At 56.8% G+C, this 57,190-nt stretch carries 53 protein-coding genes (2 of these 53 only partly in view); 30 read left to right on the plus strand and 23 right to left on the minus strand.

Annotated features, from left to right (window positions below):
• Window positions 1-733 carry the 5' portion of a phosphoribosylformylglycinamidine cyclo-ligase gene (purM, locus tag H2Z33_RS15100; RefSeq protein WP_017383509.1) on the minus strand. Its footprint begins 305 nt before the window's first position, so the window shows 733 of its 1,038 coding nt (coding positions 1-733); the start codon lies at window positions 731-733; its stop codon lies off the left edge, out of view.
• 266 nt (window positions 734-999) lie between these two features.
• On the opposite strand from purM, the gene H2Z33_RS15105 reads away from it, so the two are divergent.
• From H2Z33_RS15105 to H2Z33_RS15120, 4 genes are all read left to right on the plus strand, one after another.
• Entirely contained in the window at window positions 1,000-2,430 is a 1,431-nt protein-coding gene (locus tag H2Z33_RS15105) for a 6-phospho-beta-glucosidase (RefSeq protein ID WP_063134560.1), read from the plus strand.
• A 226-nt stretch (window positions 2,431-2,656) separates the two neighbouring features.
• Complete coding sequence (gene upp, locus H2Z33_RS15110) at window positions 2,657-3,283, plus strand: uracil phosphoribosyltransferase (RefSeq protein WP_003860560.1); 627 nt, start codon at window positions 2,657-2,659, stop codon at window positions 3,281-3,283.
• Window positions 3,284-3,365: 82 nt separating this feature from the next.
• Window positions 3,366-4,655, plus strand: coding sequence for a uracil permease (gene uraA / locus H2Z33_RS15115; RefSeq protein WP_017692944.1), 1,290 nt, complete (start codon window positions 3,366-3,368; stop codon window positions 4,653-4,655).
• A 96-nt stretch (window positions 4,656-4,751) separates the two neighbouring features.
• On the plus strand, window positions 4,752-5,453 hold the full coding sequence (locus H2Z33_RS15120) for a DnaA inactivator Hda (protein WP_211482948.1): 702 nt from the start codon (window positions 4,752-4,754) through the stop codon (window positions 5,451-5,453).
• A gap of 86 nt (window positions 5,454-5,539) precedes the next feature.
• On the opposite strand, the gene H2Z33_RS15125 is transcribed toward H2Z33_RS15120, so the two are convergent.
• Genes H2Z33_RS15125 through celB form a run of 3 tightly spaced genes read right to left on the minus strand, consistent with a single transcriptional unit; the run spans window position 5,540 to window position 9,237 of the window.
• Window positions 5,540-6,958, minus strand: coding sequence for a leucyl aminopeptidase family protein (locus H2Z33_RS15125; RefSeq protein ID WP_063134559.1), 1,419 nt, complete (start codon window positions 6,956-6,958; stop codon window positions 5,540-5,542).
• Entirely contained in the window at window positions 6,958-7,914 is a 957-nt protein-coding gene (locus H2Z33_RS15130; protein ID WP_063134558.1) for a N(4)-(beta-N-acetylglucosaminyl)-L-asparaginase, read from the minus strand. Before H2Z33_RS15130 ends, H2Z33_RS15125 begins: the two co-directional genes overlap by 1 nt.
• A gap of 3 nt (window positions 7,915-7,917) precedes the next feature.
• Window positions 7,918-9,237 carry a PTS cellobiose transporter subunit IIC gene (celB, locus tag H2Z33_RS15135; protein ID WP_015572194.1) on the minus strand — a complete coding sequence of 440 codons (1,320 nt, stop codon included), beginning with the start codon at window positions 9,235-9,237 and terminating at the stop codon, window positions 7,918-7,920.
• Between the two features lie 145 nt (window positions 9,238-9,382).
• Between celB and H2Z33_RS15140 the strand changes: the two genes are divergently transcribed.
• A complete protein-coding gene (locus H2Z33_RS15140) occupies window positions 9,383-10,207 on the plus strand; it encodes a homeodomain-like domain protein (protein WP_040117930.1) in 825 nt (274 codons plus the stop codon).
• On the opposite strand, the gene arsC is transcribed toward H2Z33_RS15140, so the two are convergent.
• Entirely contained in the window at window positions 10,204-10,560 is a 357-nt protein-coding gene (gene arsC, locus H2Z33_RS15145) for an arsenate reductase (glutaredoxin) (protein WP_017383503.1), read from the minus strand. The genes H2Z33_RS15140 and arsC overlap by 4 nt on opposite strands.
• A gap of 13 nt (window positions 10,561-10,573) precedes the next feature.
• Window positions 10,574-12,037: a beta-barrel assembly-enhancing protease gene (bepA, locus tag H2Z33_RS15150; protein ID WP_015572197.1), complete on the minus strand. Its 1,464-nt coding sequence runs from the start codon at window positions 12,035-12,037 to the stop codon at window positions 10,574-10,576.
• 220 nt (window positions 12,038-12,257) lie between these two features.
• On the opposite strand from bepA, the gene H2Z33_RS15155 reads away from it, so the two are divergent.
• Window positions 12,258-13,322: an AI-2E family transporter gene (locus tag H2Z33_RS15155; protein WP_003860546.1), complete on the plus strand. Its 1,065-nt coding sequence runs from the start codon at window positions 12,258-12,260 to the stop codon at window positions 13,320-13,322.
• 139 nt (window positions 13,323-13,461) lie between these two features.
• On the opposite strand, the gene bcp is transcribed toward H2Z33_RS15155, so the two are convergent.
• Window positions 13,462-13,932, minus strand: a complete 471-nt coding sequence (gene bcp, locus H2Z33_RS15160; protein ID WP_015572198.1) for a thioredoxin-dependent thiol peroxidase — start codon at window positions 13,930-13,932, stop codon at window positions 13,462-13,464.
• A complete protein-coding gene (locus tag H2Z33_RS15165; protein WP_000213743.1) occupies window positions 13,932-14,501 on the minus strand; it encodes a glycine cleavage system transcriptional repressor in 570 nt (189 codons plus the stop codon). Before H2Z33_RS15165 ends, bcp begins: the two co-directional genes overlap by 1 nt.
• Before the next feature lie 145 nt (window positions 14,502-14,646).
• Between H2Z33_RS15165 and dapA the strand changes: the two genes are divergently transcribed.
• The 6 genes from dapA (at window position 14,647) to ypfH (ending at window position 21,104) form a co-directional block, all read left to right on the plus strand.
• Window positions 14,647-15,525: a 4-hydroxy-tetrahydrodipicolinate synthase gene (gene dapA, locus H2Z33_RS15170; protein WP_003860542.1), complete on the plus strand. Its 879-nt coding sequence runs from the start codon at window positions 14,647-14,649 to the stop codon at window positions 15,523-15,525.
• Window positions 15,526-15,541: 16 nt separating this feature from the next.
• Window positions 15,542-16,576, plus strand: coding sequence for an outer membrane protein assembly factor BamC (bamC, locus tag H2Z33_RS15175; protein ID WP_017383500.1), 1,035 nt, complete (start codon window positions 15,542-15,544; stop codon window positions 16,574-16,576).
• A 109-nt stretch (window positions 16,577-16,685) separates the two neighbouring features.
• Window positions 16,686-17,399 carry a phosphoribosylaminoimidazolesuccinocarboxamide synthase gene (gene purC, locus H2Z33_RS15180; protein ID WP_001171626.1) on the plus strand — a complete coding sequence of 238 codons (714 nt, stop codon included), beginning with the start codon at window positions 16,686-16,688 and terminating at the stop codon, window positions 17,397-17,399.
• Between the two features lie 120 nt (window positions 17,400-17,519).
• On the plus strand, window positions 17,520-18,389 hold the full coding sequence (locus H2Z33_RS15185) for a neutral zinc metallopeptidase (RefSeq protein WP_001303362.1): 870 nt from the start codon (window positions 17,520-17,522) through the stop codon (window positions 18,387-18,389).
• On the plus strand, window positions 18,389-20,335 hold the full coding sequence (locus tag H2Z33_RS15190; protein ID WP_047741436.1) for a tRNA(Met) cytidine acetyltransferase TmcA: 1,947 nt from the start codon (window positions 18,389-18,391) through the stop codon (window positions 20,333-20,335). Before H2Z33_RS15185 ends, H2Z33_RS15190 begins: the two co-directional genes overlap by 1 nt.
• Window positions 20,336-20,408: 73 nt before the next feature.
• Window positions 20,409-21,104 carry an esterase gene (gene ypfH / locus H2Z33_RS15195; protein WP_023295120.1) on the plus strand — a complete coding sequence of 232 codons (696 nt, stop codon included), beginning with the start codon at window positions 20,409-20,411 and terminating at the stop codon, window positions 21,102-21,104.
• 39 nt (window positions 21,105-21,143) lie between these two features.
• Here the strand turns inward: ypfH and H2Z33_RS15200 are convergent, their stop codons facing one another.
• The 3 genes from H2Z33_RS15200 to H2Z33_RS15210 are packed head-to-tail and all read right to left on the minus strand — an operon-like array spanning window position 21,144 to window position 22,853.
• Complete coding sequence (locus tag H2Z33_RS15200) at window positions 21,144-21,341, minus strand: YpfN family protein (RefSeq protein ID WP_000383991.1); 198 nt, start codon at window positions 21,339-21,341, stop codon at window positions 21,144-21,146.
• Between the two features lie 24 nt (window positions 21,342-21,365).
• Entirely contained in the window at window positions 21,366-22,493 is a 1,128-nt protein-coding gene (dapE, locus tag H2Z33_RS15205) for a succinyl-diaminopimelate desuccinylase (RefSeq protein ID WP_017383496.1), read from the minus strand.
• Between the two features lie 3 nt (window positions 22,494-22,496).
• Window positions 22,497-22,853, minus strand: coding sequence for an ArsC family reductase (locus H2Z33_RS15210; RefSeq protein WP_032649036.1), 357 nt, complete (start codon window positions 22,851-22,853; stop codon window positions 22,497-22,499).
• Between the two features lie 387 nt (window positions 22,854-23,240).
• Between H2Z33_RS15210 and ypfM the strand changes: the two genes are divergently transcribed.
• Window positions 23,241-23,300 carry a protein YpfM gene (gene ypfM / locus H2Z33_RS15215; protein ID WP_015572204.1) on the plus strand — a complete coding sequence of 20 codons (60 nt, stop codon included), beginning with the start codon at window positions 23,241-23,243 and terminating at the stop codon, window positions 23,298-23,300.
• 109 nt (window positions 23,301-23,409) lie between these two features.
• Here ypfM and acrD read toward each other — a convergent pair whose 3' ends face one another.
• Complete coding sequence (gene acrD, locus H2Z33_RS15220; protein ID WP_045911338.1) at window positions 23,410-26,523, minus strand: multidrug efflux RND transporter permease AcrD; 3,114 nt, start codon at window positions 26,521-26,523, stop codon at window positions 23,410-23,412.
• A gap of 141 nt (window positions 26,524-26,664) precedes the next feature.
• Window positions 26,665-28,359, minus strand: coding sequence for a nitrate/nitrite two-component system sensor histidine kinase NarQ (gene narQ / locus H2Z33_RS15225; RefSeq protein ID WP_045347582.1), 1,695 nt, complete (start codon window positions 28,357-28,359; stop codon window positions 26,665-26,667).
• Window positions 28,360-28,511: 152 nt separating this feature from the next.
• Here narQ and aegA point away from each other — a divergent pair, with 152 nt between their 5' ends.
• The 3 genes from aegA to H2Z33_RS15240 all read left to right on the plus strand — a co-directional run bounded on the left by aegA (window position 28,512) and on the right by H2Z33_RS15240 (window position 32,299).
• Window positions 28,512-30,488 (plus strand): formate-dependent uric acid utilization protein AegA, encoded by a 1,977-nt coding sequence (gene aegA, locus H2Z33_RS15230; RefSeq protein WP_074133747.1) that lies wholly within the window; start codon window positions 28,512-28,514, stop codon window positions 30,486-30,488.
• 67 nt (window positions 30,489-30,555) lie between these two features.
• Window positions 30,556-31,149 carry a GDP-mannose pyrophosphatase NudK gene (gene nudK, locus H2Z33_RS15235; RefSeq protein WP_017692952.1) on the plus strand — a complete coding sequence of 198 codons (594 nt, stop codon included), beginning with the start codon at window positions 30,556-30,558 and terminating at the stop codon, window positions 31,147-31,149.
• A 106-nt stretch (window positions 31,150-31,255) separates the two neighbouring features.
• Window positions 31,256-32,299, plus strand: a complete 1,044-nt coding sequence (locus H2Z33_RS15240; RefSeq protein ID WP_032671798.1) for a DUF1176 domain-containing protein — start codon at window positions 31,256-31,258, stop codon at window positions 32,297-32,299.
• Window positions 32,300-32,392: 93 nt separating this feature from the next.
• Here H2Z33_RS15240 and tkt read toward each other — a convergent pair whose 3' ends face one another.
• Both tkt and tal read right to left on the minus strand, forming a co-directional pair.
• Window positions 32,393-34,381, minus strand: a complete 1,989-nt coding sequence (gene tkt, locus H2Z33_RS15245) for a transketolase (RefSeq protein WP_023295116.1) — start codon at window positions 34,379-34,381, stop codon at window positions 32,393-32,395.
• A 19-nt stretch (window positions 34,382-34,400) separates the two neighbouring features.
• A complete protein-coding gene (tal, locus tag H2Z33_RS15250) occupies window positions 34,401-35,351 on the minus strand; it encodes a transaldolase (protein WP_015572217.1) in 951 nt (316 codons plus the stop codon).
• 286 nt (window positions 35,352-35,637) lie between these two features.
• Between tal and maeB the strand changes: the two genes are divergently transcribed.
• Window positions 35,638-37,917, plus strand: a complete 2,280-nt coding sequence (gene maeB / locus H2Z33_RS15255; protein WP_023295115.1) for an NADP-dependent oxaloacetate-decarboxylating malate dehydrogenase — start codon at window positions 35,638-35,640, stop codon at window positions 37,915-37,917.
• An 84-nt stretch (window positions 37,918-38,001) separates the two neighbouring features.
• Here maeB and hemF read toward each other — a convergent pair whose 3' ends face one another.
• Window positions 38,002-38,901, minus strand: coding sequence for an oxygen-dependent coproporphyrinogen oxidase (gene hemF, locus H2Z33_RS15260; protein ID WP_048973695.1), 900 nt, complete (start codon window positions 38,899-38,901; stop codon window positions 38,002-38,004).
• On the minus strand, window positions 38,901-39,776 hold the full coding sequence (gene amiA, locus H2Z33_RS15265) for an N-acetylmuramoyl-L-alanine amidase AmiA (RefSeq protein WP_063134556.1): 876 nt from the start codon (window positions 39,774-39,776) through the stop codon (window positions 38,901-38,903). The genes hemF and amiA overlap by 1 nt, the downstream gene beginning before the upstream one ends.
• A gap of 212 nt (window positions 39,777-39,988) precedes the next feature.
• Between amiA and H2Z33_RS15270 the strand changes: the two genes are divergently transcribed.
• The 10 genes from H2Z33_RS15270 (at window position 39,989) to pdxK (ending at window position 48,335) form a co-directional block, all read left to right on the plus strand.
• Complete coding sequence (locus H2Z33_RS15270; RefSeq protein WP_003861292.1) at window positions 39,989-40,414, plus strand: GNAT family acetyltransferase; 426 nt, start codon at window positions 39,989-39,991, stop codon at window positions 40,412-40,414.
• Window positions 40,401-40,850 (plus strand): DUF2919 domain-containing protein, encoded by a 450-nt coding sequence (locus H2Z33_RS15275; RefSeq protein ID WP_003861294.1) that lies wholly within the window; start codon window positions 40,401-40,403, stop codon window positions 40,848-40,850. The genes H2Z33_RS15270 and H2Z33_RS15275 overlap by 14 nt, the downstream gene beginning before the upstream one ends.
• 63 nt (window positions 40,851-40,913) lie before the next feature.
• Window positions 40,914-41,489, plus strand: a complete 576-nt coding sequence (locus H2Z33_RS15280; RefSeq protein WP_015572220.1) for an RpoE-regulated lipoprotein — start codon at window positions 40,914-40,916, stop codon at window positions 41,487-41,489.
• Between the two features lie 92 nt (window positions 41,490-41,581).
• Window positions 41,582-42,481 carry a Dyp-type peroxidase gene (locus H2Z33_RS15285; RefSeq protein ID WP_017383480.1) on the plus strand — a complete coding sequence of 300 codons (900 nt, stop codon included), beginning with the start codon at window positions 41,582-41,584 and terminating at the stop codon, window positions 42,479-42,481.
• Between the two features lie 176 nt (window positions 42,482-42,657).
• Window positions 42,658-43,671, plus strand: coding sequence for a sulfate ABC transporter substrate-binding protein (locus tag H2Z33_RS15290; RefSeq protein ID WP_032649009.1), 1,014 nt, complete (start codon window positions 42,658-42,660; stop codon window positions 43,669-43,671).
• Window positions 43,671-44,504 (plus strand): sulfate/thiosulfate ABC transporter permease CysT, encoded by an 834-nt coding sequence (cysT, locus tag H2Z33_RS15295; RefSeq protein ID WP_017383478.1) that lies wholly within the window; start codon window positions 43,671-43,673, stop codon window positions 44,502-44,504. Before H2Z33_RS15290 ends, cysT begins: the two co-directional genes overlap by 1 nt.
• Window positions 44,504-45,379: a sulfate/thiosulfate ABC transporter permease CysW gene (gene cysW, locus H2Z33_RS15300; protein ID WP_003861305.1), complete on the plus strand. Its 876-nt coding sequence runs from the start codon at window positions 44,504-44,506 to the stop codon at window positions 45,377-45,379. Before cysT ends, cysW begins: the two co-directional genes overlap by 1 nt.
• Window positions 45,369-46,463, plus strand: coding sequence for a sulfate/thiosulfate ABC transporter ATP-binding protein CysA (gene cysA / locus H2Z33_RS15305; RefSeq protein ID WP_017383477.1), 1,095 nt, complete (start codon window positions 45,369-45,371; stop codon window positions 46,461-46,463). Before cysW ends, cysA begins: the two co-directional genes overlap by 11 nt.
• A 118-nt stretch (window positions 46,464-46,581) precedes the next feature.
• Window positions 46,582-47,493, plus strand: coding sequence for a cysteine synthase CysM (gene cysM, locus H2Z33_RS15310; RefSeq protein ID WP_032671795.1), 912 nt, complete (start codon window positions 46,582-46,584; stop codon window positions 47,491-47,493).
• A 5-nt stretch (window positions 47,494-47,498) separates the two neighbouring features.
• On the plus strand, window positions 47,499-48,335 hold the full coding sequence (gene pdxK / locus H2Z33_RS15315; protein WP_015572224.1) for a pyridoxine/pyridoxal/pyridoxamine kinase: 837 nt from the start codon (window positions 47,499-47,501) through the stop codon (window positions 48,333-48,335).
• 44 nt (window positions 48,336-48,379) lie between these two features.
• Here the strand turns inward: pdxK and crr are convergent, their stop codons facing one another.
• The 5 genes from crr to cysZ form a co-directional block, all read right to left on the minus strand.
• Entirely contained in the window at window positions 48,380-48,889 is a 510-nt protein-coding gene (gene crr / locus H2Z33_RS15320) for a PTS glucose transporter subunit IIA (protein ID WP_003861316.1), read from the minus strand.
• 40 nt (window positions 48,890-48,929) lie between these two features.
• Complete coding sequence (gene ptsI / locus H2Z33_RS15325; RefSeq protein ID WP_006811455.1) at window positions 48,930-50,657, minus strand: phosphoenolpyruvate-protein phosphotransferase PtsI; 1,728 nt, start codon at window positions 50,655-50,657, stop codon at window positions 48,930-48,932.
• A 45-nt stretch (window positions 50,658-50,702) separates the two neighbouring features.
• Entirely contained in the window at window positions 50,703-50,960 is a 258-nt protein-coding gene (gene ptsH, locus H2Z33_RS15330) for a phosphocarrier protein Hpr (RefSeq protein ID WP_000487600.1), read from the minus strand.
• Window positions 50,961-51,277: 317 nt separating this feature from the next.
• The gene (gene cysK / locus H2Z33_RS15335; RefSeq protein ID WP_006811453.1) at window positions 51,278-52,249 is read right to left on the minus strand and encodes a cysteine synthase A; all 972 of its coding nucleotides are present in this window, start codon (window positions 52,247-52,249) and stop codon (window positions 51,278-51,280) included.
• A 163-nt stretch (window positions 52,250-52,412) separates the two neighbouring features.
• The gene (cysZ, locus tag H2Z33_RS15340) at window positions 52,413-53,174 is read right to left on the minus strand and encodes a sulfate transporter CysZ (RefSeq protein ID WP_006811452.1); all 762 of its coding nucleotides are present in this window, start codon (window positions 53,172-53,174) and stop codon (window positions 52,413-52,415) included.
• 229 nt (window positions 53,175-53,403) lie between these two features.
• On the opposite strand from cysZ, the gene zipA reads away from it, so the two are divergent.
• From zipA to H2Z33_RS15355, 3 genes are all read left to right on the plus strand, one after another.
• Entirely contained in the window at window positions 53,404-54,399 is a 996-nt protein-coding gene (gene zipA / locus H2Z33_RS15345) for a cell division protein ZipA (RefSeq protein ID WP_015572226.1), read from the plus strand.
• Between the two features lie 68 nt (window positions 54,400-54,467).
• Complete coding sequence (gene ligA / locus H2Z33_RS15350) at window positions 54,468-56,483, plus strand: NAD-dependent DNA ligase LigA (RefSeq protein WP_063134555.1); 2,016 nt, start codon at window positions 54,468-54,470, stop codon at window positions 56,481-56,483.
• Between the two features lies 1 nt (window position 56,484).
• Window positions 56,485-56,700 (plus strand): DUF3820 family protein, encoded by a 216-nt coding sequence (locus H2Z33_RS15355; protein WP_003861328.1) that lies wholly within the window; start codon window positions 56,485-56,487, stop codon window positions 56,698-56,700.
• Here H2Z33_RS15355 and H2Z33_RS15360 read toward each other — a convergent pair.
• A protein-coding gene (locus tag H2Z33_RS15360) for a bile acid:sodium symporter family protein (protein WP_015572227.1) crosses the window boundary here: on the minus strand, window positions 56,697-57,190 show its 3' end. It continues 502 nt past the right edge of the window; 494 of the gene's 996 nt are visible here — the last part of the coding sequence; the start codon falls outside the window, past its right edge — the gene reads right to left on this strand; it ends in the stop codon at window positions 56,697-56,699. The genes H2Z33_RS15355 and H2Z33_RS15360 overlap by 4 nt on opposite strands.

Raw genomic sequence — 57,190 nt, forward strand, 5'->3', positions numbered from 1 at the left:
TGGCGTGCACGTCAACGTTCTCAATCAGCTCCAGCACGTTTTTCACGTAGATGCGGGTCGGGGCCAGCAGGTGATCGGCCAGCGGTTTGCCGTCCAGCTCGGTGGTCAGCGGGTCGCAACCGCTCACTTCGAGGATTTTACGCACCAGAGAGTAGCCGTTGGAGTGCGGACCGCTGGAGGCCAGCGCAACCAGCACATCGCCGTCAGCCACTTTGCTGCCGTCGATAATTTCTGATTTTTCTACCACGCCGACGCAGAAGCCTGCGACGTCATAATCTTCACCGTGATACATGCCAGGCATTTCCGCGGTTTCACCGCCGACCAGCGCACAGCCGGATTGCAGGCAGCCTTCGGCGATACCGTTAATGACGCTGGCTGCGGTATCCACGTCCAGCTTGCCGGTCGCGTAGTAATCGAGGAAGAACAGCGGCTCGGCGCCCTGTACCACCAGGTCGTTGACGCACATCGCCACCAGATCGATACCAATCGTATCGTGACGCTTAAGATCCATCGCCAGGCGCAGTTTTGTACCGACACCATCCGTACCCGAGACCAGCACAGGTTCACGATATTTTTGCGGCAGCGCGCACAGTGCGCCGAATCCACCCAGGCCACCCATCACTTCCGGGCGGCGGGTTTTTTTCACCACACCTTTGATTCGGTCAACCAGCGCATTACCTGCGTCAATATCAACACCGGCATCTTTGTAGCTGAGAGAAGTTTTGTTGGTCACGGCTTAAATCCCCACGCGATTGCATAGCTAGTAAGAAAAATCGGCGCAATTCTAACAGTCCAGGCAAACGTTTGCGAGCCTATTCTCGGCGCGAGGATCTTTTTTTCTGTGCGGGCTGTCCAGGGCAACAAACTTGACTCTGTTCACGAAAATGAAACCGGTTTCGGCGATCTGCTTGCAACGGCTATCCCCTTTGCACATCATCAAACTGAAACCGGTTTCTGTAACTGTTTTTGCAGAAAATAACGCAGAATGAGGGATAGCGAATGTCAGGATTTAAAGCAGGTTTTCTGTGGGGTGGGGCCGTTGCGGCGCACCAGCTCGAAGGCGGCTGGAAAGAGGGCGGCAAGGGCGTGAGCGTTGCCGATGTCATGACGGCAGGCGCCCACGGGGTACCGCGTGAAATCACCAACGGCGTGCTGGAGGGGAAAAATTACCCAAACCACGAAGCCATCGACTTTTATCACCGCTATAAAGAAGACATCAAACTCTTTGCCGAGATGGGGTTCAAATGCTTCCGCACCTCCATCGCCTGGACGCGTATCTTCCCGAAAGGCGACGAGCTGGAGCCGAACGAAGCGGGACTCAAATTCTATGACGATCTTTTTAACGAGTGCCTGAAGCACGGCATCGAGCCGGTGATCACGCTTTCCCACTTCGAGATGCCTTTCCACCTGGTGACGGAATACGGCGGCTGGCGCAACCGTAAGCTGATCGACTTCTTTGTTCGCTTCGCGAAGGTCGTTTTTGAGCGCTACCAGCATAAAGTGAAGTACTGGATGACCTTTAACGAGATCAACAACCAGGCCAACTTCCACGAAGACTTTGCGCCGTTTACCAATTCCGGGCTGAAATATGCGCCGGGAGAAGATCGCGAGCCGGTGATGTTCCAGGCGGCGCACTATGAGCTGGTGGCCAGTGCTCTGGCGGTGAAGGCGGGGCGCGAGATCAACCCGTCACTGCAAATCGGCTGCATGATTGCCATGTGCCCCATCTATCCGCTGACCTGTGCCCCGGACGATATGATGATGGCGATGAACGCCATGCATCGTCGCTACTGGTTCACCGACGTTCACGTGCGCGGCAAGTATCCGCAGCATCTGCTCAACTACTTTGAACGTCGCGGCTTCGCGCTGGATATCACCGAAGAAGATAAAGTGGCGCTGACGCAGGGCTGCGTGGATTACATCGGGTTCAGCTACTACATGTCTTTTGCTACCAAGGCGACGGCGGACAACCCGCAGCTGGACTACGACGAGAGCAAGAGCCTGGTCTCTAACCCGTACGTGCAGAAATCGGACTGGGGCTGGCAGATCGATCCTGTCGGGCTGCGCTACTCTCTGAACTGGTTCTGGGATCACTATCAGCTGCCATTGTTTATCGTTGAGAACGGCTTTGGCGCGATCGACGTGCAGGAGAGCGACGGCACGGTGAACGACCAGTACCGCATCGACTACCTTTCCGCACACATCCGCGAGATGAAAAAAGCGGTGGTGGAAGACGGCGTAGACCTGATGGGCTATACCCCGTGGGGCTGTATCGACCTGGTCTCTGCCGGCACCGGCGAGATGAAAAAACGCTACGGCTTTATCTTTGTCGATAAAGATAACGAAGGTAACGGCACGCTGAACCGCAGCAAGAAGAAATCGTTCGACTGGTATAAGCAGGTGATTGCCAGCAACGGAGAGCAGCTATAATTGCCCGGTGGCGCTGCGCTTACCGGGCCTACGGGATGTGTAGGCCGGGTAAGCGTTAGCGCCACCCGGCAGAATCCCGCACCCAAGCCGGAGCCCAGCCTCCGGCTTTTTTGTCTCTAAATCACTTTGCTTGATATACGTCAAGCAAGATGGGTATGGCGCAATCCGAAAAAAGCGGTATAATCCCGCGATTTTTTTGCGGATGCCACCTCAGAGGAGAAAGAGAATGAAGATTGTGGAAGTGAAACACCCACTCGTTAAACACAAGTTGGGCCTGATGCGTGAGCATGACATCAGCACGAAGCGTTTTCGCGAACTGGCTTCTGAAGTGGGTAGCCTGCTGACCTACGAAGCGACCTCTGATCTGGAAACGGAAAAAGTGACCATCGAAGGCTGGAACGGTCCGGTACAGGTTGAGCAGATCAAAGGTAAAAAAATTACCGTGGTGCCAATCCTGCGTGCGGGTCTGGGCATGATGGAAGGCGTGCTGGAGCACGTCCCAAGCGCGCGTATCAGCGTGGTGGGCATCTACCGTAACGAAGAGACGCTTGAGCCGGTCCCGTACTTCCAGAAGCTGGTCTCTAACATCGACGAGCGTATGGCGCTGGTGGTTGACCCGATGCTGGCGACCGGCGGTTCGATGATCGCCACCATCGACCTGCTGAAAAAAGCGGGATGCAGCAGCATCAAAGTGCTGGTGCTGGTTGCGGCGCCGGAAGGTATCGCGGCGCTGGAAAAAGCGCACCCGGACGTTGAACTCTATACCGCGTCTGTCGACCAGGGACTGAACGAGCACGGGTACATCATCCCGGGGCTCGGCGATGCCGGCGATAAGATTTTTGGTACTAAATAATCGAATAACGATAAAGAAGCCGACTTTGATAGTCGGCTTTTTTTTGAATAAAAACCAACAATGACACTCAGAGGAAAACACTATGACGCGCCGTGCTATCGGGGTGAGTGAAAGACCGCCGCTTTTACAGACTATCCCGCTTAGTTTGCAGCACCTGTTCGCCATGTTTGGCGCAACCGTGCTGGTGCCAATCCTGTTTCACATTAACCCGGCTACCGTGCTGCTGTTTAACGGCATCGGTACGCTACTTTACCTCTTCATCTGTAAAGGCAAAATCCCGGCCTATCTCGGGTCGAGCTTCGCGTTTATCTCCCCGGTACTGCTGTTGCTGCCGCTGGGTTATGAGGTCGCGCTGGGCGGCTTTATCATGTGCGGCGTGCTGTTCTGCCTGGTCTCCTTCATTGTGAAGAAAGCCGGTACCGGCTGGCTGGACGTGATGTTCCCGCCTGCGGCAATGGGGGCCATCGTTGCCGTCATCGGCCTGGAGCTGGCGGGCGTGGCGGCGAACATGGCCGGGCTGCTGCCTGCGGACGGTCAGTCACCGGATTCCAAAACCATTATTATTTCGCTGGTGACGCTGGGCGTGACGGTATTCGGTTCCGTCCTGTTCCGCGGCTTTATGGCGATTATCCCGATCCTGATCGGCGTGCTGGCGGGTTACGCGCTCTCCTTCGTGATGGGCGTTGTGGATACCACCCCGATTGCCGAGGCGCACTGGTTCGCGCTGCCAACCTTCTACACCCCGCGCTTTGAATGGTTCGCCATTTTCACTATTCTGCCTGCCGCGCTGGTGGTGATTGCTGAGCACGTCGGCCACCTGGTGGTGACGGCGAACATCGTGAAGCGCGACCTGATCCGCGACCCGGGCCTGCATCGCTCCATGTTTGCCAACGGTTTCTCCACCATCATCTCTGGTTTCTTCGGCTCCACGCCAAACACGACTTACGGTGAGAATATCGGCGTAATGGCGATCACCCGCGTCTACAGCACCTGGGTTATCGGCGGCGCGGCGATCATCGCCATTCTGCTCTCCTGCGTTGGTAAACTGGCGGCGGCGATCCAGATTATCCCGGTTCCGGTGATGGGCGGCGTTTCTCTGCTGCTGTACGGGGTGATCGGTGCCTCCGGTATTCGCGTGCTGATTGAATCCAAAGTGGATTACAGCAAGGCGCAGAACCTGATCCTGACCTCCGTTATCCTGATTATCGGCGTGAGCGGCGCGAAGGTGCACATCGGCGCGGCAGAGCTGAAGGGTATGGCGCTGGCGACCATCGTCGGCGTCGGCCTGAGCCTGATTTTCAAGCTGATCTCGGTGATCCGCCCGGAAGAGGTGGTGCTGGACGCAGACGAAAGCGAAAAAGCGCCACATTGATCGTCATGCCGGGCGAAGGATCGCCCGGTTCTCTCCTTGCAGGTTCCGTGTTAAACTCCATTCCGATTTTATGTAAGATCTCTGGTTGAGGTATTTCTGAACGGACCGGCACAGCTCTCTCTGCCACTTTATCTCCCTGACGACGAAACTTTCGCGAGTTTCTGGCCGGGTGATAACCCCTCTTTACTGGCTGCACTGCAAAACGTGCTGCGCCAGGAACACAGCGGATACATCTATATCTGGTCACGCGAAGGCGCGGGACGCAGCCACCTGCTGCATGCCGCCTGTGCGGAGCTTTCGGCGCGCGGTGACGCGGTAGGCTATGTGCCGCTGGATAAACGCACCTGGTTTGTGCCTGAGGTGCTGGAGGGCATGGAACATCTCTCCCTGGTCTGCATCGATAATATCGAATGCGTGGCGGGGGACGAACCGTGGGAAATGGCGATCTTTAACCTCTACAACCGCATTCTGGAGTCGGGCAAAACCCGGCTGCTGATCACTGGCGATCGTCCGCCGCGTCAGCTCAATCTGGGGCTGCCGGATCTGGCGTCTCGTCTGGACTGGGGACAAATCTACAAGCTGCAACCGCTGTCGGATGAAGACAAACTCCAGGCACTTCAGTTGCGCGCCAGACTGCGCGGATTTGAACTGCCGGAAGACGTGGGTCGTTTCCTGCTCAAGCGTCTGGATCGCGAAATGCGCACGCTGTTTGATACGCTCGATCAGCTCGATCGCGCCTCCATTACCGCCCAGCGCAAGCTGACCATTCCGTTTGTAAAAGATATTCTTAAGCTTTGAGTTTTTTGCCCGGTGGCGCTGCGCTTACCGGGCCTACGAAAACCCGTCATACCTTGTAGGCCGGGTAAGGCGCAGCCGCCACCCGGCTAAAGATCCCCCAACAAGTGCTCCACCAGCAGCGGAATCGGTCTTCCCGATGCCACGCTTCTGCCGTTCTCACGCCACAGCGCCGTCCCGCTGATATCCAGATGCGCCCACGGAATGGTCGGCGGGCAGAAGTGATGCAGCAGCCACGCCGCCGAGGCGCTGATCGCCGCATTGTTGGTCGGCGTGTTGCATAGATCGGCAATGGCGCTGTCGGTCTGCTTTCTCAGCCGCGCATCCAGCGGCAGGGACCACACCTCGTCGCCGCTCCGTTTGCCCGCGAGCGTCAGTGCCTGACGCAGCGGTTCATCCTGGGTCATCAGCCCGCTCAGCTCATACCCCAGCGCTTTCACCACCGCTCCGGTTAAGGTCGCCATATCAATGATATAGTGAGCCTGCGGATGGCGCTGACTCGCCCAGGCGATAGCGTCTGCCAGCACCAGCCGGCCCTCGGCATCGGTATTGTTGATTTCAACGGTGGTGCCGTTGCAGGCCGTCGCCACCGTGCCGGGCTGCATGGCGTCGGGGCCGATGGCGTTTTCCGCCAGCGCCAGCACGCCCATGATGCGCACGGGTAATTTCAGCTCCGCAACGGTCAGCATCAGCCCGAGCACGTTAGCCGCGCCGCACATGTCATATTTCATGGTGTACATGCCCGCGCCTTCCTTCAGCCACAGGCCGCCGGTGTCAAAGGTAATGCCTTTTCCCACGTAGCAGCGCACCGGGCCATCAGACACGCCGTTATAGTGAATAGCCAGCAGGCGCGGCGGACAGGTCGCCCCTTTGCCGACGGCGTGCAGCAACCCAAGCCCTTGTTCAACGATTTGCGTTTCATCCAACACCTCGCAGCGCAGGGCAGGGCTGGCGGCACACAGTTTTTGCGCCTCTTCCACCACAAACTGCGGCGTGCAGCGGTCGGACGGCATATCCGCCAGACGTCGCGCCGCGACCATGCCGAGCGCAATGGCCTGCTGCTGGCGGAAGGTCGTCTCCAGCTTCGCCTGCTGTTCCGGCAAGCAGAGGGCAGTGATGCAGGTAAGACGCAGCGCTTCGTCCGTCTTCTTCAGCTTCAGGTCACTGAGCCTGTGCGCCTGATTAAAGAGAAAACGCAGTACTTGCGCCAGCACCACATCGTCAATATCCGTCACGTCCAGCACGAGTTCGGCGCTGGCGGGGGCGGCAAGCAGCGGTCGCAGAGCGGTGAGCAACCCTTCGGTCAGGGCGTCATGCCAGAGCGCATCCGGCAAAAGGGTGATGCGGGCAAACGGCGCGCAGCCAAAGCGCGCGTCCGCGACGGTGCTCTGCTGGCGCATTTCAGCGACAAGAGCGCTTTCCGGTAACAGGGAACTGTCAGCGCGCGCAATCAAATGGCTTTGCGGCTTCGCGTCTGAAAGCGCGTTGATAAACTGGTATGTGATCATCATGACTCCTCAATCGGTGCGCGGATCCGCGCGGCATAGGCCTGCATCCACTTCTCATCTACCGCGTGATAGTGCGTTTTCTCCCGCAGGCGTTCAGTACGGAAAACGGTGAGGGGCTGGCGAGCCGTCGCCACCACAAACGAGAAGGTTTTGATGTTGGTCGCGGCGCCAAATTCTCCTTTGCTGTTCATGCACACCACGGAGAGATCGCCCGCGCGGCCAAAGCGCGACATCAGCTTGTCTTCCAGTTCGAACACCACCGAATCCGCCGCCTGCTGCGGCGTCATCCCTTGCGCCATCCGGCGAACGATTTCGTAGCTGGTACAGCCCTTCATCAGATCTTCACCGACGCCCGTGGCGGTGGCCGCGCCGGTTTCGCTGTCGCAGTAAAAGCCGGAGCCGATGATGGGTGAGTCACCGAGGCGACCGCGTTTTTTCATAAACAGGCCGCTGGTGGAAGTGGCGACGCTCATCGATCCCTGTTTATCGAGGCCGATGATGCCGACGGTGTCATGTCCGTCGTAGGGGCTTAACCCCTTATCCAGCGTTTCGCGGCAGCGCTTACGGTAGTGTTGCATGGCGCGATCCGTGAGCATGGTTTTGTCGGCAAAGCCCTGGCTCAGCGCCCATTCGCGCGCGCCCTGGCCGACCAGCAGGCTGTTATAGCGCTGGCGGCTGAGCGCGTGCGCCACGCGCACCGGGTTGGCGATATCCACCAGATTGCCCACGGCGCCGAACGCCAGCGTGTCGCCGTCCATATAGGCCGCGTCCAGCTCTACCTCGCCGTTCTCGGTCGGCAGCCCGCCGTAGCCGACGGATTTATAAAACGGAAAGTCCTCGACGGCGGCGACGGCATCCACCACCGCCGGAGCGACAGGTTTGCCCGCAGCCAGCGCAGACGCAGATTCCGTGACGCCTTCAAGCGCCATTCGCCAGGTTGCGATAATTCCCCACATGCTTTACTCCTGTTTTGCAAGGGTGGTGTCGGTTTGCGTAGCGGTAGTCAGTTCCGCGGCGCGGTACTGTTTATCCACGATACGCATGAAAGGCAGGTACAGCATGGCGCCAATCAGCAGGTTGATCAGCTGCATCACGCTGCCGCTCAGGTGCCCGGTGACGATAAAGCCGCTGATAACCGGCGGCAGCGTCCAGGGGATAAACACCCCGGTGGTGACGGCGACCGCACCAATTTTCATCGCCGCATACTGCACGGTGACCAGCACCAGCGGCACCAGATTGAACGGGATGAGCATGATCGGGTTCATGATCACCGGCAGGCCAAACAGGATCGGTTCGTTGATGTTAAACACCGACGCGCCCGCACCGAGGCGCGCTACTTCGCGCATGTTTTTGCTGCGGGCAAAAATCAGCATCGCAATCACCAGCGACAGCGTGGCGCCCGCGCCGCCCATCCAGATCATGTCAAAAAACTGTTCGGTGATGATGTGCGGCGGCGTCGTTCCCGCCTGGATCGCGGCGATGTTGTCGGTCTGGTTCTCCATCCACAGCGGGCGAATAATCCCGTTGATCATCGAACCGGAGTTAATGCCCACTGACCACAGAATGGTGATGCTGAATACGGTCATCAGCGCCCCGAAATAAGAGGTGCCGTAGTGGCGTACCGGGGTGGCAACCACTTCATAAATAAACTGGTGGATGGTGTGGTAGTGGGTGTTTTCAAAGATGATGCGGATAAGCAGCACCAGAATCATTACCAGCAGGGCCGGGATCAGGGCCGCGAATGACTCCTGCACCGCCGGAGGCACGCCGTCCGGCATTTTGATGACCAGCTTTTTGCGCTTCAGCCAGCAGAACAGTTCCGTCCACAGCAGGGAACCGATCATCGCCACGAACAGCCCTTTGCTGCCAATCCACTCCACCGGCATCACGGTAATGCCGCCGTTTTCCGCCACTTTGATAAAAGGCGTCAGGATCAGAAACGCGACCAGCGCCAGGATGCCGCAGGAGATGCGGTCCTCGCCATAATGCTCAGCCAGGCGGTAGGCCACCAGGAAGCTGATAAACAGCGACATGGTTGAGAACACCGCGTTAAACGGGATCTCTATAATTGCACTCCAGCTCTCACCAAAGGCCTGAGACATAAACTGCTGATAGGCCTGATTCGGGAAGGAGGAGATCACCAGCAGAATGGAGCCGACGATAATAAACGGCATGAATGACACGTAGGCGCCGCGAATGGCCCCAAGATGACGCTGCTGGGCCGTTTTCGCCGCCAGCGGCATCAGTTTTGCTTCAAGAAATCCCAGAACATTGTTCATTGTGAACTCCGTACAAGATTGAGAGGTGTTGTTTATGTTATGTCTGTGGATTATCAGTGAAGCGTGGCGAGCGAAAGGTGAAATCGGTCACAAAGCATTCGCCGCTCTGATATAAATCTCATAAGATTAGTTCCGGAGAGACGCGATGGAAATCAAACTGCATGCCAACGCCACCACTACGCCGCGTATCCGTCGCTATCTTCAGCAGTCAGATAAAAGCGACAGGGAACTTGCCGTTGAGCTGGGGATCTCGGTCACCACCGTCAGGCGCTGGCGCAACCGCGACCAGGTTTCGGATAACCACACAACGCCAAAAGTGATACACAAAGCGCTGAGACAAGAGCAGGCGGCACTGATAAATGCCCTGCGGGATATCACAGGGGCACCGCTGGATGAACTGCTGCTGCTGGTGAATGACGGACTCGGGATCGCCGTTTCCCGCGCGACCCTGAACCGCTACCTCAAACCAGCCTCGCTAAAACAAAAGGGGGCGTCGTTGCAGGGCAAAAAGGCGCTGAAGGCCGGGATCATGCCGCAGAAGCTACTCCTGCATCATCAGCCGCTGTCGCTACATATGGACGACGATGGCGAGCAACACCTGCTCTGGGCGCGTGAACCCGTCAGCGGCTGGTGTTACGCCCGGCTTTATGCTGGCGTATCGCCGCAGTTGCTGACCCGCTGGACGAACGAGGTGCTGGCTGCCTGTCCGGCTGATATTCAATCTGTTGAGACTTTTGGGCTGGAAGTGAACTTGCCAGAGCATAACGTCACCGTAAAAGTGCATTCACAGTATTATCTCGCCCTTCAGGTCACCGTGCCGTTACGCGAAATCATTCCGCGGGTGAACAGTGAACCGATGGGAGAGCTGTTGATCCAACTGTGTGAGTTTTACAACCGGGGAAAAGCGCAGAAAAAGCTGGGAGAGCGTACGCCGCAGGCGTTTCTGGAAGCGCTGCGGCGTAACGATTAGACGATCTCGAGCACGTCTTCCGGCGGACGGCCGATACGCGCCTTGCCATTTGCCACCACAATCGGGCGCTCAATCAGCTTTGGATTGTCGACCATCGCCTGAATCAGCCGATCTTCAGTGAGACTGGTATCGTTCAGATTGAGCGACTTATACAGATCTTCTTTCTGACGCATCAGGTCGCGTGCGCTGCCCATGTTCAGCATCTTCAGCAGCTGGCGGATAGTCTGCGCGTCCGGCGGCGTCTCCAGGTACAGCACCACTTCCGGTTCGATGCCGTTAGACTTCAGCAGGCTGAGGGTGTCTCGGCTCTTGGAGCAGCGAGGGTTATGGTAAATTTTTACCGCGTCTGTCATGACTTCTCCTTTATTACATCTTCTCGTACGGCTTAAAGCGTTGTTGCAGGCCGCGCAGCTGGTCGATTCGCGCATCGTAGCGGGCCTGTTGCAGGCTGCCAAGCTTCACCTGCGAGCTGGCGCTGCTCAGCAGGGAAATGGCCTGATCGAGACGACCCGCCAGCGCCAGACCTTCCGCACGCGCGGCCAGCTCCTGATCGCGGTTACCCAGTTGCCCCTGGGCCTGGGCGAGCAGCTCCCAGCCGTTCTGGTCATCTTTATTGTTAAAGGTGTAGCGGTTCAGAATGGTCACCGCCTCGCCGGGCTGGCCGCCCTGTAGGTAGGCGTTCGCCAGGTTAAGCTGCAATACTGGATTATTACGAAGATCTTTCGCCCCTTTCAGGCGATTAATCGCATCGGTCGCTTTTTTCTGCCCCAGATCGATATCGGTGGCGAGGTCGAGATACCACGGATTGTCAGGCGCCGCCGCCAGCAGCGGCTGTAGCGCTTTTCGCGCTTCATCGTATTTGCTGGCCTCCATCGCCTGGAGCGCCTGACCATACTGCGCCGCGTTTTTCTCGCGCACGTTGCCTTTCGCCAGCGCGTCCAGCAGATCGCTGGTGAGCTGATTACGTCCGGAGTTGTACATGCCAAGCGTTCTCACTTTGGCCATGTAGAAATCCTGCGAAGACTGCACCACGACCGGACGCATCTGGTTGGCTCGGTTACGCGCATCCGAGAGGCGGCTTTCCGGCAGCGGGTGGGTCAACAGAATTTCAGGCGGGCGCGACGAGTAGCGTGCCTGGTCGAGCAGTTTTTCCAGGAAGCTCGGCATGGCCTGCGGGTCAAAGCCGGAACGCTGTAAAACCTGAATGCCGATGCGGTCTGCTTCCTGCTCATTCTGCTGGGTAAAGCTGATCATCCCCTGACGCGTCCCCGCCAGCGTCCCGGTAAGCGCCGCCATCCCGGCCTGCGGGCTGGCCATCGCCAGCAGAATAGAGCCCAGCGCGCCCACCCAGGTTAGCGGGGCGTTACGCTTCTGATCTTCCATCGCACGCGCCAGATGGCGCTGGGTGACGTGCGAAATTTCGTGCGCCATGACGGACGCCAGCTGGCTTTCGTTATCGGAATAACGGAACAACGCCGAATGCAGCACCACGTTCCCGCCAAAGAAAGCGAAGGCGTTGATTTCGTCGTTATTGATTAAATAGAAGTGGAAGGGCGTTTTTACCGAGTCGGCGTGCGCCACCAGACGCATCCCCAGGCCGTTAATGTATTGCACCAGCAAAGGGTCGTTAATCAGCGGAGCACTGCCGCGCAGCTGGCGTACGTAATAATCACCCATCTGCATCTCCTGCCCGATGGAGAGCGTGCTTCCTGCCGTGGTGCCCATGTCCGGCAATGAATCGGACGAGTCAGCGAAAGCGGGCAACACCTGACCCACCGTCACGGCGGCAATCAGTGTCGCAACCAGTGTTTTTCTCAACTGCCTGAACATAACCACTGTCCTGTATGTTGGATGTGCTAATTTGACCGATGAACCCGCATAACGTTCATCTCCGCTGCTCTGCGAGTGTAGCCGTGTTAAGAGATGAAGAAAATCCCATTCATCAGGGTTTTGCGAAACCTGACAGTGAAACAAAAAGGAAAGTCTTTTTTGTGACAGTTAGATACAATTCACCGTCTCACTCCCGCCATTCGATTCAGGGAAGGGTTGTATGCTCGAAATGTTAATGCAGTGGTATCGGCGTCGGTTTAGCGACCCGGAAGCCATTGCTTTGCTGGTCATTCTGGTTGCCGGATTCGGTATCCTGTTCTTCTTTAGTGGCCTGCTGGCGCCGCTACTGGTGGCGATTGTGCTGGCGTATCTGCTGGAGTGGCCCACCGCGCGTCTGGAACATATCGGCTGTTCCCGCCGCTGGGCGACCAGCATTGTTCTGGTGCTGTTTGTCGGCATTCTGCTGCTGATGTCCTTCGTGGTGATGCCCATCGCCTGGCAACAGGGGATCTACCTGATCCGCGATATGCCCGGCATGCTGAATAAACTGTCTGATTTTGCCGCCACGCTGCCGCGCCGCTATCCTGCGCTGATGGACGCCGGGATCATCGATGCGATGGCCGAAAACATGCGCGCCCGCATCATGACCATGGGTGACTCGGTGGTGAAATACTCTCTGGCCTCGCTGGTAGGCCTGCTGACGCTGGCGGTTTACCTTGTTCTCGTGCCGCTAATGGTGTTCTTCCTGGTCAAAGATAAAGAGCAGATGCTGAACGCGGTGCGCCGCGTGCTGCCGCGCAATCGCGGTCTCGCCGGTCAGGTCTGGCAGGAGATGAACCAGCAGATCACCAACTACATTCGCGGCAAAGTGCTGGAGATGATTGTGGTGGGCGTGGCGACCTGGATTGGCTTCGTGATCTTCGGACTGAACTACTCGCTGCTGCTGGCGGTGCTGGTCGGATTCTCGGTTCTGATCCCGTATATCGGCGCGTTTGTGGTGACCATTCCGGTAGTCGGTGTGGCGCTGTTCCAGTTTGGTCTGGGTACGGAGTTCTGGAGCTGTTTCGCCGTATACCTGATTATTCAGGGACTGGACGGGAACCTGCTGGTACCGGTGCTGTTCTCAGAAGCAGTTAACCTGCATCCGCTGGTGATTATCCTGTCAGTGGTGATTTTCGGCGGGCTGTGGGGATTCTGGGGGGTATTCTTCGCCATTCCGCTGGCGACGCTGATTAAAGCCGTGGTCCACGCGTGGCCGGATGTGCCAGCGGTAGAAGAGAAGTAGATTTAGTGCGGGCTGATGCCCTCACCCCAACCCTCTCCCGCGGGGAGAGGGGGCAAACACTAAAAACGGTAGCGCATGCTACCGTTTTGCATTTACCTTGTAGGCCGGGTAAGCGCAGCGCCACCCGGCACTAAAATGATCACGCGTTCTCTTTCAGCCACTTCAACACCACGTCGTGGTGGTTGCTGGTTTTGAAATCATCAAACACGTGCTCAACTTTACCGTCAGCGTCAATCAGGAAACTGATGCGGTGAATACCGTCGTACGTTTTGCCCATAAAGGACTTCTCACCCCAGACGCCAAACTGCTCGCAAACCTGGTGGTCTTCATCGGAAAGCAGCGTGAAGTTCAGCAGCTCTTTTTCCGCAAAGCGTGACAGCTTCTCTGGCTTATCGGTGCTGATGCCCAGCACTTCCACACCGACCTTTTTCAACTCATCCATGTTGTCGCGTAGACCGCAGGCCTGTACGGTACAGCCCGGGGTCATGGCTTTCGGGTAGAAATAGACCAGAACACGCTGTCCCTGGAAGTCGGTCAAATTTACTTGCTCGCCGTCTTGATCCGGTAAGCTAAATTTCGGTGCGATATCACCGGCTTTCAGTGGGTTCATTACTCAACTCCATCCTGTTCGTGCTGCGAATAATCGACGACGCTTATACTGCCTTGCGCATGTAATTCTGTACAGAGGGCTTTGAACGCTTGCTCGATATTTGACGCATCCTGCGAGGCAGGGCTGTGTGCGGTAATTTGAATAAACAGCGTCGGGATTGCGTTTTCATCGCCCGGCTGCGTGCGGGAAACCAGTTCGGCAATGTTCATCTGATGGCTGTCAAACAGCGCCGTAAAACGTTCAATCAGATGAGGTGAATCAGGCACTTCAACCTGTACCCAGACCGTGGCAGGCAGAGCCGGACGCGGGCGCGCGGTGGTGCGCTTCATCACAATCAGTAAATCCAGCTCTGCGCCTTTCAGCGGCAAGGTAGATTCGATGAGGGTAATGGCATTCCATGTTCCGGAAAGCAGCATGATGAACGTGAACTCTTCGCCAAGCATAGCCAGCCGGCTATCTTCGATGTTGCAGCCGCAGCTGCTCACGTGGCGAGTGATGGTATTCACGATACCCGGCCTGTCAGCACCCAGCGCAGTGATAACCAGGTAATGTTGTGATGAGGTTGTCAAACCTGTTCTTCCTTTGCGTGGTTAAGTCTTCCTAAGGAAAGCATAAAAAAAACATGCATACAACCGCCTGAGAGCCTCAGGTCGCTTGCTTTTATTACAGTTCCAAACGTAACATTGAGGCTCTTGTTCGCACAGAGGATGGCTCATGTTCACGGGAAGTATTGTCGCGCTTGTTACACCGATGGATGAAAAAGGTAATGTCTGCCGGTCAAGCATGAAGAAGCTCATTGATTACCATGTCGCCAATGGAACCTCGGCGATCGTTTCGGTAGGGACTACCGGTGAATCCGCTACGCTGAGCCACGAAGAGCACGGCGACGTTGTGATGCTGACCCTGGAACTGGCGGACGGGCGTATTCCGGTCATCGCGGGGACGGGCGCAAACGCAACGGCAGAAGCGATTAGCCTGACTCAGCGTTTTAACGACAGCGGCATTGTCGGCTGCCTGACGGTGACCCCTTATTACAACCGTCCTACTCAGGAAGGTTTGTTCCAGCATTTCAAAGCCATCGCTGAACATACTGACTTGCCACAAATTCTGTATAATGTGCCGTCCCGTACCGGTTGCGATATGCTGCCGGAAACCGTTGGCCGTCTCTCGAAAGTAAAAAATATTATCGGGATTAAAGAGGCGACAGGGAACTTAAGCCGCGTTCATCAGATCAAAGAGCTGGTTTCAGACGACTTTATCCTGTTGAGCGGTGATGATGCGACCGCGCTGGACTTTATGCAGCTCGGTGGTAATGGCGTGATTTCCGTTACGGCGAACGTGGCGGCGCGTGATATGGCTGACATGTGCAAACTGGCCGCAGCCGGTCACTTTGATGAAGCTCGCGTGATTAATCAGCGTCTGATGCCGTTGCACAATAAATTATTTGTCGAACCCAATCCGATCCCAGTGAAATGGGCATGTAAGGAGTTGGGGCTTGTAGCAACCGACACGCTGCGTCTGCCAATGACACCGATTACCGACCACGGTCGTGAAATTGTCGCTGGCGCGCTGAAGCATGCCGGTTTGCTGTAAAGTTTAGGGAGATTTGATGGCTTATTCAGTACAGAAGTCGCGCCTGGCGAAGGTTGCGGGTGTTTCGCTTGTTATGCTCCTCGCTGCCTGTAGTTCAGACTCGCGCTACAAGCGCCAGGTGAGCGGTGATGAATCCTATCTGGATGCGCCGCCGCTTGCTGAACTTCACGCGCCTGCCGGCATGATCCTGCCGATCCAGAACGGTGATTATAATATTCCGGTTACCAACGGCAGTGGCCTGGTGGGTAAAGCGCTTGATATTCGTCCGCCGGCTCAGCCTCTGGCGCTGGTGAGTGGCGCGCGCACGCAGTTTACCGGTGATACGGCCTCTCTGCTGGTGGAAAGCGCACGCGGTGCCACGCTGTGGCCGCAGGTTGTGAGCGTTATTCAGTCGAAAAACTATACGATTGATAAACGCGACGACGCCAGCCAGACCTTAACCACCGACTGGATTGAGTGGAACCGTCTCGATGAAGACCAGCAGTATCGTGGTCGTTATCAAGTCTCCGTTAAGCCGCAGGGTTATCAGCAGGCGGTTACCGTTAAGCTGTTGAATCTTGAGCAGGCAGGTAAACCGGTTGCCGATCCGGCCGCCATGCAGCGCTACAGCACTGAAATGCTGAACGTGATTGCCGCTGGTCTGGATAAGAACGCTACCGATGCCGCAAACGCCGCGCAGAACCGTAACGGTTCAACGTTTGACGTGCAGAGCGGTGCAGACGATACCGGCCTGCCAATGCTGGTGGTGCGTGCGCCGTTTAATCAGACCTGGCAGCGCCTGCCAGCAACGCTTGAAAAAGTGGGCATGAAGGTGACCGACAGCACCCGTTCAACGGGCAGCATCACAGCGACCTATAAGCCGCTGTCTGATAGCGCCTGGCAGGAGCTGGGGGCAAGCGATCCACAGCTGCCTTCCGGTGACTACAAAATCCAGGTTGGCGACCTCGATAACCGCAGCAGCCTGCAATTTATCGATCCGAAAGGACACACGCTGACCCAGGCGCAGAACGATGCGCTGGTCGCTGCCTTCCAGGCCGCATTCAGCAAATAATAGTGAGGGCTGGTTAATCCAGCCCTTTTTATTTTCGTGCTACGCAAACGTGTGCGTGGCATAATATGGCCAGTTTTGAATACAAATCATCACACCAGGAGTAATGAAGATGCAGAAGCAAGCTGAGTTGTATCGTGGCAAAGCGAAAACCGTATACAGCACGGAAAACCCGGATCTGTTGGTGCTCGAATTCCGCAATGATACGTCAGCAGGAGACGGCGCACGCATTGAGCAGTTCGATCGTAAGGGCATGGTGAACAACAAGTTCAACCACTTCATTATGACCAAACTGGCCGAAGCCGGTATCCCGACTCAGATGGAAGCGTTGCTGTCCGATACGGAATGTCTGGTAAAAAAACTGGATATGGTGCCGGTTGAGTGCGTGATCCGTAACCGTGCCGCAGGCTCCCTGGTGAAGCGTCTGGGCATTGAAGAGGGTATCGAACTGAATCCACCGCTGTTCGATCTGTTCCTGAAAAACGACGCCATGCACGACCCGATGGTCAACGAATCCTACTGCGAAACCTTCGGCTGGGTAAGCAAAGAGAACCTGGCGCGCATGCAGGAACTGACCTACAAAGCCAACGACGTGCTGAAAAAGCTTTTTGATGACGCGGGCCTGATCCTGGTCGACTTCAAGCTGGAGTTCGGTCTGTACAAGGGCGAAGTGGTGCTGGGCGACGAATTCTCGCCGGACGGCAGCCGCCTGTGGGACAAAGAGACGCTGGATAAAATGGACAAAGACCGTTTCCGCCAGAGTCTGGGTGGCGTGGTCGAAGCGTACGAAGCGGTTGCTCACCGTTTAGGCGTTAAGCTCGACTAAACTGCGCATTTGCCAAAGGATGTTGGCATCCTTTGGCGTCTTATCCTTGTTTACTATGGTAATCCTTTCATTAACCGCCTACGATCATAGCTATTATAAATGGAATAGTTCGAGGTGTTTATGCGCTGGCAAGGGCGTCGTGAAAGTGACAACGTAGAAGACAGACGCAGCAGTGGTGGCGGTGGTCCGTCTATGGGCGGGCCAGGTTTCCGGTTACCCAGCGGCAAGGGCGGCATTATTCTGCTGGTCGTTGTGCTGGTGGCGGGCTACTACGGCGTCGACCTGACCGGTTTGATGACCGGTGAAACCGGGCAACAGCAGCAGTATTCTCAGCGCTCCATCAGCCCGAATGAAGATGAAGCGGCGAAATTTACTTCCGTTATTCTCGCGACGACCGAAGATACCTGGGGTCAGCAGTTCGAGAAAATGGGGCGGACTTATCAGCCGCCAAAACTGGTGATGTACCGGGGCGCAACCCGCACCGGCTGCGGCACCGGGCAGTCCGTTATGGGGCCGTTCTACTGCCCGGCGGACAGCACCGTCTATATCGATCTCTCCTTCTATGACGACATGAAAAGCAAGCTGGGCGCCGACGGCGATTTTGCCCAGGGCTACGTGATCGCGCATGAAGTCGGCCACCACGTGCAGAAGCTTCTCGGCATTGAGCCTAAAGTGCGTCAGATGCAGCAGAATGCTTCTCAGGCGGAGGTGAATCGTCTGTCCGTACGCATGGAGCTTCAGGCCGACTGCTTCGCTGGCGTCTGGGGACACAGCATGCAGCAGCAGGGCGTGCTGGAAACAGGCGATCTGGAAGAGGCCCTGAATGCCGCACAGGCGATTGGTGACGATCGCTTGCAGCAGCAGAGCCAGGGGCGCGTTGTGCCGGACAGCTTTACCCATGGCACCTCAGAGCAGCGCTACAGCTGGTTTAAGCGTGGCTTCGACAGCGGCAACCCGTCGCAGTGTAATACCTTCGGCAAAGCTATGTGATGTTGGGGTTTGAACAGCTGGTCAACCAGCTTCAGCGTACCGGGCACCGCCGGCTGGTGGTGCTCAGCGGCGATGAAGCGTGGACGTTGAGCCAGGCGACCATCCTGCGCGATACGTTACCAGGAGACTGGCTGTGGCTGGAGGAAAACCCCTCTAAGGCCATCAGCGGCCTGCTGGGACGTGAATACCTTCACGCCGTTTTTGACGCGCGTCGTGGGTTTGACGTCTCGGCCTTCGCCGCCCTCAGCGGGACCCTGCGCGCCGGAAGCCTTCTGATGCTGCTGGTGCCGCCGTTCTCCGTCTGGGCTAACAGGCCCGACGCGGATTCTCTACGCTGGAGCGACAGCGCCGAGCCGATCGCCACCCCGCACTTTGTTCACCACTTTTGCCGGACGCTTGCCGCCGATTCAGATGCCATCGTCTGGCATCAACATCGTCCTCCGTGCCTTCCCGTTACGCCAGATTTACCCGCCTGGCAGCCTGCCAGCGGTGAACCGCAGCGCGAGCAAGCTGAGATCCTCGACGCTCTTCTGACCATGCCTGCGGGCGTGGCCGCCGTGACGGCACCGCGCGGACGCGGAAAGTCCGCCCTGGCGGGCATGTTGCTGAACGGCATTCAGGGGAGTGCAGTAGTGACGGCACCGGCAAAAGGGGCGACGGATGTCATCGCGCGTTTCGCCGGGGAACATTTTCACTTTATGGCCCCGGATGCGCTGCTGGCCTCCACAACAGAAGCTGACTGGCTGATTGTCGATGAGGCGGCCGCCATCCCCGGCCCGCTGCTGGAGAAGCTGGCGTCGCGCTTTCCCCGCGTGTTGCTGACCACCACGGTGCAGGGTTATGAAGGCACGGGCAGGGGATTCCTGCTGAAGTTCTGCGCCCGGTTCAGCGGGCTGCGGCGTTATACCTTATCCACGCCTGTTCGCTGGGCTGCCGGATGTCCCCTTGAGCGGATAGTGGCGAACGCGCTGCTGTTCGACGATGCGCTTATCGATCGCAAACCGGAAGGCGAGGTACGTTTAACGTCGCTGGAGCCCGGGATGTGGGAGAGCGATCCGACGCGCGGGGCAGGCGTGTATGAACTGCTTTGCGCCGCGCACTACCGGACGTCACCCCTCGATTTACGCCGGATGATGGACGCCCCCGGCCAGCACTTTGCTGTTGCTCAGGCGGGCGCGGAGATCGCGGGCGCGCTCTGGCTGGTGGAGGAGGGGGGATTACCCCCTGAACTTAGCCGCGCAGTCTGGGCGGGCTTTCGTCGGCCGCGTGGAAATCTGGTGGCGCAGTCGCTGGCAGCGCACGGCGGCTCGCCGCTCGCGGCGACGCTGAAAGGCCGACGCGTCAGCCGCATTGCGGTTCATCCCCATCGCCAGCGGGAAGGCATCGGCCAGCGGCTGATCCGCAGTGCCAGCGGAGAAGATTATCTCTCGGTCAGCTTTGGCTATACCGACGAGCTGTGGCGTTTCTGGCGGCAGTGCGGGTTTGTGCTGGTGCGAATGGGCAGCCACCGGGAAGCCAGCAGCGGGTGCTATACGGCGATGGCGTTGCTGCCGCTGAGCGAGGCGGGGCATCAGCTCTGCGAACAGGCGCATCAGCGGTTATGTCGTGATATGCGCGTCCTGTCGGCCTGGAATGGCGAAAAGATCCCGGTGACGGATGCATGGGAAGCTACCCTTAATAGTGACGACTGGCTGGAGCTGGCGGGGTTTGCCTTTGCTCACCGGGCGTTTTCAACTTCGGTTGCGGCGCTGACGCGGTTGTTGTTAGCCGTGGACATGCCACTTCCGGCGCTGCGGGGGAAAATGGAAGGGATTACGCACGATTTCGGGCGCAAAGCGTTGCTGGCGAAGCTACGTGAGGAAACCGCTCACGCGCTTGAAAGGCTTGATTACTCCCGTAGCCAGCAGCTGAAAGCCGACATTTTGCAATGGCAATTTTTTCAATGAGTTCTTCAGTAAAGTGGCATGGTCATTACCCCGCAGAGGCGTAAAATCCTGCTTACCAATTAAGGAGATCGCCATGAAACATGACCATTTTGTTGTGCAAAGCCCGGATACACCTGCTAAACAGCTCCTGCTTCTGTTTCATGGCGTGGGCGACAATGCCGTCAATATGGGACAGATTGGCAGCTGGTTTGCACCCGTTTTCCCACACGCGCTGATCGTCAGCATCGGCGGCGTGGAGCCGTGCGGTCCGGACGGGCGGCAGTGGTTTTCCGTCGAGGGCGTGACGGAGGAGAATCGTCAGGCGCGTATTGATGCCGCTATGCCAGCCTTTATCGATACCGTGCGTTACTGGCAGCAGCAGAGCGGCGTAGGCGCCGACGCAACGGCGCTGATTGGCTTCTCTCAGGGCTCAATCATGTCGCTGGAAAGCGTAAAAGCGCAGCCCGGACTGGTGTCCCGCGTGATTGCTTTTAACGGGCGTTTTGCGACGTTACCGCAAAGCGCGACCACGCAGACCACGATCCATCTCATTCATGGGGGGGAAGACCGGGTAATTGAGCTTTCGCATGCGGTTGCTGCCCAGGAGACGCTGATGCGCGAGGGCGGAGATGTGACGCTGGATATCGTAGACGATCTGGGGCATGCCATTGACGATCGCAGCATGCAGTTCGCGCTCGATCATCTGCGTTATACCGTACCGAAGCACTACTTTGATGAAGCGCTCAGCGGCGGTAAGCCGAATGACGATGATATCGTCGAGTTTATGTGAGGTGTCCCCCTCTTTTTAGGGAGAGGGGAAACAGAGCGATTACTTCTTCTGGTCCTTCTTCGGCCAGTCGTCTTCATCGTCCCACTTGTCGTTAAAATCACGGTGCGGCGGAAGATCCGGTTTGTTGGCAAGGAACTTTTTATGGTCAACGCGCTTGAGATCTTTAATCACGTTAAGCAGCACGCCTACCAGAAATACCAACACCAGAATCCACCAGTACTTTGAAAGCCAGTCCATTCGCTAATCCTCTTTAAGCACCCGTCAGGCGACGAGCTGCTCCATAATACGTTGATACATGCGGGCCAGCAGTTGTAAATCGGCAGCGTTCACGCATTCATTGATTTTGTGAATCGTCGCGTTAACCGGACCCAGTTCGACAACCTGTGCGCCCATGCGGGCGATAAAGCGTCCGTCAGACGTGCCGCCCGTTGTCAGCAGCTGTGGCTTAATTTCATTATAGTGCGCAATGGCGTTCACCACCGCATCCACCAGTTTACCGCGCTGCGTCAGGAACGGCTGGCCAGACAGCCACCAGTCGAGGGTATAGCGCAGCTGATATTTCTCGAGCAGCGCAATCACGCGCGCTTTGATCATCTCGTCGGTCAGTTCGGTGCTGAAGCGGAAGTTAAACTGGACGAAGAGATCGCCGGGAATGACGTTGTTGCTGCCGGTGCCGGCCTTGATGTTGGCTATCTGCATGCTGGTTGGCGGGAAAAATTCGTTGCCTTTATCCCATTCAATGCCTACCAGTTCGTTCAGCATCGGCGCGGCGCGGTGTACCGGGTTATCCGCCAGGTGCGGATAGGCAACGTGGCCCTGCACGCCATGAATAGTCAAATTACAGGTCAGGGATCCACGGCGGCCATTTTTCACCACATCGCCCACCACTTCGGTGCTGGACGGTTCGCCCACCAGACAGTAGTCCAGACGTTCATTGCGCGCCATCAGGGCCTCAACGACCTTCACGGTGCCGTTGTGGGCGCTGGCTTCTTCATCGGAGGTAATCAAAAACGCAAGACGGTTTTTATGGTTCGGATGCTGGGCGACGAAACGCTCTGCCGCCACGACCATCGCAGCCAGAGAACCTTTCATGTCCGCAGCGCCGCGTCCGAAAAGCATGCCGTCGCGGATGGTCGGCTCAAAAGGCGGGTTGATCCAGCGGTCTGCGTCGCCTGCGGGAACTACGTCAGTATGTCCGGCAAACGCCAGCGTCTCTCCCTGACCGCGCCATGCCCAGAAGTTCTGCGTATCGCCAAAATCCATGTGCTCCACGGTAAAACCGATGGCACGCAGGCGCTCAATCATTAATGCCTGACAACCTGCGTCGTCCGGGCTAAGGGAAGGACGGCGAATAAGCTGCTGAGTCAGCTCAATGACCGGGCATGACATAGACTACACCTCAACGAATAAATCTGAATAAAGGGTTTCACTGAAACCCAGCAGCATAGGCTGACCTGGCTTGCAGAGCAATGGGCGTTTGATGATTGCCGGCATTTCAAGCATCAGTTTGGCTGCGCTGTCGGCGTCGTTGATCGTGGTCCGGAGAGATTCATCCAGTTTTCGCCAGGTGGTCCCGCGGGTATTCAGTAGCGCTTCCCATCCCAGTTCGTTGATGGCGGAATGGAGAAACGCGGGGTCAAGCCCGTCGGCACGGTAATCGTGGAAGCGATAGTCGATGTTGTGTGCTTCCAGCCAGCGGCGGGCTTTTTTAATCGTGTCGCAATTCTTAATGCCGTACATCACAACCATAGTGAATCCTTTTGCTCTTTTGTGGATTAAATGTTCAATATTTTCGAAGATATATGCTTAAGTGGAATATAACACATTCGGAATTTTTCGGGATTTACAATTCTCCATAATTCAACGAACAGCTGTAAGCTGAATAGTCTTTCATCTTTTAAGCATAGTTGTCCACCCTGTTTAAATTGCCAATAAACTCAGGGGGAAATTAAAAATGCTGTCATTTTTCCGACTATTTCAAAATATTGCTGTAGGTCACATAAAATTTACCCGACAACGCTCATAGTGATCCTAAACCTACCAGCACAGCGGGGCTCAATCACAGCAATCGGTTAAAGTGGCTTCACAATGATGATACGTTTTCGTAGAATGCGCATAATAATAAGAGAGGTTGTTATGATTGAACGTGAACTGGGGAACTGGAAAGATTTTATCGAAGGCATGCTTCGTAAATGAATTTCCGGTAAGAAATGCAAGAGCACTTAATTAACTAAAATAACCATAGTGTGAAAGAATCACACAATAAAAAGGCGGCCTGTAAAGCCGCCTTTTTTATTTCAACGTGTTATTCCGGCTTATCCTTCAGCGGGAAACGACGGCGTACCAGCACAAAGAACAGCGGTACGAAATAGATAGCCAGAATCGTCGCCGAAATCATTCCCCCCATAACGCCCGTTCCCACCGCGTGCTGGCTGCTGGAGCCTGCGCCGGAGCTGGTGGCCATCGGCAGGACGCCAAACACAAACGCCAGAGAAGTCATCAGGATCGGGCGCAGGCGCTGACGACAGGCGTGCAGCGTGGCGGCCATCAGTTCGTGACCTTTGGCATTCATCTCATTGGCAAATTCGACGATCAGAATGGCGTTTTTCGCCGACAATCCGATTACGGTGAGGAGTCCGACCTGGAAATAGACATCATTTTCCAGGCCGCGCATCCAGGTTGCCAGCAGCGCGCCGATGACCCCGAGAGGCACCACCAGCATCACCGAGAACGGCACTGACCAGCTTTCATACAGCGCCGCCAGACAGAGGAACACCACCAGCAGCGAAAGGGCATACAAGGCAGGCGCCTGAGCGCCGGAAAGCCGTTCCTGATAGGACATCGCCGTCCACTCCAGGCCAAAGCCGGTCGGTAACTGCTGAACCAGTTTTTCCATTATATCCATTGCGGTACCGGTACTGACGCCCGGCGCGGCTTCACCGACAATCTCCAGCGCCGAATAGCCGTTGTAACGCTCCAGACGCGGTGAACCGGTCTCCCAGCGTGACGTCGCAAATGCCGAGAACGGCACCATGCCGCCGGTGTTATTGCGCACATACCAGCGGTTGATATCGTCCGGCAGCATGCGGTATTTGGCGGCAGACTGAACGTAGACCTTCTTCACGCGGCCGCGATCCATAAAGTCATTCACGTAGCTTGAGCCCCATGCCGTTTGCAGGGTGTCGTTAATGTCGTCGATGGAGACGCCCAGCGCCTGCGCTTTACGCTGGTCAATATCCACCTGTAGCTGAGGGCTGTCATCCAGACCGTTATGACGAACGCGGGTAAGCTGCGGATCTTTCCCGGCCAGCTCCAGCAGCTTGTCGCGAGCAGCCATCAACGCGTCATGCCCGGCGCCCGCGTGATCCTGAAGCTCCATATCAAACCCGGCTGAGCTGCCCAGGCCGCTGATGGCGGGCGGGCTGCTGGCGAAAACGCGCGCTTCCTTGATTTTGTTGAACGCTTTGGTTGCACGCTCAATGATGGCAAAGGAGGAGCCGGTATCGCTGTCGCGCTGGTCCCAGTCTTTCAGGCGCACAAACATACGCGCCACGTTCTGCCCGTTACCGCCAGGGCCAGAGCCGACGGTGGAGAAGACGGAGACCACGTTATCTTTCTCCTGAGTATGGAAGTAGTTCTCAACCTTCTGCACCACTTTCAGGGTCTGCTGCTGGGTCGAGCCGCTGGGTAACTGTACGGAGGTGATAAACATGCCGCGATCTTCCAGCGGCAGGAACGAGGTTGGCAGCCGCAGGAACAGGAAGACCATGCCGCCGAGCAGCAGGACATAAACCACCATCCAGCGCACGCTGCGGTGCAGTACTTTACCCACGCCCGCTTCATAGCGCGCCGCATTGCGGTTAAACATGCGGTTAAACCAGCCGAAGAAGCCTTTTTGACCGTGGTGTTCGCCCTTATGCAGCGGTTTCAGCAGCGTCGCGCACAGGGCAGGGGTAAGGATCATCGCCACCAGTACGGAGAGCACCATTGCAGAGACGATGGTGATCGAGAACTGGCGATAAATCGCGCCCGTGGTGCCGCCAAAAAACGCCATCGGGATAAATACCGCCGACAGCACCATGGCGATACCGACCAGCGCGCCCTGAATCTGTCCCATCGATTTGCGCGTGGCCTCGCGGGGCGAAAGCCCTTCCTCGCTCATGATGCGCTCAACGTTTTCCACCACCACGATGGCATCATCCACCAGCAGGCCGATGGCCAGCACCATGGCGAACATGGTCAGAGTGTTGATGCTGTAACCGAAGGCATACAGCACCGCAAAGGTACCCAACAGCACCACCGGCACCGCAATAGTGGGGATCAGCGTGGCGCGGAAGTTTTGCAGGAACAGATACATCACGAGGAACACCAGCGCGATAGCTTCGAGCAGGGTTTTCACCACATCTTCGATGGAGGCTTTTACGAACGAGGTGGTTTCGTAGGCGACTTTGTACTCCAGTCCGTGCGGGAAGTAATGCGACAGTTCATCCAGACGCTCTAAGACCCGCTGCGCGGTCGCCATTTCGTTGGCGCCGGAGGCCAGTTTCACCCCCAGCCCGGACGCGGCATTGCCGTTGAAGCGGCTCAGGTAGTCATATTTTTCCGCCCCCATTTCCACGGTGGCGACATCCCCCAGACGCACTTCCGAACCGTCCTGATTCACGCGTAGCGTGATATTGCGGAACTGTTCAGGTGTCTGGAGCAGCGACTGGGAGTTGATGGTGGCGTTAAGCGCCTGGTTGTCCACGGACGGCGTACCGCCGAGCTGCCCCACGGCAATCTGGGCGTTCTGCGATTCGATAGCGTCGGTGACATCTTTGGCGGTCATCTGCACGCTGTTCAGCTTGTTGGGATCCAGCCAGATACGCATGGAGTACTGCGAGCCGTAGGCGTCGATATCACCCACGCCGTTGATACGGCTGAGCGGGTCCTGAATATTACTGGCGACGTAGTCCGCTATGTCCTGCTTATCCATTGAGCCATCGGTTGAAACAAACGCGATGGTCAAAATATTGGTGTCACCGGTTTTACGCACGGTCACCCCCTGGTTCTGCACCGCCTGAGGCAGTTTACGCAGGGCCGATTGCAGCTGGTTTTGCACCTGCTGCACCGCTTCATCCGGATCCGTGCCCGCCGTAAAGCTCAGGGTTACCGTCGCCTGGCCCGTGGCGCTGCTCTGTGAGGACATGTACATCAGGTTATCGAGACCCGTCATGTTCTGCTCGATAACCTGGGTGACGGTATTTTCCAGCGTCTGTGCCGAGGCGCCAGGGTAGTTCGCCGTGATACGCACGTTGGGGGGCGCGAGGTCAGGGTATTGCTCAACAGGAAGGGACGTAATCGCCAGGACACCCGTCAGACACAACAGGATTGCAAGCACCCAGGCAAAAATGGGGCGATCGATGAAAAAATTCGCCATTAAAGTGTGACCTCGTTTTGCTGCACGTCATTATTGTTTATTGCCCGCCTAACTTTAGCGGTAAGGCCCAGGTCAAACGTGGAGAAATAAAGGAGATAATGTAAATTATCATGCGCTTTTTTCAGCGCGCCTTCTTTCTCGCTATTTTTCAGCCTGGGCCGCAGGCGTCTGGAACGTTACGCTGACCTGTGTCCCGCCTTGTGGCGGCTGAGAAAAGTGTAATGTCCCGCCGAGCCGTCCCGCGCGTTCGCGCATGATATTCAGCCCGTAATGCCCCGGCGGTTCACTGGCGTCGCCGATACCAATGCCGTTGTCGCGGATCGTGACCGTGTGAGTGCCGTCCGCGGTGGTGACGCAGCTGACCACAATCTCGCTCGCGTCGGCATGTTTAATCGCATTCAGCACTGCCTCACGCACAATCTGTAAGAGGTGCACCTGTTTTTGTGCGTCCAGCGCCAGCGATGAGAGACGGCAGTCGAGCACCAGCTTCGCGCGGGTCTGGCTTTGCAACCCGTCGAGAGACTCCTGTAGCGCGGCAGGAAGATTGGCGTGATTGAGCGTCAGGCGGAAGGTGGTGAGCAGCTCGCGTAGCTGATGCCAGGCATTATTCAGCTCGCGGGAGAAGTCCGTAATGATGGTCTGCGCCGGAGCATTGTCGCCCGGCACGGCATGCTTCAGCAGCGTAAGCTGAATACGCAAATAGGAGAGCACCTGCGCCAGCGAATCATGCAGTTCGCGCGCGATGGTGGCGCGCTCCTCCATCAGCAGCAGCTGCTGATAATGTTTCTGCGCCTGATTGAAATAGAGCCCCCGGCCCAGCATCGTCGCCACGCTTTCCATGAGCGGCAGCGGAACATCCCCGGTCGCGCTTTGCCAGCGCAGTTCGCCGTACAGGGTGTCCTGCATTAACACCGGTAAATTGTGCATTTTCTCGCCCGGGGACTCCTGTCCTTCGTAAAGCTGCCAGTCGTCGCTGGTGCGCAATTGCAGGTAATTCATCTGCGTATAGTCATGCACAATCTGCAAAATATGCCGGAAGCAGTGGCTGTCTATCTGCCCGGTATTCAACGCCTGTGAGCATTTGAACAGCATTTCGAGCTGCTGATGCGCTTCATTCAGGTGGCGGGTTTTTTCAGCAACGGAGCGCTCAAGTGAACGGTACAGGGTGTGTAATTCCGCCGACATATGGTTGAAGGCGCGGGAAAGCTGGCCCAGCTCGTTGGGAAGCGTAGTATCCGGCGCGGGAGTGTCGAATTGCCCCTGTTCGATACGCTCGCTCGCCGCCACCAGATTATTCAGCGGCAGCACAACCTGACGGCGGATGCGCCGCAGGGTCACCACCGCCAGCAGCAGGATGCCCAGGCCACCCGTCAGCGACATGAAAATCACCAGCTGAATTTTATGTTCGGTGTAGTGCTGTAGCGCCAGCACAAAGGCATCTATCCGGCCCACGAAATCCTCAATGTGGTTCTGATACCACCCGGTATCACCGCTGGCGATGCGCGTGTCCATCTCCTGCCAGCCAAGGTGCAACTGCTGGTAACGCTGTTTGACGTCCTCAGGCACATACCAGCGGTTTAGCTTCTGCAACGCAGGCGCGCTCAGCGTTTTTTGCCAGACCGCGCGGTGCTCTGCCAGCGATGGGCCGGCGCGCTGCATTTCGTAGCCCAGGCGGTAGCTCTGCATACGCAGCGAGCCGGCGATGTTAATCGCCTCGGCGTCGCGCTGGCTGCTGGCGAGTGTGACCAGCGCAATGGCGCTGATCAGAACGGACAAGACAATCATCGAAAAGAAAGCCCGAGCCAGGCTTCCCGATACGGGGCGTTTAACGGTCACTCATCAGCTTCCTGAATTAAATTGATCTGCCACAGGTTCACTGGAAATAGTTCGGCTTCCTGGGCATTTGAACATTGCGTCGCCATGCCGCTGTGGGTAAATACGATAACAATAGAAAGAATAAGGTTATTGAACCAAAAACAGGTGTTGTTATGAATCGTTTTATTATGGCCAACGCTCAACAGTGTATCGGTTGTCGCGCCTGCGAAGTTGCCTGTGTGATGGCGCACAACGGGGAACAGCACGCGCTGAGCGAGCGCCATTTTCATCCCCGCATTACGGTCCTTACTTCTGGCTTGCGAAAAAGTCCCGTGACCTGCCACCACTGTGAAAATGCGCCCTGCGCGCAAAGCTGCCCGAACGGAGCCATCACGCAACACAACGACAGCGTACAGGTCAATCAACAAAAATGCATTGGCTGTAAAGCCTGCGTGGTGGCCTGTCCGTTTGGCACGATGGACATGCTGATCGCCCCGCTGGAAAACGACAGCGTTAAGGCCTCGGCGCACAAATGCGACCTCTGCCTGGAAAGGCCGCAAGGCCCGGCCTGCGTGGAAAACTGCCCGGCGGAGGTGCTTACGCTCGCCACCCCAGCCGTACTGGATCAGCTGTTTAAGCAGCGCCGACAGCGCAGCGCAAGGCTGGACGCGCTGCCGTGGCACAGCGAGGCGGTTCAGTCAGCCCCTCCGCAAACCAAACGGCAACAGATGCAAAACACCCCGGCGCGCGGTGAGCCGGATAAGCTCAGCCCCGAAGCACGCGCATACCATTTTAACGAGATCTACCTGCCGTTTCGCCCGGAACAGGCGCAGCGCGAGGCTTCCCGGTGCCTGAAATGTGGCGAGCACAGCATTTGCGAGTGGACCTGCCCGCTGCATAACCACATTCCCCAGTGGATTGAGCGGATCGGGGCGGGGGATATCGTCGGTGCGGCTGAGCTTTCTCACCAGACTAACTGTTTACCGGAAATTACCGGCCGCGTCTGCCCACAGGATCGATTATGTGAAGGCGCCTGCACCCTGCGGGATGCGTCAGGGGCAGTAACCATCGGTAATATCGAACGGTATATCTCGGATCGGGCGCTGGCGATGGGCTGGACGCCGGACGTCAGCCACGTTAAGCCGGTCGGTAAGCGCGTCGCCATCATCGGCGCCGGTCCGGCAGGGCTGGCCTGCGCCGACGTGCTGGTGCGCAGCGGCGTCGGCGTGACGGTCTACGACCGCCATCCGGAAATCGGCGGATTGCTGACCTTTGGTATTCCGGCCTTCAAGCTGGATAAATCCCTGTTAGCGCGGCGCAGAGAGATATTCAGCGCGATGGGCATCCGCTTCGAGCTGAACTGCGAGGTGGGAAAAGACGTGTCGATGGCCCAACTGCAAAACGACTACGATGCCCTGTTCATCGGCGTAGGGACCTATCGTTCCATGAAAGCGGGTATCCCTCACGAAGACGCGCCGGGTGTGTACGACGCGCTGCCGTTTTTAGTGGCAAACACGCGGAACGTGATGGGCCTTGATCCTGCCGCAGACGAACCGTTTATCGACACACAGGGTTTAAACGTGGTGGTGCTCGGCGGGGGCGATACGGCGATGGACTGCGTGCGCACCGCGCTGCGGCATGGCGCGGCGAAAGTCACCTGCGCCTATCGGCGGGACGAGGCCAACATGCCGGGCTCAAAGAAAGAGGTTAAAAACGCGAAAGAAGAGGGCGCAGCGTTTGAATTTAATGTCCAGCCGGTTGAGCTCACGCTGGATACCGACGGGAAGGTTAACGGTATCCGGATGCTGCGCACCAGGCTGGGCGAGCCGGATGCGCAGGGGCGGCGGCGTCCTGTCCCGGTGGCGGGCAGTGAGTTTGTCATGCCAGCGGATGCGGTGATCATGGCGTTTGGTTTTAATCCGCACGCCATGCCGTGGCTTCAGGCGCAGGGCGTCGACACCGACGACTGGGGGCGCATCAGGGCCTCCGTGGAGAGCCGTTATCGCTACCAGACCTCGAATCCGCAGATTTTTGCTGGCGGTGATGCGGTACGCGGTGCGGATCTGGTGGTCACCGCGATGGCGGAAGGGCGTCATGCCGCGCAGGGGATCATGGACTGGCTTGGCGTGCCGCCGCGCAACATGCATTAATGCAGACGGGCGACAAAGCGGGCTTCACGGCGTAGTATAAACAGACTCATTTTGCCGTGGAGCCCGTATGTCCCTGAACATTACCGTTATTAAAGACAAAATCCTTTCTGAAAATTACTTTGTCCTGCGTAACATCACTTACGATCTCACCCGTAAGAACGGGGACGTCATTCGCCATAAACGCGAAGTCTACGACCGGGGCAATGGTGCAACCATCCTGCTGTATAACCGTGAAAAGCAAAGCGTGGTGCTGATCCGCCAGTTTCGCATCGCGACATGGGTCAATGGCAACGCGGACGGACGTCTGATTGAAACCTGTGCAGGTCTGCTTGATGACGATGAGCCGGAAGTGTGTATCCGCAAAGAAGCCATTGAGGAGACGGGTTTTGAAGTGGGTGCGGTGCAGAAAGTCTTTGAGCTGTTTATGTCCCCTGGCGGGGTTACCGAGCTGGTTCACTTCTTCATTGCGGAATATACCGATGCTCAGCGCACGCACCGGGGCGGCGGCGTGGACGATGAAGACATTGAAGTGCTGGAAATGCCTTTCGCTCAGGCTGTCGACATGGTGAAACGCGGTGAGATCCGCGACGGTAAAGCGGTGATCCTGTTGCAGTATCTGCAAACCAGCGGGCTGATGAATGCGGCGGCGGAAGCGCGATAAGTTGTATTTCAGATAAATCTATCCGATAAATCCGATTGAGCCAGCCCGCCCAGGGCACGAACATACGCCCCAGATTGACCTATTCGTTTCCGGGGCTGTGCCGTTCATGCGCTACTGCGTTTATCTTCTCTTCTTCATTTGCGTGCTTCCCGCGCCTTTGGTGTGGGCTGCGCCTGCGCAACAGTCTTTTTCAGACTGGCAGGTGACCTGCAATAACCAGAACTTCTGCGTAGCGCGCAATACCGGCGAGCATCGCGGTCTGGTCATGACGCTGAGCCGCAGTGCGGGGGCAAAAACGGACGCCAGCCTGCGCATCGATCTCGGCGGGCTTTCGGCGCCTCCGGTGAAAGAGCCTGACATCGCCCCGCGCCTGCTGCTCGACAATGTGCCGCTTACGTTCACGTCGCAACACTGGCAGTTAGCCCCCTGGCATCTTAAAACAGACGATACGGCCACCATCACCACGTTTCTGAAAACCATTCAGGAAGGGCAGGCGCTGACCCTGCGCGGGGGGAAGCAGACAATTTCTCTGGCCGGTCTGAAAGCGGCGCTGCTGTTTATCGATGCCCAGCAAAAACGCGTCGGAAGTGAAACGGCGTGGATTAAAAAAGGGGATAGTCCACCGCTAAGCGTGCCGCCTGCGCCGGCATTAAAAAAGGTGGCGGTGGTGAACCCCACGCCAACGCCGCTGACTCATAACGAACTCAACGATCTGCTGGATTACGGTACCTGGCGCATGAACCACAGCCAGTGCTCTCTCGATCCGAACCGGCGTGAAGTGCGCGTGACCGCGCTGACCGATGACAAAGCGCTGATGATCATCAGCTGTGAGGCGGGGGCGTACAACACCGTCGACCTGGCGTGGCTGGTGTCGCGTAAAAAACCATTTTCGGCCAGGAGCGTGAGATTGCGCCTGCCGTTTACCCCTTCCAGCCAGAGTAGCGACATGGAGCTGATGAATGCCAGCTTCGACGAAAAAACGCGCGAGCTGACCACGCTGGCGCTGGGACGCGGGATTGGCGACTGTGGGATCCAGACACGCTGGCGTTTTAACGGCCAGCGCTTCCGCCTGGTACGCTACGCGGAAGAGCCAAGCTGTGATAACTGGAATGGGCCAGATGCCTGGCCCACGCTGTGGATCACAAGGTAGGGTTTTGCCGGGTGGCGCTGTCGCTTACCCGGCCTACTTTTTAGAACCGTAGGCCCGGTAAGGCGTAGCCGCCACCGGGCAACGCAGATCGCACTACAGCACGCTTAGCGCCTTCTCCACCACGTTCTCAACGGTAAAGCCGAAATATGGGAACAGCTTGTCGGCCGGGGCGGATTCACCGTAACCATGCATCCCGACAATTGCCCCTTTCAGGCCCACGTATTTGTACCAGTAGTCGGCAATGCCAGCTTCAACCGCCACGCGCGCCGCGACGTTTGAAGGCAGCACCGATTCGCGGTACGCCTCATCCTGAGCATCAAAGATATCCGTTGAAGGGAGTGAAACCACGCGCACCGCGTGACCCTCGGCGGTCAGTTTCTCCGCCGCTTTTACTGTGATTTCCACCTCGGAACCGGTGGCGATCAGGATCACGTCTGGCTTACCGCCGCTGTCTTTCAGGATGTACCCGCCGCGGGCGATATTTTTCACCTGCTCCGGCGTGCGCTCGATCTGCGCCAGGTTCTGGCGCGACAGGATCAGCGCCGTGGGTCCGTTATGACGCTCTACGGCCAGCTTCCAGCCCACTGCCGCTTCCACCTGATCGCAAGGACGCCAGGTGCTGAAGTTTGGCGTTAAGCGCAGGCTTGCCAGCTGCTCTACCGCCTGGTGCGTCGGCCCATCTTCACCCAGCCCGATAGAGTCGTGGGTATACACCATGATTTGCCGCGCCTTCATCAGGGCCGCCATACGCGCCGCGTTACGGGCATATTCGACAAACATCAGGAAGGTGGCGGTGTACGGCACGAAGCCGCCATGGTGGGCGATGCCGTTGGCAATGGCGGTCATCCCAAACTCGCGCACGCCGTAGTGGATGTAGTTCCCGGCAATGTCCTCCTTCAGGGATTTAGAGCCGGACCAGATGGTGAGGTTACTTGGCGCCAGATCCGCCGAGCCGCCCAGCAGTTCGGGCAGGATTGGGCCAATCGCGTTCAGGGTGTTTTGTGATGCCTTACGGGTGGCAATTTTCGCCGGGTTGGATTGCAGGTTCTCAATCAGCGCATGAGTTTTCTCTTCCCAGTCTTCCGGCAGGCCGCCGCTCATGCGGCGGGTAAACTCAGCCGCCAGCTCCGGATACGCTTTTTTGTAGGCGGCAAACTTCTCGTTCCAGGCCTGCTGCGCTTTTTCACCTGTTTCGCGAGCATCCCAGGCCTTGTAGATCTCTTTTGGGATCTCAAAGGCCGGGTGTTTCCAGCCCAGTTTCTGGCGGGTCAGCGCCACTTCCTCTTCACCCAGCGCCGCGCCGTGCGCCTCCTCTTTGCCCGCTTTGTTCGGCGAGCCGAAGCCGATGGTGGTGCGGCAGATGATCAGGGACGGTTTGTCCTTCACGCTCTGCGCTTCCTGAATCGCTTTTTTCACCGCCTCAGGATCGTGACCGTCGATCTCGTGCACTACGTGCCAGTGATAGGCTTCAAAGCGTTTCGCCGTATCGTCGGTAAACCAGCCCTCGGTTTCCCCGTCAATGGAGATACCGTTGTGATCGTAGAAGCCAATCAGCTTGCCCAGCCCCAGGGTGCCCGCCAGAGAACAGACCTCGTGAGAGATCCCCTCCATCAGACAGCCGTCGCCCATAAAGACATAGGTATAGTGATCGACAATCTCGTGGTCGGGCTGGTTGAACTGCGCGGCCAGCGTACGTTCGGCAATCGCCAGGCCAACGGCATTCGCCAGCCCCTGGCCCAGCGGGCCGGTAGTGGTTTCAACGCCCGGCGTATAGCCGATCTCCGGGTGGCCCGGCGTTTTGGAGTGCAGTTGGCGGAAGTTTTTTAATTCCTCAAGCGGCAGATCGTAGCCGGAAAGGTGCAGCAGGCTGTAGAGCAGCATCGAGGCGTGCCCGTTGGAAAGAATAAAACGGTCGCGGTCGTACCAGGTCGGATCGGTAGGGTTGTGCTTCAGGAAGTCGTTCCACAGCACTTCGGCGATATCAGCCATCCCCATGGGGGCGCCAGGGTGGCCGGAATTGGCTTTTTGTACGGCATCCATGCTGAGGGCGCGAATGGCGTTGGCGAGCTCTTTACGGGACATAGTTCACTCCGTGGCAAGGTTAAAGTTTGGCGGCGAGAAGATCTTCGAGTTTGCGCTGGTCGACGGCGAACTGACGGATGCCGTCCGCCAGTTTTTCCACGGCCATTGGATCCTGATTGTGCTCCCAGCGGAATTCCGCTTCGGTCATGGGTTTTGGTTTTGGCAGAACGGTGGAGGTTGGCACAAGCTTGCGGATCACCGTCTCTTCACTCTCCTGAAGCTTCTTCAGCAGGTCTGGGGAGATGGTCAGCCGGTCGCAGCCCGCGAGCGCGAGGATCTGCTCGGTGCGGCGGAAGCTGGCCCCCATCACGATGGTCTCGTAGCGGTGCTGCTTGTAATAATCGTAGATATTACGCACCGATTTCACACCGGGATCTTCGTCCACCACATACGGATCCATCGGCTGTTTCGCCTGATACCAGTCGTAGATACGTCCGACAAACGGTGAAATCAGGAACACGCCCGCTTCGGCGCAGGCACGCGCCTGGGCGAAGGAGAACAGCAGCGTCAGGTTACAGTTGATCCCCTCTTTCTCCAGCACTTCCGCCGCGCGGATGCCTTCCCAGGTGGAGGCAAGCTTGATCAGGATGCGTGATTTATCGATCCCCTGCTCCTGGTAGAGTTCCACCAGGCGGCGAGCCTTGCTAATGCTCTTTTCCTGGTCGAATGAGAGGCGGGCATCCACTTCGGTGGAGACGCGTCCCGGTATGCTTTTAAGAATTTCCGCACCGATATTGACCGCCAGCTTGTCACTGGCTTCGGCGACCTGCTGCTCCTGCGTTTTACCGCGCTGTTTGCCGTAGGCAAGGGCGTCATCAATCAGATGACTAAAGTGCGCAAGACCGGCCGCCTTGAGCAGCAGCGAGGGGTTGGTGGTCGCATCTTCCGGCTGGTAGTGACGAATCGATTCGATATCGCCGCTGTCTGCAACCACGGTGGTAAATTGTTTGATGCCGTCTAGCTGGTTCATAATTACTCCTTGGAAATAAAAGAGTTAGTCGAGTGCGTCAGGTCACACTTCTGAGAAAATCATGATGGACTTAACAAAAAAGCATAGCAGACGGGGGAGGCATTGCTGTCTGAGACGGGTAACATGGCTGTTATAAATTGATAACAATTTTTATTCTGCAATGGTGAGAGTTTGGCAGCCTTCAAAGTTTAGGAGCCTGCCTGCGGCGATACTATGCGGCACACCAGGGTGTGCATAGGAACGTCAACATCACCCTTTTTGACCGAAACGTGAAAGGAATAACAAGATGGATGATCAGTTAAAACAAAGCGCTCTCGATTTTCACGAGTTTCCTGTTCCGGGTAAAATCCAGGTATCCCCGACCAAACCGCTGGCGACCCAGCGCGATCTGGCGCTGGCCTACTCGCCAGGCGTAGCTGCCCCGTGCCTTGAAATCGAAAAAGATCCGCTGGCGGCGTACAAATACACCGCCCGTGGCAACCTGGTGGCCGTTATCTCTAACGGTACGGCGGTACTGGGGTTAGGGAACATTGGCGCGCTGGCCGGTAAGCCGGTGATGGAAGGGAAGGGCGTTCTGTTTAAGAAATTTGCCGGTATCGACGTCTTCGATATCGAAGTGGACGAACTGGACCCGGATAAATTCATCAACGTGGTGGCGGCGCTGGAGCCGACCTTCGGCGGCATCAACCTGGAAGACATCAAAGCGCCGGAATGTTTCTATATCGAGCAGAAGCTGCGCGAGCGTATGAACATTCCCGTGTTCCATGACGACCAGCACGGCACGGCGATTATCAGTACCGCCGCCATTCTGAACGGTCTGCGTGTGGTGGAGAAAAACCTCTCCGACGTGCGCATGGTGGTCTCCGGCGCTGGCGCCGCGGCCATCGCTTGTATGAACCTGCTGGTGGCGCTGGGCATGCAGAAACACAACATCGTGGTCTGCGACTCCAAAGGCGTGATTTACAAAGACCGCGAGCCAAACATGGCGGAAACCAAGGCGGCCTATGCGGTGGAAGACGACGGCAAGCGCACGCTAGAAGACGTCATTGAAGGTGCCGACATTTTCCTCGGCTGTTCAGGCCCGAAAGTACTGACCCAGGAGATGGTGCAGAAGATGGCGCGCGCGCCAATGATCCTGGCCCTGGCGAACCCGGAGCCGGAAATTCTGCCGCCGCTGGCGAAGGCAGTGCGTGAAGACGCGATCATCTGTACCGGACGTTCGGACTACCCGAACCAGGTGAACAACGTGCTCTGCTTCCCGTTCATCTTCCGCGGTGCGCTGGACGTCGGCGCTACGGCAATCAACGAAGAGATGAAGCTCGCCGCCGTTCATGCTATCGCAGAGCTGGCGCACGCCGAGCAGAGCGAAGTGGTGGCCTCCGCCTACGGCGATCAGGATCTGAGCTTCGGCCCGGACTACATTATCCCTAAACCATTTGACCCGCGTCTGATCGTGAAGATCGCGCCAGCGGTGGCCAAAGCGGCGATGGACTCTGGCGTGGCGACGCGGCCGATTGAAGATTTCGATGCCTACGTCGATAAACTCACCGAGTTCGTCTACAAAACCAACCTGTTTATGAAGCCGATCTTCTCCCAGGCGCGCGCTGACGCGAAGCGCGTGGTGCTGGCGGAAGGGGAAGAGGCGCGCGTGCTGCACGCCACGCAGGAGCTGATCACCTTAGGGCTGGCGAAACCGATCCTGATTGGTCGTCCGAGCGTGATCGAGATGCGTATCCAGAAGCTGGGCCTGCAAATTAAGCCGGGCGTCGACTTTGAGATCGTCAATAACGAATCCGATCCGCGCTTCAAAGAGTACTGGAACGAATACTATTCGATCATGAAGCGTCGTGGGATCACCCAGGAGCAGGCGCAGCGGGCGGTGATCAGCAACACCACGGTGATCGGCGCGATCATGGTTCACCGCGGTGAGGCGGATGCGCTGATCTGCGGCACCATCGGCGAGTACCATGAGCATTTCAGCGTGGTGCAGGAGATCTTCGGCTATCGCGAGGGTGTCCATACTGCCGGCGCAATGAACGCGCTGCTGCTGCCAAGCGGTAACACCTTTATCGCCGATACCTACGTCAACGACGATCCTTCCCCGGACGAACTGGCGGAAATCACCGTGATGGCGGCGGAAACCGTGCGCCGCTTTGGTATCGAGCCGAAAGTGGCGCTGCTGTCGCATTCTAACTTCGGGTCATCCAAATCCGCGGCGGCGTGCAAAATGCGCCAGACGCTGGACCTGGTGCGCGAGCGTGCGCCGGAACTGATGATCGACGGCGAGATGCACGGCGACGCCGCGCTGGTGGAGAGCATTCGTAATGAACGTATGCCGGACAGCCCGCTGAAAGGCTCCGCGAACGTGCTGATTATGCCGAACGTGGAAGCGGCGCGTATCAGCTATAACCTGCTGCGCGTGTCGAGTTCTGAAGGGGTGACCGTAGGGCCAGTGCTGATGGGGGTGTCAAAACCGGTACATGTATTAACGCCGATTGCCTCCGTGCGTCGTATCGTCAACATGGTAGCGCTGGCGGTGGTTGAGGCACAGACGCAGCCGCTGTAATTTTTACCCTCACCCTAACCCTCTCCCGGAGGGAGAGGGAATTTATACTCCCTCTCCCTTTGGGAGAGGGCAGGGGTGAGGGGGTTACACCCAGTTCCGAACCCGAATAAACTCACGCAAGGCAGCCTCCGGGCTGCCTTCTTTGGGTTCAAAGCTGTATTCCCAGCGCACCAGCGGCGGCATCGACATCAGAATGGACTCCGTGCGCCCACCGGTTTGCAGGCCAAACAGCGTCCCGCGATCCCATACCAGGTTAAACTCCACGTAACGCCCGCGGCGGTACAGCTGGAACTCACGCTCGCGAACGCCGTAGTCGGTGTTTTTGCGGCGTTCGACAATCGGTAGATAGGCATCGGTAAAGCCTTCACCCACTGCGCGCATAAAGCTGAACGCGGTATCAAAATCCGGCGTGTTGAGATCGTCAAAGAACAGCCCGCCGATGCCGCGTTGCTCGTCGCGATGCTTCAGATAGAAATAATCATCGCACCACTTTTTGTATTTCGGGTAAACGTCTTCGCCAAACGGCAGGCAGAGGTCGCGCGCGGTGGTGTGCCAGTGCACGGCGTCCTCTTCGAAGCCATAGTAAGGCGTTAAGTCGAAACCGCCGCCAAACCACCAGACCGGATCGGCCCCCGGTTTTTCCGCGATGAAAAAGCGCACGTTGGCGTGGCTGGTTGGCACAAACGGGTTATGCGGATGCACCACCAGCGAGACGCCCATCGCCTCGAAGCTGCGGCCCGCCAGTTCAGGCCGATGCGCCGTGGCGGACGCCGGCATTGCATCACCGTGGACGTGGGAGAAGTTGACCCCGGCCTGTTCAAAAATGCCACCGTTACGCAGCACGCGGCTGCGCCCGCCGCCGCCCGCTTCGCGCTGCCAGGCATCTTCCTGGAATTCACCGCCGTCTGCGGCGGCCAGTTTCTGGCAAATCGCGTCCTGTAGCTGCATCAGGAAAGTTTTGACCAGCTGTGCATTCGGTTTCATCAACGTTTCCTGGAGTGCGCTTTTTGATTATCGAACCAGTTGAAATAACTGATGACCCCGGAGGCGATAGCGTTCGCGATCTTCTGACGAAACGCCGTGGTGCCGAGTAAACGCTCCTCTTCCGGGTTGGTAATGAACGAGGTTTCAACCAGCACGGACGGAATGGACGGGGACTTCAGCACCACAAACGCGGCCTGCTCGGTGCTTTTACTGTGCAGACGGTGCACGGGCTTAATCCGTTTAAGGATATGCGAACCGAGCGTCAGGCTGTTTTTGATGGTATCGGTCTGTACCAGATCAAACAGAACCTGCTGCAACAGATGGTCTTTGTCGGTGGCTTTTTTCCCGGCCACTTCATCCGCCCGGTTTTCGCGATCGGAGAGGTATTTCGCCATGGCGCTACTGGCGCCACGGTTGGAGAGGGCGAACACCGATGCGCCTGCGGCGGAAGGGTTTGTGAAGCCATCCGCGTGAATGGACATAAACAGGTCGGCGCCGTGCTTATGGGCAATTTCCACGCGATCGTACAGCGGGATAAACGTGTCGCCCGTGCGCGTCAGGCGGGCGTCAATGCCGTTGCTGCGTAAAATTGCGCGCACATTTTTTGCAATTGCCAGCACGACGTGTTTTTCTTTCGACCCGTTTCGGCCAATGGCGCCGGTGTCGATCCCGCCGTGGCCCGGATCGAGCATGACCAGACGCTTTGCGCCGGCTTTTTTGGTTTTCGGCTTGCTGTGTCCGTTACGGGTTTTAAGCGAGCCCTCTTCTTTTGCCTGAGCCTGCTTTGCGATGCCTGTTAACGTTAAGGCCGCCAGCCCCGATTTGAGAACCTGACGACGCGATGTGAGTGCTTTTAATGGTTTGAATGTGCTCATGCGGCCTGAATTGTAAAAATTGGGGTCCTGGTGTTATATCGTATCGCGTTTTGCGTGACGACATTCCTTATTGAGAATTGTTTTACTTTTCATTTCAATACGTGACAAAGTGACATTATGCCAAATTTTGGCGAGTTTTTCCCCGGTTATTGGCTAAATGCCCTGTTCACGCCATAATCACTGTTTTTAAACCCGAAAAGGCGGTTAATACCATGGAGATACGCGTTTTTCGCCAGGAAGATTTCGAAGAGGTGATCACCCTTTGGGAGCGCTGCGATCTGCTGCGTCCGTGGAACGATCCGGAAATGGACATCGAACGGAAGGTGAATCACGACGTCAGTCTGTTTCTGGTCGCTGAGGTCAACGGCGAGGTGGTCGGGACGGTAATGGGCGGGTACGACGGCCACCGCGGGTCGGCCTACTATCTGGGCGTGCACCCGGAATATCGCGCGCGCGGCATCGCCAACGCGCTGCTTAACCGTCTGGAAAAGAAACTGATCGCCCGTGGCTGCCCGAAAATCCAGATTATGGTGCGGGAAGATAACGACGTGGTGCTGGGCATGTATGAACGTCTGGGCTACGAGCACGCGGATGTACTGACGCTGGGTAAGCGCCTGATCGAAGATGAAGAGTACTGAGTTCCACCCTGGCGACTATGATGTTCACGGTCGTCTGCGTCTGCCTTTTTTATTCTGGTGCGTTCTGCTGTTGCAGGCCCGCACCTGGGTGCTGTTCGTGATGGCTGGCGCGTCACGCGGGCAGGGCGATACGCTACTGAATCTCTTTTATCCCGATCACGATGCGTTCTGGCTGGGGTTACTGCCCGGTGTACCGGCGGTGCTGGCGTTCCTGTGCAGCGGTCGGCGGCAGTTCCTCCCGCGCTTCTGGCGCGCGCTTCGCTGGCTGTTGATTCTGGCGCAGGTTGTGCTCCTGGTCTGGCAGCCCGTGCTCTGGCTGTACGGCGAGCCGCTTTCCGGTATCGGGATTGCGCTGGTGGTGGCGGATATTGTCGCGCTGCTGTGGCTGGTCACGAACCCCCGTTTACGCGCCTGTTTTACGCAAGAGTCAGATTAAAACGGCACTTTTTGCCGATACTGCACTCCAACAAGCGTTGATTTATTACGTAAGGACGTCTCAATGAAATCGCTGCGTTTACTTTTATGCGCTCTCCCGCTGGCGTTAACCGGCTGTTCCACGCTCTCATCCATCAACTGGTCTGCGGCCTATCCGTGGAACTGGTTTGGCTCCTCAACGGAAGTGACCGAGCAGGGCGTGGGCAAAATCACCGCCTCGACGGCGCTGGATCAGGATGCCATTCAGGAGGCCATCGGCAGTGATTATCGCCTGCGCAGCGGCATGAAAACCGAGAACGGCAACATCGTGCGCTATTTCGAAGCGTTGAAAGACGACAAGGTGGCGATGGTCATCAACGGCGATAAAGGTACGGTCAACCGCATTGCGGTGATGGATGAAGAGATCCCGACCTCAGGTGGCGTGAAGGTAGGTACGCCGTTTGGCGAGCTCTACCAGAAAGCGTTTGGCCACTGCGCCAGCGTGCCGTCGGATGATAGCGTGGCGGTCGAGTGTAAGGCCGACGGCAGCCAGCACATTAGCTATGTATTCAGCGGCACCTGGAACGGTCCGGAAGGGTTAATGCCCTCTGACGACACCCTGAAAAAGTGGAAAGTGAGCAAAATTATCTGGAAGCAGTAATTTGCGCCTGAGCAAGCCGCCTCGCTGTAATCCAGGTATAATAGCCGCCATCAATGCCACGCTGTCGTGGCATCTTTTTTTCAGGAGGAGCGATGTCTCAGGTTCAGAGTGGCATTTTGCCAGAACATTGCCGCGCGGCGATTTGGATTGAAGCCAACGTCAAAGGGGACGTGGATGCCCTGCGCGCGGCCAGCAAAATTTTCGTTGATAAACTGGCCACCTTTCAGGCCAAATTCCCCGAAGCCCATCTGGGCGCGGTGGTTGCCTTTGGCAACACCGTCTGGCGTCAGCTGAGCGGCGGCGAAGGCGCAGAAGAGCTGAAAGACTTTATTCCTTATGGCAAAGGTCTTGCGCCCGCCACCCAGTATGACGTCCTGATTCATATCCTCTCCCTGCGCCATGACGTGAATTTCTCCGTCGCTCAGGCAGCGATTGAGGCCTTTGGTGACAGCATCGACGTGCAGGAAGAGATCCACGGTTTCCGCTGGGTGGAAGAGCGCGATTTGAGCGGCTTCGTCGACGGCACCGAAAACCCGGCCGGGGAAGAGACGCGTCGCGAGGTGGCTGTAATCAAGGATGGCGTGGACGCGGGCGGCAGCTACGTGTTCGTCCAGCGCTGGGAGCATAACCTCAGGCAGCTCAACCGCATGAGCGTGCATGACCAGGAGATGATGATTGGCCGCACCAAAGACGCCAATGAAGAGATTGACGGCGATGCGCGTCCGGTCACGTCCCACCTGACCCGCGTTGACCTTAAAGAAGACGGTAAGGGGCTGAAGATTGTTCGCCAGAGCTTGCCGTACGGCACCGCGAGCGGTACGCACGGCCTGTACTTCTGCGCTTACTGTGCGCGCCTCTACAACATCGAACAGCAGCTGCTGAGCATGTTTGGCGATACCGACGGCAAGCGTGACGCCATGCTGCGCTTCACCCGTCCCGTGACCGGCGGCTACTACTTTGCGCCGTCCGTTGAGCGCCTGCTGGCGCTGTAAATCGCTCTCCATTCGTAGGCCGGGTAAGCGTTAGCGCCACCCGGCAATTTCTCCCGCACCCCTTATTCCCTTTTCTGCTTCTAAATCACCAAACGGTATATAAAACCGTTACTCCTTTAGACTCCGTTATAAATATTATGACTATAAGATAGTCATCACATTTATAAGGGTGCGCAATGGCCGTTACTGTACTGAAAAAAGGATCGCTGGCACTGGCAGGTTTACTGCTGGTGGCGCAGGCGCAGGCAACCGAGTTGCTGAACAGTTCTTATGATGTTTCGCGCGAGCTGTTTGCCGCCCTTAATCCCGCATTTGAACAGCAGTGGGCGAAAGAGAACAACGGCGACAAGCTGACCATCAAACAGTCGCACGCTGGCTCATCCAAGCAGGCGCTGGCCATTTTGCAGGGGCTGAAAGCGGATGTGGTGACCTACAACCAGGTCACGGACGTGCAGATCCTGCACGACAAAGGCAAGCTGATCCCGGCGGACTGGCAAAGCCGCCTGCCGAACAACAGTTCGCCGTTCTACTCCACCATGGGCTTCCTGGTGCGCAAGGGCAACCCGAAAAACATTCACGACTGGAACGACCTGGTGCGTTCTGACGTCAAGCTGATTTTCCCGAATCCGAAAACCTCCGGCAACGCGCGTTATACCTATCTGGCGGCGTGGGGCGCGGCGGACAAAGCTGACGGTAACGATAAAGCGAAAACCGAACAGTTTATGACCCAGTTCCTGAAAAATGTCGAAGTGTTTGACACCGGCGGCCGGGGCGCAACCACCACTTTCGCCGAGCGCGGGCTGGGCGATGTGCTGATCAGCTTTGAATCCGAAGTGAACAATATTCGTAAACAGTACGAAGCGCAGGGCTTCGAAGTGGTTATCCCGAAAACCAACGTTCTGGCCGAGTTCCCGGTGGCGTGGGTGGATAAAAACGTCAAAGCCAACGGCACAGAGAAAGCGGCAAAAGCCTATCTCAACTATCTGTACAGCCCGCAGGCGCAGACGGTGATTACTGACTATTACTACCGCGTTAATAATCCGGACGTGATGAACAAGCTGAAAGACAAATTCCCGCAGACCGAGCTGTTCCGCGTGGAAGATCATTTCGGCGCCTGGCCTGAGGTGATGAAAACGCATTTTGCCAGCGGCGGTGAGTTAGACAAATTGCTGGCGGCGGGGCGTAAGTAATGTTTGCAGGATCAACAAGACGTGTGCTGCCGGGTTTTACCTTAAGCCTCGGGACCAGCCTGCTGTTCGTCTGTCTGATTTTATTGTTACCGCTCAGCGCTCTGGTGATGCAGCTCGCTGAGATGAGCTGGTCCCAGTACTGGGAAGTGGTCACCAATCCGCAGGTGGTGGCGGCCTACAAGGTCACGCTGCTGTCTGCGTTCGTGGCCTCGATTTTTAACGGCGTGTTTGGCCTGCTGATGGCATGGATCTTAACCCGCTATCGCTTCCCGGGCCGCACGCTGCTCGACGCCCTGATGGATCTGCCGTTTGCCCTGCCGACGGCGGTGGCCGGTCTGACGCTGGCGTCGCTGTTCTCCGTGAACGGCTTTTACGGCGAATGGCTGGCGAAGTTTGATATTAAAGTGACCTATACCTGGATCGGTATCGCGGTGGCGATGGCCTTTACCAGCATCCCGTTTGTGGTACGTACCGTGCAGCCGGTGCTGGAAGAGTTAGGCCCCGAATACGAAGAGGCCGCGGAAACCCTGGGCGCCACGCGCTGGCAGAGTTTCCGTAAGGTTGTGCTGCCGGAACTTTCTCCGGCCTTGCTGGCGGGGGTGGCGCTTTCCTTTACCCGCAGCCTCGGTGAATTTGGCGCGGTCATTTTTATCGCCGGGAACATCGCGTGGAAAACCGAAGTGACCTCGCTGATGATTTTTGTCCGTTTGCAGGAGTTTGATTATCCGGCCGCGAGCGCGATTGCCTCGGTGATCCTTGCCGCGTCGCTGCTGCTACTGTTTTCGATTAACACTCTGCAAAGTCGCTTTGGTCGACGTGTGGTAGGTCACTGATGGCGGAAGTTACGCAATTGAAGCGCTATGACGCGCCCCGCATCAACTGGGGCAAATGGTTTCTGATTGGTACCGGCGTGCTGGTCTCCGCATTCATTCTCGTCGTGCCGATGGTGTACATCTTCGTGCAGGCCTTCAGCAAAGGGATTATGCCCGCGCTGCAAAACCTGGCCGATCCGGACATGCTCCACGCCATCTGGCTGACGGTGATGATTGCCCTGATCACCGTCCCGGTGAATCTGGTGTTTGGCGTATTGCTGGCCTGGCTGGTAACGCGCTTTAACTTCCCGGGGCGTCAGCTGCTGCTGACCCTGCTGGATATCCCGTTTGCGGTGTCTCCGGTGGTGGCGGGTCTGGTTTATCTGCTCTTCTACGGCTCCAATGGCCCGCTGGGCGGCTGGCTGGATGAGCACGACCTGCAAATCATGTTCGCCTGGCCGGGGATGGTGCTGGTGACCGTCTTTGTCACCTGTCCGTTCGTGGTGCGCGAGCTGGTGCCGGTGATGCTCAGCCAGGGCAGCCATGAAGATGAAGCCGCGGTGCTGCTCGGCGCTTCCGGCTGGCAGATGTTCCGCCGCGTCACGCTGCCGAATATCCGCTGGGCACTGCTTTACGGCGTGGTGCTGACCAACGCCCGTGCGATCGGTGAGTTTGGCGCGGTGTCGGTGGTATCCGGCTCGATTCGCGGCGAAACCCTGTCGCTGCCGTTACAGATTGAATTACTGGAACAGGACTACAACACCGTCGGTTCCTTTACTGCCGCAGCGTTGCTGACGCTGATGGCGATTTTGACCCTGTTTTTGAAGAGTGTGGTGCAGTGGCGTTTAGAGAATCAGGAAAAACGTCAGCATCAGGAGGGAAATCATGAGCATTGAGATTGCCAATATTAAGAAGTCTTTTGGTCGCACCCAGGTGCTGAATGATATCTCGCTGGATATCCCTTCCGGACAAATGGTGGCGCTGCTGGGGCCGTCTGGCTCCGGAAAAACCACGCTGTTGCGCATTATCGCCGGGCTTGAACACCAGACCAGCGGACATATTCGCTTCCACGGTACGGACGTTAGCCGCCTGCACGCCCGCGACCGTAAAGTGGGCTTTGTATTTCAGCATTATGCGCTGTTCCGCCACATGACGGTATTCGACAACATCGCGTTTGGCCTGACCGTGCTGCCGCGTCGTGAACGTCCAGATGCCGCCGCCATCAAAGCGAAAGTGACCAAACTGCTGGAGATGGTGCAGCTTGCGCATCTGGCGGACCGCTTCCCGGCTCAACTTTCCGGCGGGCAGAAGCAGCGCGTGGCGCTGGCGCGTGCGTTAGCCGTTGAACCGCAAATCCTGCTGCTGGACGAACCGTTTGGCGCGCTGGATGCACAGGTGCGAAAAGAGCTGCGCCGCTGGCTGCGTCAGCTGCATGAGGAACTCCAGTTCACCAGCGTTTTCGTGACCCACGATCAGGAAGAGGCGATGGAAGTGGCCGATCGCGTGGTAGTGATGAGTCAGGGCAACATTGAGCAGGTTGACGAGCCAGAGCAGCTCTGGCGTGAACCGGCGACCCGCTTTGTGCTGGAGTTTATGGGGGAAGTAAACCGCCTTCAGGGCACCATTCGCGGCGGTCAGTTCCACGTTGGCGCGCACCGCTGGCCGCTGGGGTATACCTCCGCGCATCAGGGGCCGGTGGATCTGTTCCTGCGTCCGTGGGAAGTGGACGTCAGCCGCCGTACCAGCCTGGATTCACCGCTTCCGGTGCAGGTGCTGGAAGCTAGCCCTAAAGGGCACTACACCCAATTGGTGGTACAGCCCCTGGGCTGGTACACCGAGCCGCTGACCGTAGTTATGCGTGACGACGTGCCGCCGCACCGGGGGGAGCGCCTGTTTGTCGGGCTGCAACACGCGCGCATTTATCACGGTAACGAGCGCATTGAAACGCGCGAGGATATTGCTCTGGCGGAGTCAGCCTGATAGGTTATTAGTATGTTTATCGCCCGGTGGCGCTGCGCTGACCGGGCCTACAGTTATCACTGCGTCTTGTAGGCCGGGTAAGCTAAGCGCCACCCGGCTTTTTTATTGAGTAAAAATCGTGAATACACTCGAACACACCATCGGCAACACCCCTCTGGTCAAACTTCAGCGCATGGGGCCTGATAACGGCAGCGAAATCTGGGTCAAACTCGAAGGCAATAACCCGGCGGGGTCGGTGAAAGACCGGGCGGCACTGTCGATGATTGTCCAGGCCGAGAAGCGCGGTGAAATTAAGCCAGGCGACGTGCTCATTGAGGCCACCAGCGGAAATACCGGAATTGCGCTGGCGATGATTGCCGCCCTGAAAGGCTACCGCATGAAGCTGCTGATGCCGGATAACATGAGCCAGGAGCGCCGGGCCGCCATGCGCGCCTATGGAGCCGAGCTGATTCTGGTGAGCAAAGAGCAGGGGATGGAAGGGGCGCGAGATTTAGCGTTAGCGATGTCGGAGCGCGGGGAAGGCAAGCTTCTCGACCAGTTCAACAACCCGGACAACCCGTACGCGCACTACACCACCACCGGCCCGGAAATCTGGCAGCAAACCGACGAGCGCATCACCCACTTTGTCTCCAGCATGGGGACCACGGGCACGATCACCGGTGTGTCACGCTTTCTGCGCGAACAGGAGAAGCCGGTGACGATTGTCGGCCTGCAACCGGAAGAGGGGAGCAGCATTCCGGGCATCCGCCGCTGGCCGGCGGAGTATATGCCGGGCATCTTTAATGCGCAGCTTGTGGACCAGGTGCTGGATATTCATCAGCGCGAGGCGGAAAATACCATGCGTGAGCTGGCCGTGCGTGAAGGTATCTTCTGCGGCGTCAGCTCTGGCGGTGCCGTAGCGGGTGCGATCCGGGTGGCTGAGTCCACGCCGGGGGCGGTGGTCGTAGCGATTATTTGCGATCGCGGCGACCGTTATCTGTCTACCGGCGTCTTTGGTGAAGAGAGTTATTCGCAGGGGGCGGGGATTTAAGCGTCATGGAGATGATTTTATTCCGGGATAACACCCGGGCGCAGCAAACCGATATTGTCGCCGTACAGTCGCAGGTGGTGTACGGCAGCGTGGGAAACAGCATCGCGGTGCCGAATATTCGCACCCACCGGCTGAACGTTACCGCCGTGCCAACGGTGCTGTTCAGCAATACGCCTCACTACGACACCTTCTACGGCGGGGTGATCCCGGACGAGTGGTTCAGCGGCTACCTTAAGGCGCTGGAAGAGCGCGAGATCCTGCGCGAGCTTAAAGCGGTCACCACCGGCTATATGGGCAGCGCCAGCCAGATCGCGCTGCTGGCGCAGTGGCTGAAGGCAATCAAAGTGCAACATCCCGATCTGCTGGTGCTGGTCGACCCGGTAATTGGGGATATCGATAGCGGGATGTACGTGAAGCCGGATATTCCTGAAGCCTACCGTGAGCATCTGCTCCCGCTGGCCCAGGGCATTACGCCCAACGTGTATGAACTTGAAGTGCTGAGCGGCAAACCGTGCCGTACGCCGGAGAGCGCCATTGCCGCCGCGCAGGGGCTGCTGTCCGACTCGCTGAAATGGGTAGCGATCACCAGTGCGCCAGTGTCTGACGATCCGCAGAATATCCACGTTGTGCTGGTGAGCGAAGAAGGTGTTACCGTAAGCGCGCACCCGCGCGTAGAGACGGATCTGAAAGGAACGGGCGATCTGTTCTGTTCGGAGCTGGTCAGCGGCATTGTGGGAGGGAAAACCGTTGCCGATGCCATTCGCATGGCGGGCGATCGGGTGACTGACGTTATGATCTATACGCAGTCGAAAGGCTATGACGAGCTTATCCTGCCGGCATAAACAAAAATGGCGCCCGAAGGCGCCATTTTTCTGTGCGGCAAGAATTACTTCTTGATGCGGATAACCGGGGTTTCACCCACGGTGACGCTGCCAGACAGTTTGATCAGTTCTTTGATTTCGTCCATGTTGGAGATAACAACCGGAGTCAGGGTAGACTTCGCTTTTTCTTCCAGCAGCGGCAGATCGAATTCAATTACCGGGTCGCCAACTTTAACACGCTGGCCTTCTTCTGCGATACGTTTGAAGCCTTCGCCTTTCAGTTCAACGGTGTCGATACCGAAGTGAACGAACAGTTCGATACCGCTATCGGATTCGATAGAGAACGCATGGTTGGTTTCAAAAATTTTACCGATGGTGCCGTCAACTGGAGCAACCATTTTGTTGCCAGTTGGTTTGATAGCAATGCCATCACCAACGATTTTCTCAGCAAAAACTACATCCGGCACGTCTTCGATGTTGACGATCTCGCCGGAGAGCGGAGCAACAATCTCAATAGTTCCGGAGTCTTTCTTGTCATCAGAAACCAGAGATTTTAGTTTATCGAACAAACCCATGATCTTCTCCTAAGCAGTAAATTGGGCCGCATCTCGTGGATTAGCAGATTGTTTTTTCTTCAATGAACTTGTTAACCAGCGTCATTAACTCGTCCGTTGTCGGTTGAGCAAGAGCCTGCTCTGCTAACACCTTCGCATCTTCGAAGTTCGTGTTACGGATAATCTTCTTAATGCGCGGGATGGAAATGGCGCTCATAGAGAATTCGTCCAGACCCATACCCAGCAACAGAAGTGTAGCACGTTCGTCGCCTGCAAGCTCACCACACATGCCAGTCCATTTACCTTCTGCATGAGAAGCATCAATAACTTGCTTGATCAAATTCAGTACGGACGGTGACATTGGCTGGTAGAGATGTGAAATCATATCATTACCACGGTCAACTGCCAGGGTGTACTGCGTTAAATCATTGGTACCGATACTAAAGAAATCAACTTCTTTGGCTAAATGACGCGCAATGGTCGCGGCTGCCGGTGTTTCCACCATCACGCCGATCTCAATGGATTCGTCAAATGCTTTACCTTCGTCGCGCAGTTCCTGTTTGTAGATTTCGATCTCTTTCTTCAGTGCACGCACTTCTTCAACAGAGATGATCATCGGGAACATGATGCGCAGTTTACCGAAAGCGGAGGCACGCAGAATAGCGCGAACCTGGTCACGCAGGATCTCTTTGCGATCCATGGCGATACGCACGGCACGCCAGCCCAGGAACGGGTTCTCTTCTTTCGGGAAGTTCATGTACGGCAGCTCTTTGTCGCCACCGATGTCCATGGTACGGACGATTACAGCCTGCGAGCCGCACGCTTCCGCAACCGCTTTGTACGCTGCAAACTGCTCTTCTTCCGTTGGCAGAGCGTCGCGATCCATGAACAGGAATTCAGTACGATACAGACCTACACCTTCCGCGCCGTTGCGCTCAGCGCCGTCAACGTCACGTACGGTACCGATGTTAGCGCACACTTCAACCTGATGGCCGTCCAGCGTGATAGCTGGCAGATCTTTCAGTTTAGCGAGTTCCGCTTTCTCGGTAGCAACCTGCTCCTGAACGGAACGCAGCTGCTCGATCACATCGTTAGTTGGGTTGACGTAAACCACATTGTTTACGGCATCCAGAATCAGATAGTCGTCGTTTTTAACCTGGGAGGTAACGCTACCGGTACCCACAATGGCTGGCAGCTCCAGAGAACGCGCCATGATTGAGGTGTGGGAGGTACGTCCACCTGCATCAGTAATGAAACCCAGCACCTTGTTCAGGTTCAGCTGTGCGGTTTCAGACGGGGTCAGGTCAGCGGCAACCAGGATGACTTCGTCCTGAATCGCGCTCAGATCGATGATGGCCAGACCCAGGATGTTGCGCAGCAGGCGCTTACCGATGTCACGTACGTCAGCCGCACGTTCTTTCAGGTATTCATCGTCCAGCTCTTCCAGGGCAGATGCCTGACCTTCGATAACTTCATGCGCAGCCGCGTCGGCCGTCATGCCTTTATCTTTAATCAGGGCTATGATTTCCTGCTCCAGCTCCTCATCTTCGAGCAGCATAATGTGCCCTTCGAAGATGGCTTCTTTTTCTTCACCGAAAGTTTCGCCAGCTTTAGTTTTAATCGCTTCCAGTTGCGCAGATGCCTTGGCACGACCGCTCAGAAAACGTTCAACTTCCTGATCAACCTTGTCGGCAGAAATTTTTTTCCGGTCAATGACGATTTCGTCTTCTTTCAGCAGCAATGCTTTGCCGAAAGCGATACCCGGGGATGCTAAAATGCCTGAAATCATAACCCTACCTTACTTGTGACTGATATTGAAAAGAACCCGGTAAACTTACTCGAGTTCAGCCATCAGCTTAACCAGATGCTCAACTGCTTTCTGCTCGTCTTCACCTTCAGCGGAGATGGTAACAACGGTACCCTGAGTCAGGCCCAGAGTTTGCAGCTTGAACAGGCTTTTTGCGCTAGCGCTTTTGCCGTTGGAAGTCACAGTGATTTCAGAAGTGAAGCCTTTCGCTTCTTTAACAAACTGAGCAGCAGGGCGGGTGTGCAGACCGTTCGGAGCGGTAATGGTAACTTCTTGCTGGAACATTGTATTTCCCCAACTTATAGGTTTAGTGTTGTGGAACTAAAGTCTAGCCTGGCGACTTAACTTTAGCCTGTATAGTTAGCGCTGACGTTTCAATCGTCATTAAACATTATGCAGTGAAAGCAAGACTTGAACCAAATCATAAAATCGATTCAGCAACGCTATTTCGTTCACCGATTAATTTCGCGCATCAAAATAATTGCTGGTTTAAATACCAGACCCAACGGGGTGAAGCAATGCCAGGAGGGGTAAAACTTTGAAGCAGGCCACAAAAAAGCACCTGAAAAGGTGCTTTTTTACGCGTTTTTAACATGCTGGCATCACTGTTGCAGTTCTTTCTCTGTGAAGAGATCGGCAAACAGTGCTGTGCTTAAGTAACGCTCACCCGAAGACGGTAGGATAACCACAATGTTCTTATTGGTAAAGGTTTCATCTTCCAGCAGTTTGAGGGCTGCCGCAACCGCCGCACCGGAAGAGATACCCGCCAGAATGCCTTCCTCGTCCATCAGGCGACGCGCCGTGGAGATGGCTTCTTCATTGGTAATGGCGACGACTTTATCGATCAGCTTCAGATCCAGGTTGCCTGGAATAAAGCCAGCGCCGATACCCTGGATTTTGTGTGGGCCAGGTTTGATCTCTTCGCCTGCCAGCGCCTGAGCGATAACCGGTGAGTCGGTTGGCTCAACGGCAACGGTAATCAGATCTTTTTTACCTTTCGTGCCTTTAATATAGCGAGACACACCGGTCAGCGTACCGCCGGTGCCTACGCCGGAGATAAACACATCAACCTGACCGTCGGTATCTTCCCAGATTTCCGGGCCGGTGGTTTTCTCATGAATTTCCGGGTTGGCCGGGTTGCTGAACTGCTGGAGCAGCAGATACTTTGCCGGATCGCTGGCAACAATTTCTTCGGCCTTCTGAATCGCGCCCTTCATGCCTTTTGCGCCTTCGGTCAGGACCAGGTTCGCACCCAGCGCTTTCAGCAGCTTACGACGCTCAATGCTCATGGTTTCAGGCATAGTCAGCGTCAGCTTATAGCCACGCGCCGCCGCAACATAGGCCAGAGCGATACCGGTATTGCCGCTGGTGGGTTCAACCAGCTCAACGCCAGGTTTCAGCACGCCACGCTTTTCAGCATCCCAAATCATATTCGCACCGATACGGCATTTAACGCTGAAGCTTGGGTTACGAGATTCGACCTTCGCCAGAATGCGTCCATTACCGATACGGTTCAGTCGAACCAGGGGCGTATGACCGATAGTCAGCGAGTTGTCTTCATAAATCTTACTCATGGCCTGTCCTTAACTGTATGAAATTGGGATACCGACCCAGCATACCTGTTGAACAGGTATGGGGAAGTAAGGAAATCGCATATCTATATGCTGCAAGGAAATAATGGGGATCAGTATGGAATAAGGGGCGGCATAAGCCACCCCTCTTTTACACATTTTTGCATTACTTCCATAACGCGTGCTTAGCACGGTAGCAGTCCACCCACATCGCCGTCGCGCCGCAAACGGCGACGGGCATGATGAACAAATTCAGGAAAGGGATCATGGTGAACAGGCTGGTCAGCGCGCCAAACTGCATGTTGGCAACCTTCTGAGTGCGCAGGGCAGTGCGCATCTCTTTAAACGGCACTTTGTGGTTATCGAACGGATAATCACAGTACTGGATAGCGAGCATCCAGGCGCTGAACAGGAACCACAGCACGGGCGCGACCGTCTGGCCAATCCCGGGTACAAAATAAAGAATAAGCAGCACAATCGCCCGCGGCAGGTACCAGGCGAACTTCTGCCATTCACGCTTCATGATGCGGGGGAGATCTTTCACGATCCCCAGTACGCCCGTGTCAGGTGGCGTCGCACCGGTCAGGCGCGCTTCCAGCTGTTCGGCCAGCAGACCGTTGAACGGCGCGGCTATCCAGTTTGCTATCGTCGAAAAGAAATAACCGAAAACCAGCAGCACGGAGATAACCGCAATCGGCCAGAGCAGGTAGTCTAGCCACTGTAACCAGTCCGGCACATAGCTCATCAGGGAAGGGATCCAGCTTTCCAGTCTGGTGAACAGCCACCAGAAGGCCCCGCCCATCAGAATAATGTTGATCAGTAACGGCAAAATAACGAAGCGTCGAATGCCCGGCAGGGAGACCAGTTTCCAGCCCTGAGAAAAGTACCAGACCCCGCTGCGTGGGGCAGAAGAAGATGTTGAAACCATACCAGGCTGTACTCCTTTTTACACAACCAGTGGAATTGCCCGCCTATATTATCCAGTTACGGGCCAATGACCAGTTCGGAAATGTTCGAAAAACCAGCAAAAAGCACGATTTAGTTCATCTTTATGCTGTGAATGCTCTGCATACACTTGCACTTGACGTAAACGGCAAATACTCTTAGTGAGTAAATGTTTGCCGTGGTGGCAAGGTGTTAGAACAACAGAGAATATAATGATGCAGGATTTGCGTCTGATATTAATCATTGTTGGCGCGATCGCCATAATCGCTTTACTGGTACATGGTTTCTGGACCAGCCGTAAAGAGCGTTCCTCTATGTTTCGCGATCGTCCACTGAAGCGCATGAAGTCCAGTCGTGACGACGATGACGTTGAAGACGACATCGACGGTCCTGACGACGACGGCGTGGGTGAAGTTCGTGTTCATCGGGTCAATACTGCGCCCGGCGCAGCGCATGGAGAGCATGAAGCCCCCCGCGCTCCGCAGCACCAGTATCAACCACCGTATGCCTCTGCCCAGCCGCGCCAGCCAGCGCCGCCGCCAGTGGAAGAACCTGTTCGTCATCCGCCGCAGCAGCCTGTGCAACAGCAGCCCGTTGCGCCACAGCCTGTACAGCCGCAACCTGTGCAACAGCCTGCACAGCCAGTGCATCAGCCACAGCCTGTTCAGCAGCCGCAGCCGGTACAACAACCGCAGCCGCAGCCTGAACCACCTGCGCCACAGCCCGCTCCGCGCGTTGAGCCAGAGCCGGTCGCAGAGCCAGAACCGGTTGTTGAAAAGCCGCAGCGTAAAGAAGCGGTGATCATCATGAACGTGGCTGCTCATCATGGCACCCATCTGAACGGTGACGTGCTGCTTAACAGCATCCAACAGGCAGGCTTCAAGTTCGGCGACATGAATATTTTCCATCGCCACCTGAGTCCTGACGGTAGCGGTCCGGCGCTGTTTAGCCTGGCCAATATGGTCAATCCAGGCACGTTTGACCCGGAAATGACCGGTGATTTCGTCACGCCGGGGGTTACGATCTTTATGCAGGTGCCGTCCTACGGTGACGAGCTGCAAAACTTTAAGCTGATGCTACAGTCCGCTCAGCACATCGCCGACGAAGTGGGCGGTGTGGTGCTCGACGATCAGCGTCGAATGATGACGCCGCAGAAACTGCGCGAGTATCAGGACCGCATCCGCGAAGTTAAGGAAGCGAACGCGTAATCGTCGCGTTAACTTCACCTCCTCCTCAACCCCCGCCTGTCGGGGGTTTTTCTCATTGATGGTGCGATATGGACTCAATCGAACAACAACTTACTGAACTGCGAACCACGCTTCGCCATCATGAATATCTCTATCATGTTATGGACGCACCGGAAGTGCCGGATGCGGAATATGACCGCCTGATGCGTGAACTGCGCGAGCTGGAAGCGCAGCACCCCGAACTGATTACGCCCGATTCCCCAACGCAGCGCGTCGGCGCGGAACCGCTGGGCGCTTTCAGCCAGGTGCGCCATGAAGTGCCGATGCTGTCGCTGGATAACGTGTTTGATGAAGAGAGTTTTCTGGCTTTCAACAAGCGTGTGCAGGATCGCCTGAAGAGCATCGACAATCTGAGCTGGTGCTGCGAGCTAAAGCTGGATGGTCTGGCCGTTAGCATTCTTTATGAGAACGGCGTGATGGTGCGTGCCGCAACGCGCGGCGACGGCACTACCGGGGAAGACATCACCACTAATGTGCGCACTATTCGTGCGATCCCGCTGAAACTGCGTGGCGATAACATTCCCGCCCGGCTGGAAGTGCGCGGGGAAGTATTCCTTCCGCAGGCGGGCTTCGAGAAGATCAACGAAGAAGCGCGTCGTACCGGTGGGAAAGTGTTTGCAAACCCGCGTAACGCGGCGGCAGGTTCGCTGCGTCAGCTCGATCCGCGAATCACCGCGAAGCGACCGCTTACTTTCTTCTGCTACGGCGTCGGGATCCTGGAAGGCGGTGACCTGCCAGATACTCACCTGGGTCGTTTAATGCAGTTCAAAGAGTGGGGGTTACCGGTTAGCAACCGCGTGCAGCTCTGCGACTCTCCGGAGGCGGTGCTGGCGTTCTATCACAAGGTTGAAGAGGATCGTCCCACGCTCGGGTTTGATATTGATGGCGTGGTGATCAAGGTTAACTCGCTGGCGTTGCAGGAACAGTTAGGATTTGTGGCCCGTGCGCCGCGCTGGGCGGTAGCCTTTAAGTTCCCGGCGCAGGAGCAGATGACCTTCGTTCGCGACGTGGAGTTTCAGGTAGGGCGTACGGGGGCGATTACGCCTGTGGCGCGTCTGGAGCCTGTGCAGGTGGCTGGCGTGCTGGTAAGTAACGCCACGCTGCATAACGCCGATGAAATTGCCCGCCTGGGCCTGCGCATTGGTGACAAAGTGGTGATTCGCCGCGCGGGCGACGTGATCCCACAGGTGGTTAACGTTGTGGAGTCTGAACGTCCTGCCGATACCCGTGCCATCGAGTTTCCAGCCCACTGTCCGGTATGTGGTTCGGACGTTGAGCGCGTGGAAGGTGAAGCGGTAACGCGCTGTACGGGCGGGTTAATCTGCGGCGCGCAGCGTAAAGAGTCCCTGAAGCACTTTGTCTCCCGCCGGGCGATGGACGTCGACGGAATGGGTGACAAGATTATCGACCAGTTAGTTGAGAAAGAGTACGTCCATACGCCAGCGAACCTCTTTACCCTGACGGCAGGTAAGCTGACCGGTCTTGATCGTATGGGGCCGAAATCAGCCCAGAACATCGTCAATGCGCTCGAGGCGGCCAAAAACACCACCTTTGCCCGTTTCCTTTACGCGCTTGGCATTCGTGAAGTCGGAGAGGCGACGGCGGCAGGGCTGGCGGCGTATTTCGGCACGCTGGACGCGCTGGAGAAAGCCACCATCGACGAGCTACAGAAAGTCCCTGATGTCGGCATTGTGGTCGCTACCCACGTTTTCAACTTCTTCGCCGAAGAGAGCAACCGTGAAGTGATCGGTAAATTACTGGAACAGGGCATTCACTGGCCTGCACCGGTAGTGGTTAATGCCGAAGAGATCGACAGCCCGTTTGCCGGTAAAACGGTGGTGCTGACCGGCAGCCTGAGCCAGCTCTCGCGCGATGACGCGAAAGCGCGCCTGGTGGCGTTGGGGGCAAAAGTGGCGGGCAGCGTATCGAAGAAAACCGACCTGGTGATTGCCGGGGAAGCGGCCGGTTCGAAGCTGGCAAAAGCGCAGGAGCTTGGCATCGAGGTAATCGACGAAGCGGAAATGATGCGCCTGTTAGGAGAGTGACGTGGAAAAAGAGCAGCTCGTTGAGATCGCCAATACGGAGATGCCGTTCGGTAAATATAAGGGTCGCAGGCTGATTGATTTACCGGAAGAGTATCTGCTGTGGTTTGCCCGTAAGGATGAGTTCCCCGCCGGGCGTCTGGGCGAGCTGATGGCTATCACGTTACTGATCAAAACAGAGGGGCTGACCCAGCTGGTTCAGCCCCTGAAACGTCCTTAAACTTTCGCGGCGCGGGTCTCTTCCTGCGCCAGCTTTTCTGTCTGCGCCTTGTAACGCCGCGCCAGTACCGCACACACCATCAGCTGGATCTGATGGAAAATCATCAGCGGCAACACCATCATCCCAATGACGGACGTCGGGAACAGAATATTGGCCATCGGGATCCCGTTGGCCAGGCTCTTTTTCGATCCGCAAAATACAATGGTGATTTCATCGGCCTTGTTGAAGCCGCATTTGCGGGCCACAAAGACGTTAACCGCGATGACAATGGCCAGCAAAACGATACTTACCACCACAATAAACAGCAGCGATCCAGCGCCCACCCTGTGCCAGATGCCGTTCACCACGGCTTCGCTGAAGGCCGTGTAAACCACCAGCAGAATTGAGCTTTGGTCCGTTTTCCCGATCCATTTTTTATGTTTTGCCACAAACGCCCCAATCCAGGGACGGGATAAGTGTCCGAGCACAAACGGCAGCAGCAGTTGCAGAC

Source organism: Enterobacter sp. YSU (assembly GCF_016082135.1).
GTDB lineage: Bacteria > Pseudomonadota > Gammaproteobacteria > Enterobacterales > Enterobacteriaceae > Enterobacter > Enterobacter hormaechei_C.

Bases quoted from the DNA above. Each gene is read 5' to 3' on its own strand.
- H2Z33_RS15105 (WP_063134560.1), top strand. From the start codon at position 1,000: ATGTCAGGATTTAAAGCAGGTTTTCTGTGGGGTGGGGCCGTTGCGGCG.
- upp (WP_003860560.1), top strand. From the start codon at position 2,657: ATGAAGATTGTGGAAGTGAAACACCCACTCGTTAAACACAAGTTGGGC.
- uraA (WP_017692944.1), top strand. From the start codon at position 3,366: ATGACGCGCCGTGCTATCGGGGTGAGTGAAAGACCGCCGCTTTTACAG.
- H2Z33_RS15125 (WP_063134559.1), bottom strand. From the start codon at position 6,958: ATGATCACATACCAGTTTATCAACGCGCTTTCAGACGCGAAGCCGCAA.
- H2Z33_RS15130 (WP_063134558.1), bottom strand. From the start codon at position 7,914: ATGTGGGGAATTATCGCAACCTGGCGAATGGCGCTTGAAGGCGTCACG.
- celB (WP_015572194.1), bottom strand. From the start codon at position 9,237: ATGAACAATGTTCTGGGATTTCTTGAAGCAAAACTGATGCCGCTGGCG.
- H2Z33_RS15140 (WP_040117930.1), top strand. From the start codon at position 9,383: ATGGAAATCAAACTGCATGCCAACGCCACCACTACGCCGCGTATCCGT.
- arsC (WP_017383503.1), bottom strand. From the start codon at position 10,560: ATGACAGACGCGGTAAAAATTTACCATAACCCTCGCTGCTCCAAGAGC.
- bepA (WP_015572197.1), bottom strand. From the start codon at position 12,037: ATGTTCAGGCAGTTGAGAAAAACACTGGTTGCGACACTGATTGCCGCC.
- H2Z33_RS15155 (WP_003860546.1), top strand. From the start codon at position 12,258: ATGCTCGAAATGTTAATGCAGTGGTATCGGCGTCGGTTTAGCGACCCG.
- bcp (WP_015572198.1), bottom strand. From the start codon at position 13,932: ATGAACCCACTGAAAGCCGGTGATATCGCACCGAAATTTAGCTTACCG.
- dapA (WP_003860542.1), top strand. From the start codon at position 14,647: ATGTTCACGGGAAGTATTGTCGCGCTTGTTACACCGATGGATGAAAAA.
- bamC (WP_017383500.1), top strand. From the start codon at position 15,542: ATGGCTTATTCAGTACAGAAGTCGCGCCTGGCGAAGGTTGCGGGTGTT.
- purC (WP_001171626.1), top strand. From the start codon at position 16,686: ATGCAGAAGCAAGCTGAGTTGTATCGTGGCAAAGCGAAAACCGTATAC.
- H2Z33_RS15185 (WP_001303362.1), top strand. From the start codon at position 17,520: ATGCGCTGGCAAGGGCGTCGTGAAAGTGACAACGTAGAAGACAGACGC.
- H2Z33_RS15190 (WP_047741436.1), top strand. From the start codon at position 18,389: ATGTTGGGGTTTGAACAGCTGGTCAACCAGCTTCAGCGTACCGGGCAC.
- ypfH (WP_023295120.1), top strand. From the start codon at position 20,409: ATGAAACATGACCATTTTGTTGTGCAAAGCCCGGATACACCTGCTAAA.
- H2Z33_RS15200 (WP_000383991.1), bottom strand. From the start codon at position 21,341: ATGGACTGGCTTTCAAAGTACTGGTGGATTCTGGTGTTGGTATTTCTG.
- dapE (WP_017383496.1), bottom strand. From the start codon at position 22,493: ATGTCATGCCCGGTCATTGAGCTGACTCAGCAGCTTATTCGCCGTCCT.
- H2Z33_RS15210 (WP_032649036.1), bottom strand. From the start codon at position 22,853: ATGGTTGTGATGTACGGCATTAAGAATTGCGACACGATTAAAAAAGCC.
- acrD (WP_045911338.1), bottom strand. From the start codon at position 26,523: ATGGCGAATTTTTTCATCGATCGCCCCATTTTTGCCTGGGTGCTTGCA.
- aegA (WP_074133747.1), top strand. From the start codon at position 28,512: ATGAATCGTTTTATTATGGCCAACGCTCAACAGTGTATCGGTTGTCGC.
- nudK (WP_017692952.1), top strand. From the start codon at position 30,556: ATGTCCCTGAACATTACCGTTATTAAAGACAAAATCCTTTCTGAAAAT.
- H2Z33_RS15240 (WP_032671798.1), top strand. From the start codon at position 31,256: ATGCGCTACTGCGTTTATCTTCTCTTCTTCATTTGCGTGCTTCCCGCG.
- tkt (WP_023295116.1), bottom strand. From the start codon at position 34,381: ATGTCCCGTAAAGAGCTCGCCAACGCCATTCGCGCCCTCAGCATGGAT.
- tal (WP_015572217.1), bottom strand. From the start codon at position 35,351: ATGAACCAGCTAGACGGCATCAAACAATTTACCACCGTGGTTGCAGAC.
- maeB (WP_023295115.1), top strand. From the start codon at position 35,638: ATGGATGATCAGTTAAAACAAAGCGCTCTCGATTTTCACGAGTTTCCT.
- hemF (WP_048973695.1), bottom strand. From the start codon at position 38,901: ATGAAACCGAATGCACAGCTGGTCAAAACTTTCCTGATGCAGCTACAG.
- amiA (WP_063134556.1), bottom strand. From the start codon at position 39,776: ATGAGCACATTCAAACCATTAAAAGCACTCACATCGCGTCGTCAGGTT.
- H2Z33_RS15270 (WP_003861292.1), top strand. From the start codon at position 39,989: ATGGAGATACGCGTTTTTCGCCAGGAAGATTTCGAAGAGGTGATCACC.
- H2Z33_RS15275 (WP_003861294.1), top strand. From the start codon at position 40,401: ATGAAGAGTACTGAGTTCCACCCTGGCGACTATGATGTTCACGGTCGT.
- H2Z33_RS15280 (WP_015572220.1), top strand. From the start codon at position 40,914: ATGAAATCGCTGCGTTTACTTTTATGCGCTCTCCCGCTGGCGTTAACC.
- H2Z33_RS15285 (WP_017383480.1), top strand. From the start codon at position 41,582: ATGTCTCAGGTTCAGAGTGGCATTTTGCCAGAACATTGCCGCGCGGCG.
- H2Z33_RS15290 (WP_032649009.1), top strand. From the start codon at position 42,658: ATGGCCGTTACTGTACTGAAAAAAGGATCGCTGGCACTGGCAGGTTTA.
- cysT (WP_017383478.1), top strand. From the start codon at position 43,671: ATGTTTGCAGGATCAACAAGACGTGTGCTGCCGGGTTTTACCTTAAGC.
- cysW (WP_003861305.1), top strand. From the start codon at position 44,504: ATGGCGGAAGTTACGCAATTGAAGCGCTATGACGCGCCCCGCATCAAC.
- cysA (WP_017383477.1), top strand. From the start codon at position 45,369: ATGAGCATTGAGATTGCCAATATTAAGAAGTCTTTTGGTCGCACCCAG.
- pdxK (WP_015572224.1), top strand. From the start codon at position 47,499: ATGGAGATGATTTTATTCCGGGATAACACCCGGGCGCAGCAAACCGAT.
- crr (WP_003861316.1), bottom strand. From the start codon at position 48,889: ATGGGTTTGTTCGATAAACTAAAATCTCTGGTTTCTGATGACAAGAAA.
- ptsI (WP_006811455.1), bottom strand. From the start codon at position 50,657: ATGATTTCAGGCATTTTAGCATCCCCGGGTATCGCTTTCGGCAAAGCA.
- ptsH (WP_000487600.1), bottom strand. From the start codon at position 50,960: ATGTTCCAGCAAGAAGTTACCATTACCGCTCCGAACGGTCTGCACACC.
- cysK (WP_006811453.1), bottom strand. From the start codon at position 52,249: ATGAGTAAGATTTATGAAGACAACTCGCTGACTATCGGTCATACGCCC.
- cysZ (WP_006811452.1), bottom strand. From the start codon at position 53,174: ATGGTTTCAACATCTTCTTCTGCCCCACGCAGCGGGGTCTGGTACTTT.
- zipA (WP_015572226.1), top strand. From the start codon at position 53,404: ATGATGCAGGATTTGCGTCTGATATTAATCATTGTTGGCGCGATCGCC.
- ligA (WP_063134555.1), top strand. From the start codon at position 54,468: ATGGACTCAATCGAACAACAACTTACTGAACTGCGAACCACGCTTCGC.